The 56,453-nt window shown below is 47.8% G+C and carries 57 protein-coding genes and 4 tRNA genes (2 of these 61 cut by a window edge); 5 read left to right on the forward strand and 56 right to left on the reverse strand.

Going from position 1 to position 56,453, the window contains the following annotated elements; all coding sequences use genetic code 11:
- From PEPTYR26121_RS07520 to PEPTYR26121_RS07555, 8 genes are all read right to left on the reverse strand, one after another.
- Window positions 1-852: the 5' portion of a sulfite exporter TauE/SafE family protein gene (locus PEPTYR26121_RS07520; RefSeq protein WP_218956341.1), read on the reverse strand. The gene continues 27 nt to the left of window position 1, outside the view; only the first 852 of its 879 coding nucleotides appear in the window; the start codon lies at window positions 850-852; its stop codon lies beyond the left edge, outside the window.
- A 24-nt stretch (window positions 853-876) separates the two neighbouring features.
- Window positions 877-1,884: a proline racemase gene (locus PEPTYR26121_RS07525; RefSeq protein ID WP_180500711.1), complete on the reverse strand. Its 1,008-nt coding sequence runs from the start codon at window positions 1,882-1,884 to the stop codon at window positions 877-879.
- A 73-nt stretch (window positions 1,885-1,957) separates the two neighbouring features.
- Window positions 1,958-2,055: transfer RNA gene (locus PEPTYR26121_RS07530), tRNA-Sec, on the reverse strand.
- Between the two features lie 123 nt (window positions 2,056-2,178).
- Entirely contained in the window at window positions 2,179-2,922 is a 744-nt protein-coding gene (gene prdD, locus PEPTYR26121_RS07535) for a proline reductase cluster protein PrdD (RefSeq protein WP_180500712.1), read from the reverse strand.
- A 294-nt stretch (window positions 2,923-3,216) separates the two neighbouring features.
- Entirely contained in the window at window positions 3,217-3,669 is a 453-nt protein-coding gene (locus PEPTYR26121_RS09300) for a glycine/sarcosine/betaine reductase selenoprotein B family protein (protein WP_218956342.1), read from the reverse strand.
- A gap of 22 nt (window positions 3,670-3,691) precedes the next feature.
- Complete coding sequence (locus PEPTYR26121_RS07545; protein ID WP_180500715.1) at window positions 3,692-3,955, reverse strand: CBO2463/CBO2479 domain-containing protein; 264 nt, start codon at window positions 3,953-3,955, stop codon at window positions 3,692-3,694.
- 3 nt (window positions 3,956-3,958) lie between these two features.
- Complete coding sequence (prdA, locus tag PEPTYR26121_RS07550) at window positions 3,959-5,854, reverse strand: D-proline reductase (dithiol) proprotein PrdA (protein ID WP_180500717.1); 1,896 nt, start codon at window positions 5,852-5,854, stop codon at window positions 3,959-3,961.
- Between the two features lie 461 nt (window positions 5,855-6,315).
- Window positions 6,316-6,741, reverse strand: a complete 426-nt coding sequence (locus tag PEPTYR26121_RS07555) for a sugar transporter (RefSeq protein ID WP_180500719.1) — start codon at window positions 6,739-6,741, stop codon at window positions 6,316-6,318.
- Window positions 6,742-7,160: 419 nt separating this feature from the next.
- Here PEPTYR26121_RS07555 and PEPTYR26121_RS07560 point away from each other — a divergent pair, with 419 nt between their 5' ends.
- The 3 genes from PEPTYR26121_RS07560 to selB are packed head-to-tail and all read left to right on the forward strand — an operon-like array spanning window position 7,161 to window position 11,363.
- A complete protein-coding gene (locus tag PEPTYR26121_RS07560; RefSeq protein ID WP_180500721.1) occupies window positions 7,161-8,072 on the forward strand; it encodes a selenium metabolism-associated LysR family transcriptional regulator in 912 nt (303 codons plus the stop codon).
- Window positions 8,069-9,466: an L-seryl-tRNA(Sec) selenium transferase gene (gene selA / locus PEPTYR26121_RS07565; RefSeq protein WP_218956343.1), complete on the forward strand. Its 1,398-nt coding sequence runs from the start codon at window positions 8,069-8,071 to the stop codon at window positions 9,464-9,466. The genes PEPTYR26121_RS07560 and selA overlap by 4 nt, the downstream gene beginning before the upstream one ends.
- A 4-nt stretch (window positions 9,467-9,470) precedes the next feature.
- Window positions 9,471-11,363: a selenocysteine-specific translation elongation factor gene (gene selB, locus PEPTYR26121_RS07570; protein WP_180500723.1), complete on the forward strand. Its 1,893-nt coding sequence runs from the start codon at window positions 9,471-9,473 to the stop codon at window positions 11,361-11,363.
- A 345-nt stretch (window positions 11,364-11,708) separates the two neighbouring features.
- On the opposite strand, the gene PEPTYR26121_RS07575 is transcribed toward selB, so the two are convergent.
- The 9 genes from PEPTYR26121_RS07575 to PEPTYR26121_RS07615 all read right to left on the reverse strand — a co-directional run bounded on the left by PEPTYR26121_RS07575 (window position 11,709) and on the right by PEPTYR26121_RS07615 (window position 24,634).
- The gene (locus PEPTYR26121_RS07575) at window positions 11,709-12,953 is read right to left on the reverse strand and encodes a glycine/sarcosine/betaine reductase component B subunit (RefSeq protein ID WP_180500725.1); all 1,245 of its coding nucleotides are present in this window, start codon (window positions 12,951-12,953) and stop codon (window positions 11,709-11,711) included.
- A 54-nt stretch (window positions 12,954-13,007) separates the two neighbouring features.
- On the reverse strand, window positions 13,008-13,733 hold the full coding sequence (prdB, locus tag PEPTYR26121_RS07580; RefSeq protein WP_180500726.1) for a D-proline reductase (dithiol) protein PrdB: 726 nt from the start codon (window positions 13,731-13,733) through the stop codon (window positions 13,008-13,010).
- A gap of 24 nt (window positions 13,734-13,757) precedes the next feature.
- A complete protein-coding gene (locus tag PEPTYR26121_RS07585) occupies window positions 13,758-14,183 on the reverse strand; it encodes a CBO2463/CBO2479 domain-containing protein (RefSeq protein WP_180500728.1) in 426 nt (141 codons plus the stop codon).
- A 3-nt stretch (window positions 14,184-14,186) separates the two neighbouring features.
- Window positions 14,187-15,956, reverse strand: a complete 1,770-nt coding sequence (gene prdA, locus PEPTYR26121_RS07590; RefSeq protein ID WP_180500730.1) for a D-proline reductase (dithiol) proprotein PrdA — start codon at window positions 15,954-15,956, stop codon at window positions 14,187-14,189.
- A 585-nt stretch (window positions 15,957-16,541) separates the two neighbouring features.
- The gene (locus PEPTYR26121_RS07595) at window positions 16,542-17,015 is read right to left on the reverse strand and encodes a glycine/sarcosine/betaine reductase component B subunit (RefSeq protein ID WP_180500732.1); all 474 of its coding nucleotides are present in this window, start codon (window positions 17,013-17,015) and stop codon (window positions 16,542-16,544) included.
- A gap of 21 nt (window positions 17,016-17,036) precedes the next feature.
- Window positions 17,037-18,398 carry a proline reductase-associated electron transfer protein PrdC gene (gene prdC, locus PEPTYR26121_RS07600; protein ID WP_425484719.1) on the reverse strand — a complete coding sequence of 454 codons (1,362 nt, stop codon included), beginning with the start codon at window positions 18,396-18,398 and terminating at the stop codon, window positions 17,037-17,039.
- Window positions 18,399-18,650: 252 nt separating this feature from the next.
- Window positions 18,651-20,012 (reverse strand): MATE family efflux transporter, encoded by a 1,362-nt coding sequence (locus PEPTYR26121_RS07605; RefSeq protein WP_180500735.1) that lies wholly within the window; start codon window positions 20,010-20,012, stop codon window positions 18,651-18,653.
- A 97-nt stretch (window positions 20,013-20,109) separates the two neighbouring features.
- Window positions 20,110-23,949, reverse strand: coding sequence for an FtsX-like permease family protein (locus tag PEPTYR26121_RS07610; RefSeq protein WP_180500737.1), 3,840 nt, complete (start codon window positions 23,947-23,949; stop codon window positions 20,110-20,112).
- A complete protein-coding gene (locus PEPTYR26121_RS07615) occupies window positions 23,933-24,634 on the reverse strand; it encodes an ABC transporter ATP-binding protein (RefSeq protein ID WP_180500738.1) in 702 nt (233 codons plus the stop codon). Before PEPTYR26121_RS07615 ends, PEPTYR26121_RS07610 begins: the two co-directional genes overlap by 17 nt.
- Window positions 24,635-24,810: 176 nt before the next feature.
- Between PEPTYR26121_RS07615 and PEPTYR26121_RS07620 the strand changes: the two genes are divergently transcribed.
- A complete protein-coding gene (locus PEPTYR26121_RS07620; RefSeq protein WP_180500740.1) occupies window positions 24,811-25,290 on the forward strand; it encodes a hypothetical protein in 480 nt (159 codons plus the stop codon).
- A 46-nt stretch (window positions 25,291-25,336) separates the two neighbouring features.
- Here PEPTYR26121_RS07620 and PEPTYR26121_RS07625 read toward each other — a convergent pair whose 3' ends face one another.
- From PEPTYR26121_RS07625 to mscL, 12 genes are all read right to left on the reverse strand, one after another.
- Window positions 25,337-26,734 (reverse strand): ABC transporter ATP-binding protein, encoded by a 1,398-nt coding sequence (locus PEPTYR26121_RS07625; RefSeq protein ID WP_180500742.1) that lies wholly within the window; start codon window positions 26,732-26,734, stop codon window positions 25,337-25,339.
- On the reverse strand, window positions 26,722-27,411 hold the full coding sequence (locus PEPTYR26121_RS07630) for an energy-coupling factor transporter transmembrane component T (RefSeq protein WP_180500743.1): 690 nt from the start codon (window positions 27,409-27,411) through the stop codon (window positions 26,722-26,724). The genes PEPTYR26121_RS07625 and PEPTYR26121_RS07630 overlap by 13 nt, the downstream gene beginning before the upstream one ends.
- Window positions 27,411-27,992 (reverse strand): MptD family putative ECF transporter S component, encoded by a 582-nt coding sequence (locus PEPTYR26121_RS07635; protein ID WP_180500745.1) that lies wholly within the window; start codon window positions 27,990-27,992, stop codon window positions 27,411-27,413. The genes PEPTYR26121_RS07630 and PEPTYR26121_RS07635 overlap by 1 nt, the downstream gene beginning before the upstream one ends.
- Window positions 27,993-28,000: 8 nt before the next feature.
- A complete protein-coding gene (locus PEPTYR26121_RS07640; RefSeq protein WP_180500747.1) occupies window positions 28,001-29,719 on the reverse strand; it encodes an ABC transporter ATP-binding protein in 1,719 nt (572 codons plus the stop codon).
- Window positions 29,703-31,460, reverse strand: coding sequence for an ABC transporter ATP-binding protein (locus tag PEPTYR26121_RS07645; protein WP_180500749.1), 1,758 nt, complete (start codon window positions 31,458-31,460; stop codon window positions 29,703-29,705). The genes PEPTYR26121_RS07640 and PEPTYR26121_RS07645 overlap by 17 nt, the downstream gene beginning before the upstream one ends.
- Window positions 31,461-31,520: 60 nt before the next feature.
- A complete protein-coding gene (locus PEPTYR26121_RS07650; protein WP_180500751.1) occupies window positions 31,521-32,105 on the reverse strand; it encodes a TetR/AcrR family transcriptional regulator in 585 nt (194 codons plus the stop codon).
- 133 nt (window positions 32,106-32,238) lie between these two features.
- Window positions 32,239-34,218, reverse strand: coding sequence for an S-layer homology domain-containing protein (locus PEPTYR26121_RS07655; protein ID WP_180500752.1), 1,980 nt, complete (start codon window positions 34,216-34,218; stop codon window positions 32,239-32,241).
- Window positions 34,219-34,401: 183 nt separating this feature from the next.
- Window positions 34,402-35,121, reverse strand: a complete 720-nt coding sequence (locus tag PEPTYR26121_RS07660) for a YdjY domain-containing protein (protein WP_180500754.1) — start codon at window positions 35,119-35,121, stop codon at window positions 34,402-34,404.
- Window positions 35,122-35,273: 152 nt separating this feature from the next.
- On the reverse strand, window positions 35,274-36,236 hold the full coding sequence (locus PEPTYR26121_RS07665) for a resuscitation-promoting factor (RefSeq protein ID WP_180500755.1): 963 nt from the start codon (window positions 36,234-36,236) through the stop codon (window positions 35,274-35,276).
- A 135-nt stretch (window positions 36,237-36,371) separates the two neighbouring features.
- Window positions 36,372-37,001, reverse strand: a complete 630-nt coding sequence (locus PEPTYR26121_RS07670) for an NUDIX hydrolase (protein WP_180500757.1) — start codon at window positions 36,999-37,001, stop codon at window positions 36,372-36,374.
- The gene (locus PEPTYR26121_RS07675) at window positions 36,994-38,109 is read right to left on the reverse strand and encodes a patatin-like phospholipase family protein (RefSeq protein WP_180500759.1); all 1,116 of its coding nucleotides are present in this window, start codon (window positions 38,107-38,109) and stop codon (window positions 36,994-36,996) included. The genes PEPTYR26121_RS07670 and PEPTYR26121_RS07675 overlap by 8 nt, the downstream gene beginning before the upstream one ends.
- A complete protein-coding gene (gene mscL / locus PEPTYR26121_RS07680; protein ID WP_180500761.1) occupies window positions 38,110-38,562 on the reverse strand; it encodes a large conductance mechanosensitive channel protein MscL in 453 nt (150 codons plus the stop codon).
- A 71-nt stretch (window positions 38,563-38,633) separates the two neighbouring features.
- Between mscL and PEPTYR26121_RS07685 the strand changes: the two genes are divergently transcribed.
- A complete protein-coding gene (locus tag PEPTYR26121_RS07685; RefSeq protein ID WP_180500763.1) occupies window positions 38,634-39,056 on the forward strand; it encodes a deoxycytidylate deaminase in 423 nt (140 codons plus the stop codon).
- Here the strand turns inward: PEPTYR26121_RS07685 and PEPTYR26121_RS07690 are convergent.
- The 27 genes from PEPTYR26121_RS07690 to trkA all read right to left on the reverse strand — a co-directional run.
- Window positions 39,053-39,631 (reverse strand): ribonuclease H1 domain-containing protein, encoded by a 579-nt coding sequence (locus tag PEPTYR26121_RS07690; protein ID WP_180500764.1) that lies wholly within the window; start codon window positions 39,629-39,631, stop codon window positions 39,053-39,055. The two genes, PEPTYR26121_RS07685 and PEPTYR26121_RS07690, sit on opposite strands and share 4 nt — an antisense overlap.
- The gene (gene larC, locus PEPTYR26121_RS07695) at window positions 39,628-40,857 is read right to left on the reverse strand and encodes a nickel pincer cofactor biosynthesis protein LarC (protein WP_180500766.1); all 1,230 of its coding nucleotides are present in this window, start codon (window positions 40,855-40,857) and stop codon (window positions 39,628-39,630) included. Before larC ends, PEPTYR26121_RS07690 begins: the two co-directional genes overlap by 4 nt.
- Entirely contained in the window at window positions 40,854-41,660 is an 807-nt protein-coding gene (gene larE, locus PEPTYR26121_RS07700; RefSeq protein ID WP_246285926.1) for an ATP-dependent sacrificial sulfur transferase LarE, read from the reverse strand. The genes larC and larE overlap by 4 nt, the downstream gene beginning before the upstream one ends.
- 60 nt (window positions 41,661-41,720) lie before the next feature.
- A complete protein-coding gene (gene pta, locus PEPTYR26121_RS07705; RefSeq protein ID WP_180500770.1) occupies window positions 41,721-42,698 on the reverse strand; it encodes a phosphate acetyltransferase in 978 nt (325 codons plus the stop codon).
- 164 nt (window positions 42,699-42,862) lie between these two features.
- A tRNA-Pro gene (locus tag PEPTYR26121_RS07710) sits at window positions 42,863-42,939 on the reverse strand.
- Between the two features lie 21 nt (window positions 42,940-42,960).
- Window positions 42,961-43,037, reverse strand: a tRNA-Pro gene (locus tag PEPTYR26121_RS07715).
- Between the two features lie 174 nt (window positions 43,038-43,211).
- Entirely contained in the window at window positions 43,212-43,445 is a 234-nt protein-coding gene (locus PEPTYR26121_RS07720; RefSeq protein ID WP_180500771.1) for a hypothetical protein, read from the reverse strand.
- A 1-nt stretch (window position 43,446) separates the two neighbouring features.
- The gene (locus tag PEPTYR26121_RS07725) at window positions 43,447-43,674 is read right to left on the reverse strand and encodes a hypothetical protein (protein WP_180500773.1); all 228 of its coding nucleotides are present in this window, start codon (window positions 43,672-43,674) and stop codon (window positions 43,447-43,449) included.
- A gap of 10 nt (window positions 43,675-43,684) precedes the next feature.
- Window positions 43,685-43,879: a hypothetical protein gene (locus PEPTYR26121_RS07730; RefSeq protein WP_180500775.1), complete on the reverse strand. Its 195-nt coding sequence runs from the start codon at window positions 43,877-43,879 to the stop codon at window positions 43,685-43,687.
- Between the two features lie 34 nt (window positions 43,880-43,913).
- Window positions 43,914-44,090, reverse strand: coding sequence for a hypothetical protein (locus PEPTYR26121_RS07735; RefSeq protein WP_180500776.1), 177 nt, complete (start codon window positions 44,088-44,090; stop codon window positions 43,914-43,916).
- 205 nt (window positions 44,091-44,295) lie between these two features.
- Complete coding sequence (locus tag PEPTYR26121_RS07740) at window positions 44,296-44,778, reverse strand: hypothetical protein (RefSeq protein WP_180500778.1); 483 nt, start codon at window positions 44,776-44,778, stop codon at window positions 44,296-44,298.
- Window positions 44,779-44,893: 115 nt separating this feature from the next.
- Window positions 44,894-45,115 (reverse strand): hypothetical protein, encoded by a 222-nt coding sequence (locus PEPTYR26121_RS07745; RefSeq protein WP_180500780.1) that lies wholly within the window; start codon window positions 45,113-45,115, stop codon window positions 44,894-44,896.
- 10 nt (window positions 45,116-45,125) lie between these two features.
- The gene (locus tag PEPTYR26121_RS07750; RefSeq protein ID WP_180500781.1) at window positions 45,126-45,320 is read right to left on the reverse strand and encodes a hypothetical protein; all 195 of its coding nucleotides are present in this window, start codon (window positions 45,318-45,320) and stop codon (window positions 45,126-45,128) included.
- Window positions 45,321-45,354: 34 nt separating this feature from the next.
- Entirely contained in the window at window positions 45,355-45,531 is a 177-nt protein-coding gene (locus tag PEPTYR26121_RS07755) for a hypothetical protein (RefSeq protein WP_180500783.1), read from the reverse strand.
- Between the two features lie 121 nt (window positions 45,532-45,652).
- Window positions 45,653-45,729 (reverse strand) — tRNA-Arg (locus tag PEPTYR26121_RS07760).
- A 35-nt stretch (window positions 45,730-45,764) separates the two neighbouring features.
- On the reverse strand, window positions 45,765-47,069 hold the full coding sequence (locus tag PEPTYR26121_RS07765) for a D-alanyl-D-alanine carboxypeptidase family protein (RefSeq protein ID WP_180500785.1): 1,305 nt from the start codon (window positions 47,067-47,069) through the stop codon (window positions 45,765-45,767).
- Between the two features lie 8 nt (window positions 47,070-47,077).
- Complete coding sequence (gene wecB / locus PEPTYR26121_RS07770; RefSeq protein ID WP_180500787.1) at window positions 47,078-48,190, reverse strand: non-hydrolyzing UDP-N-acetylglucosamine 2-epimerase; 1,113 nt, start codon at window positions 48,188-48,190, stop codon at window positions 47,078-47,080.
- Complete coding sequence (locus PEPTYR26121_RS07775; RefSeq protein WP_180500789.1) at window positions 48,187-49,221, reverse strand: glycosyltransferase family 4 protein; 1,035 nt, start codon at window positions 49,219-49,221, stop codon at window positions 48,187-48,189. Before PEPTYR26121_RS07775 ends, wecB begins: the two co-directional genes overlap by 4 nt.
- Window positions 49,222-49,224: 3 nt before the next feature.
- Entirely contained in the window at window positions 49,225-49,854 is a 630-nt protein-coding gene (gene upp, locus PEPTYR26121_RS07780) for a uracil phosphoribosyltransferase (RefSeq protein WP_180500790.1), read from the reverse strand.
- Entirely contained in the window at window positions 49,842-50,285 is a 444-nt protein-coding gene (gene rpiB / locus PEPTYR26121_RS07785; protein WP_180500791.1) for a ribose 5-phosphate isomerase B, read from the reverse strand. Before rpiB ends, upp begins: the two co-directional genes overlap by 13 nt.
- Window positions 50,282-50,710 carry an arsenate reductase/protein-tyrosine-phosphatase family protein gene (locus PEPTYR26121_RS07790; protein WP_180500792.1) on the reverse strand — a complete coding sequence of 143 codons (429 nt, stop codon included), beginning with the start codon at window positions 50,708-50,710 and terminating at the stop codon, window positions 50,282-50,284. The genes rpiB and PEPTYR26121_RS07790 overlap by 4 nt, the downstream gene beginning before the upstream one ends.
- On the reverse strand, window positions 50,707-51,756 hold the full coding sequence (locus PEPTYR26121_RS07795) for an L-threonylcarbamoyladenylate synthase (protein ID WP_180500793.1): 1,050 nt from the start codon (window positions 51,754-51,756) through the stop codon (window positions 50,707-50,709). Before PEPTYR26121_RS07795 ends, PEPTYR26121_RS07790 begins: the two co-directional genes overlap by 4 nt.
- A 62-nt stretch (window positions 51,757-51,818) precedes the next feature.
- A complete protein-coding gene (locus tag PEPTYR26121_RS07800) occupies window positions 51,819-52,511 on the reverse strand; it encodes an alpha/beta hydrolase family protein (protein WP_180500794.1) in 693 nt (230 codons plus the stop codon).
- A 1-nt stretch (window position 52,512) separates the two neighbouring features.
- On the reverse strand, window positions 52,513-53,169 hold the full coding sequence (gene ung / locus PEPTYR26121_RS07805) for a uracil-DNA glycosylase (RefSeq protein WP_180500795.1): 657 nt from the start codon (window positions 53,167-53,169) through the stop codon (window positions 52,513-52,515).
- A 9-nt stretch (window positions 53,170-53,178) separates the two neighbouring features.
- Window positions 53,179-54,510 (reverse strand): NAD-binding protein, encoded by a 1,332-nt coding sequence (locus PEPTYR26121_RS07810; protein WP_180500797.1) that lies wholly within the window; start codon window positions 54,508-54,510, stop codon window positions 53,179-53,181.
- Between the two features lie 8 nt (window positions 54,511-54,518).
- Window positions 54,519-55,973 (reverse strand): TrkH family potassium uptake protein, encoded by a 1,455-nt coding sequence (locus PEPTYR26121_RS07815; protein WP_180500798.1) that lies wholly within the window; start codon window positions 55,971-55,973, stop codon window positions 54,519-54,521.
- On the reverse strand, window positions 55,951-56,453 hold the 3' portion of the coding sequence (gene trkA, locus PEPTYR26121_RS07820; RefSeq protein ID WP_180500800.1) for a Trk system potassium transporter TrkA. Its footprint extends 877 nt past the window's final position; the window shows 503 of its 1,380 coding nt (coding positions 878-1,380); its start codon lies beyond the right edge, outside the window; the stop codon is at window positions 55,951-55,953. The genes PEPTYR26121_RS07815 and trkA overlap by 23 nt, the downstream gene beginning before the upstream one ends.

The following is a 56,453-nucleotide window of genomic DNA, read 5'->3' on the forward strand; positions in this document are numbered from 1 at the left end:
ATAGGTGATAGCCGTGTAGATAACGACGATGGTGATGATAATCGTAAGAACGTCCATGGGAAGGCCTGTAACGAATTTAGCAGCGATGAATACACCGATGATACCGCCAATAGTAATGGCGATACTGGATTTACGAGCGTAAACACCTGCTTTAATAAATTCAGCACTGGCTACGGGCATTAAGCCTGCGCAGGAAGCCATCATGATCGGGAACGCAACCAAGGGGTTTAAGCCGAGCATGTAGACGAGTGCCATACAGGGAGCGTAAAGACCTACACCGATGGTCATTAAAGCGCCGAGGAAGAAGTTGATAACAACAGCGATGACAAGCTTGATGCCTTCCAAGCCGATAGCTTCGTTACCGGTTCCGAGAGCGTCTAATACGCCGAATTGTCTTAAGAGCATAAGTGCTGCCGTTACGAGAAGTGCGATACCCATGTAGAGTTGTACTTTCTTTTCGGGAAGCTTTGATACGGTTCTGGAACCTACGAAGGAGCCGACAATAGCAGCCGCTACCATGGAAAATAGAGTTACCGGATCAACCTCAACGGATTGAATGAAAATGAAAGCTTCCGTCATAACGGGGATCGTACAGGATACGTTTAAGGTACCGGGAAGTAAACGGTCGTGGTCTAATTGCTTGAAGAAGTCGAGTAAAGCGGTAAGAGGTGCGAAACTTCCGATACCTAGTGTATCGAAGAAGTTTACGAACGCGCCGATAAATCCGGATTTAACCCAGCTTGCTTGCTCGTGTGCCATAACTTCTTTGTTAGCGGCAACGTCTTTAACGAAGAAGAATAGGAAGTAAAGGGTGAGAACACCCAATACTCCTAATAGTAGATTAACAATCATGTGCTACTCCTATCTAATATGATCTTATCCGAGAACGAAACCGTGTTTCAAGGGGTCGGTTTCATCGATTACAAAGTGGTTGAAGCCTGTGATCCAAGCGGAACCGGAAACTTGAGGAATAACGGCATCTAAGTCGCCAACCTTAGTTTCTTCGAGGAGTTTACCATAGAATAAGGTACCGAGAATGGATTCGTAAACGAATTCTTCGCCAATTTTAAGCTCGCCTTTTTTGTAAAGGGTTGCCATCTTAGCACTGGTACCGGTTCCACAGGGAGATCTGTCGACTTGGCCTTGACCGAAGACGACACAGTTTCTAAGGGTTGCGCCCGGTGTATCGGTTTCGGACCACCATTCGATAAGGTCGACGGTATTAATATGGGGAAGTTCGGGGTGTTGAACTTTGATTTCTTTGTTGATGATGTCGCGAAGTTGCATACCAAGTTTATTAAGAACTTGTGCGTTTTCCGGTTCGATGGTGACATCGATTTGATCAACTTTTACAATTGCAAAGAAGCTGCCGCCGAAGGCGATGTCGAATTTGATCTTGCCGTATCCGGGAAGTTCAACTTCTTGATCTTCTTTGTAAAGGAATGCGGGAACGTTGGTGAAGGTAACTTTCTTAGCATGACCGTCTTCAACTTCTACTTCGCCGCGAACGATACCTGCGGGAGCTTCTTGAACAACTTTGGTAACGGGTTCTTCACAGGGAACAATGCCGGTTTCAACAGCAACGGACATTGCACCGATGGTACCGTGACCACACATGTTAAGGTATCCGCCGCCATCCATGAAGATGATACCGAAGTCGGCTTCATCATTCGTCGGTTGGGTAAGGATAGAACCGAACATGTCGTTGTGTCCGCGGGGTTCTAACATAATGGCGGTACGCAAGTAGTCCAGATTATCTTCGAGGTATTGTTTCTTTTCGGGCATACTTTTTCCCGGGATGTTGGGGATGCCGCCAATGACGACACGTGTAGCTTCGCCGGCGGTATGAGAGTCTACGGCATGAATGCTTCTAGAAAATTTCATTATGATCCTCCTTACAACTATAAAAACATTTTCCCATTTCAGAACATAAAACCCATTTACCATTTATGTAAAATGGCGGGAACATGTGGGAATCGAACCCACCCAAGAAGCTTCGAACTTCTCACAACGGTTTTGAAGACCGCGAGGCACACCAGACACCTATCTGCTCCCAGGTAATATGAAAAGAAATATAAATAAGGATAAAGAACCGAGGTCTCCCTCAATAGGTATCATACCATAATCCTGATAATAAATCGACGAAGAACTCGGCATCCTTATTAATTATTTTTTTGTTTATACAAGTGCGCGAATGGCACCGTCTCGATATTCATTTGGCGTTAAATAAACGGGCATATTGTACATGTCGATAATGGAGAGTCCATCAAAGCCCGAGGGCTCCGAGGGGAAGATCATATTATCGTACATGGCACCTTGGCCGGCGATTTGTTTCAATAGCACGACCTTCATGCCGCCTTTTCTCTCGATATCGTAATAATCGTGAGATTCGGTAGCCTTTGCACCGTTTAACTCTTTCATCATCTTTCGAATAGGTTGAATATAATCTTCGGCAACTTGGAATGCCGCATTGGCAAGTTCACGGCTGAAGGGCTGACCGCCTTTGACGAGAACGTCGATGTGGATGATCACATCTTCTTCGCCCGGGGTACCCCGCCTGCCGAGATAGAGTTGTTCCTGTAAGTTACCTTCCGATGAACCAAATTCACCGATCTGACGGCCGTCTTCATCGACACCTGTCAGTACAATATAGCAGCCGGTAAGGGTGTGTGTTACACCCTCACCTAATCTGCCAAGTACTTTTGTTGAGATAGGGATAACGTCCATGATGCTGTTCACTTCCCGATCGTGGTCGTGAGGCTGTAGGATTTCGACCGTCGATTTCACGACGAGCTCGCTATTATTTTCGGCATGGTCTACTACTGTAAGTTTGCCGTCTGTCATAGCGGGTTTATTGCCGAATTCAACCTCATCAGCGTGGAAAGCGCGAATCACTAAGCGACGTTTTTGAATGTCTTCCATTCTATCCCTCCAACAGTTCTATTATACGTGAGCGATATATTCGAAGGGCAGGGGTACAATTTTGCCTGCGCTCGGAATTTCAACTAATTGCTCTAAGGTTGCCTTCAAAATGCCATGTTGCATTTCGACGTTGTGGGGTTCACCTGCGTTAGCGCCCATCGGTACACGAGGAGCAACGGCACGCGGGGATCCGTTTTGACGGACAACCGGAGGTAGTGCAGCGATCAAGATGGTAGGAATACCCGATTCCTCTATCGCACGTTGAACAATTGTCGCGGTGCGGTGACAGGTACCTCAGCCACCGGTGAGGATAACTGCGTCTACATCCTCATCTTTAAGTTTTTGAGCAATTGCAGGGCCGGTTTTGTGGGTGAAAGCGTCTTGGTCGCCACCGCCGCCCATGAATCCGTAGTGGAACGGTGCTACTTCTTTGATAAATCCTTCTTCTGCAAGTTCTCTCAATCTGTCGAGCGGGAACATACAGTTGATGTCTTTATTAACGTCAGAGTTGTCGTAACCACCGTGGGATACCATTAAGTCTTCATCTTTGGTGTCTCCGGGGATTTCACGGAAAGTCGTGTCACCTGCCAGGTTAAAACGCTCTTGACTAACTAAGTGAACGCCTGCAGCTGTTGCGAATGCAACGCGCATATCTTTCAATTCCTTGGTTACCGGGGTCCATACGGGGTCCGGGGTAATGGGAACGAAGATCTCAGACTGCAAGCCTTTTACGGTTGTAAGCTTCATTCTGTTTCCTCCTTAAGCGAAACTAATCAAGAAGACCTCTTTCTCTTCTAAGCTCGATATTTCGTTTATACCCTTCATTGACTTCGTCGTTGATGACTTCGGGAATAGTCATTAGCATACCAACTTCCATTCCCTCTTCAAGGGGATACTCGGAAATGATATTGCGCATAGGAACTTTCAACTGTCCCATTCTGCCTTTAAAGTCGATGGTTACCGAAACATCGGTTAGATTGACGATAATGCCTTCGACATATCGTTCCGTTGAAATATATTTGAGCCTATCCATGAATTATTCTTCTCCTGCTTCGTCCTTTTCGTAAATTTCGCGACGTTTCTTACTCATCTTCAAGATGGTTTCGTTTTCTACGAGATCGAATTCGCGACCGGTTTGTTCCTTGATTAAGTCAACGTTGTTGAGCTTAACGTTCGGGTTCCATTTACGTTCCGGAGCTTTAACTTCTTCGCCAGCCATTTGGTTCTTCAACATAGCCAATGCGCGGATTGCGTCTTCTTCACAGAGGGTGTTGTTTTCGAGAATTTCGTTTTCAATACCTTGTCTGGACTTGTTGTTGTCGACCATAGCTACCATGTATTCGTTACCGGTTACAAGTGCACCTTGGACGGCACAGAAGCTCATACCGACAACGGGGATACCGCGAAGACCTACTTGTTCGTGGTGAGAACCGAAGTCGATGTGGTTGTTACCGAAACCTTCAGTGGTGATGATAACACCGTCGGGGTTGATAGCTTCAACGGTCATACCGAGACGTTTGGATACATAGAATTTTTCAGTATTGGCTTGGGGAGAACCTACAAGCATAACACCGATTAAGTCGATTTCGTCGTCAGCCAATGCTTCGAGTACCAAGGGTTCTCTGAAGTAGTGTCTGGACATTTCCTTAGATGCCGGTCCGATACAGGTTAATGCGTGAACGCCGCCGTCTAAGATTTCGAGCGGAGAAAGCATAATCGGAAGGTTACCTAAGTCGACGTTGGGGTGACCACCTAACCAGCCACAGGGTTCGATGGGGAGCAATAAGTTGTCGTGCATTGCGCCTTGACCCATGATTTCCTTAATAATAAGGACTTTCTTGCGGCCGTCTTTGCGAACGTGAGAGAATTCTTCGCTGCGAACAGGTTCAGCTTCAAGCTGCTTAAGTGCTTGACGAATTTCGTCAACCATGTGGTCTGCTGCGTGGTGAGCGGACATGGGTCCACGACGTTCCATGTTGGTCTTCGCTTGAATGGTAACTTGACATTTAATGAACATTTCGCCTTCGTCCGGGCTTCCGGGACGACCGAACATAATGTTTCTGTCCATTTCACCTTCGGAAGAACCGAATTCACCGATTTGAACGCCGCCTTCATCGGTACCGGTCAGCATCATGATGGCGCCGTCGATAACGCGAGTAACGCCTGTACCTAATTCGCCTTCTTCTTTAGTAGCGATCGGTTGAACGTCCATAATGGTTTCGGAGTATTCATCGTAACGATCCGGGGTGATGATGTCGATCTTGAAGTCTTTAACGAGTTCTTGAGAATCGATAACTTCTTGTTCGATACCTTCGCGGATATAGAGCGTGGTGCCTTCGATTTTGGTTTCGGGACCGCGTTCAATTTTTTCGATGGTGTAGTAGTCTTTTCTTAAGTTACGAATTTCGTGGGTTTCACCTTCGATGAATTCGTCTTTAGCGAGTTCTGCGGGAGCTTGTGCACCTGCTGCTGCAGCTGCTGCTTGAGCGCCTGCGCCTACGCCGGAGCCACCTACTACGGGGAAGCTGATTTCAATGTTTTCGCCCTTAGCGATCTTAATGTTAGCATAGCCTGCTACGGAAGGTGCTTCTGCTGCGGGAGCTGCTGCTTCTGCTACGGGAGCTGCTGCTTCTGCTGCGGGAGCTTCTTCTTCTGCGGGCTCTTCACCGAAGGGAACTTCGGGAAGGTCTTCCACTAAATCTTTTGTTAAGGGGGTTAAAGAATCAACCGTTTTCTTAAGTTTCGCACCAATAACTTGGCCGATAGTGAGGGTTTCGTCGGTGATTTCCAACAAACCTGTGTCTTCCAGGTCGCCGAAAATCGCGGGGTCTTCTAAAATAGAAGGCTCTACGACTTCACCGGCTTCGAATCGGCAACAGGTTACAGCAGGATCATTTAAATGCTGCATTGCCGTTTCTTTGGTAATAGACATATTCTTCCTCCTTTTTTGCTAATCGGGATGCGACGGATCACATCTCCATCGGATCGAACAATTTCCATCCTAATGAACGACTGAGTACGATCGGAGTCGATCAACTCATCGTTGTGTCACAATTATATCAACAGATGAAAAAGAGGTCAAATATGACAAATAACTCCAAAATCTTTTTAGAAAAAAGTTTTTTTGACCGAAAATACGGGAAAAGAGACCGGTCTCTTTTCCCGTATTTTCCTTCGGCACATCTGATACCGTTCATTTATCAACGTTTGTTAATTTTTAATTTTCCCGATAAAAGGCATTTTCTATTCAAAATATTTCTGTATTGATTAGATCGATAGCCTAGCTTTTTTGTCTATATCCATTTAAAATGAACTATAGATAAATAAATAGACTTCCTGAATCGATCTATTGCCCTCTATTCTATTGAAGGAAAGTTTCGGATCTCTGTCCAATTAGCCGTATACCGGGAAAGAAATTTCGATGTTTTCGCCTTTTGCAATTTTCAGAGTTGCATAGCCCGTTACCACAGGTGCAGAACCTTGTGCAACCGGAACGGTTTCGAATTGCGCTTCTCCCTCAGCTGCTTCAGCTTCTTCCTCTTCTCCTTCTTCGCCGAGTGGTGTTTCGGGGATATCTTCTAAGAGATCTTTTGTTAGAGGCGTTAAGGAATCGACGGTTTCTTTTAGTTTCGCGCCGAGTACTTGACCGATGGTTAAGGTTTCGTCGGTAATTTCGAGAAGACCGGAATCTTCAAGGTCGCCGAAAATCGCCGGGTCTTCCAGGATGGAAGCTTCGACGAGTTCGCCAGCTTCAAAACGACAGCATGTTACGGCCGGATCGTCTTTATGTTGTAGTGCAGTTTCTTGAGTAATAGACATAATAACCTCCTAATGATGTCGAATGCTATGCCTCGACTTGAAACAAAGGGCTCGGCATTCGGCCGACGCCATTTATTCTTACAACAAGATTATAGCAAGATAAATTTTTCAGGTCAAATTCATTTTTTCGATAAATATTTTCTATTCTCTCGGAAGATGTATTATTAAAATCTATACCGGACATTTTTTCACTCTATGATTCATAGCCGATATTTTCTTTCGATCTTTTTTAGAGAACAATTGCAATATAGATGTAGCTTATTGATTTACACTATACGCACTCGCTCTCTATATAATGTATCTATAAATCAGTTTAGAGGAATTTCTATGTTAAAATATAGATACTATATTCCTTACAAATTGCAATAAAATGCCCACTTCATAATTTTCGTTCAGCCATTATCAGCCAGGAGGATTCTATGGATTTCAAACAAATCAACGCTTTTGTAAATGTGGTGAAATACAAAAGCTTTTCCCGCGCAGCGGACGCCGCGTTTTTAACCCAACCTACTATTTCCGCCCACGTGATCAGCTTGGAAAAGGAGTTGGGCGTCATTTTACTCAATCGCAATCGAGGCGAAGCGGTGCTCACTGAAGACGGCAAAAAGCTTTACAGCTACGCCGTGGAGCTTATGAATATTCGCGATGAAGCCCTCAGAGAAGTGAAAAAGGATGTTCGCGAAGACATTGCCGGCGTTTTATCCATGCAGGTGTCTTCCGTTATCGGAGAATCCTGGCTGCCGAAGCATTTATTGGAATTTCGGGAAGAAAATCCCTTCGTCCGCTTTTTCATCGATCAATCGGACAGCGACATTGTGGAAAATAATTTGCTGGCCGGTCAGGGAGACATCGGATTTTTAGGAAAGAAACCCAACGCCGCTCTCGGATCCGAAAAAGTGCTTACCGATCCCCTCGTCTTAATATGCCCTAAAAACGAAAAGTACATGGCCATGTATAAGAAAGACAAGACCATCAGCATTAAGGAGATCTTAGGGGAAAACTTTATTTGGCGAGAAGAAGGCTCCGCCACTCGCCGCCAATTTGAGAAGGAAGTGGAAAAGCTAGGGTACTCCAGCTATCAATGGGGCATGAGCGCCCTTTTAACCCATATCGAATCCATTAAAAAATGTGTGGAATACGGCCTTGGGATCTCCGTCATCTCGAAAATTTCCGCCTACGAAAATTATGAGGCTCGCAATTACTTAATTTTTAAGATTAAAGAGTTGAATATGAGCCGAGATTTTTATATGGTATGGAATAAGAATACGGTCTTGTCTTTACCGGCACAGGCCTTTAAAAAATACATTCACGACAAGGTGGAATCGAAATGACTATATCAATGAAGGAAAAATCTAATTACCTGCGGAAGCTTCCCCAGGTTAACGACGTGCTCGAGAGTTTAAAGGCGGAAAACATGGATCCCGTAGCGTTGAAAGACGCCGTGCGGGAGGCCATCGATTCCGTGCGCCGCGACATTCTTCAAGCGGAAGACGAATCTCCTCTCGAATCCCTCGCTTCTTTAGAGGAGATTCAAAAAAGGATTTACAGTAAAATAAACGATCAGATGACGCCGAATTTGCGACCGGTGATTAACGCAACCGGCGTCATTTTGCATACGAATCTCGGCCGCTCCCTCTTGAGCCGGAAGGCGCTCGAGCGCATCGAAAAGCTCACACCCTCTTACGCCAATTTAGAATATGCCATCGACGAAGGACGTCGAGGCAGCCGCCACGATATTTTAAGCGGCCTCGTCCGCGATATTACAGGCGCAGAAGACGCCATGGTGGTCAACAACAATGCATCGGCCGTGCTCCTCGCTATCAGCGCCTTAACTGACGGCGGCGAAGTAGTCGTGAGCCGAGGGGAACTTGTGGAAATCGGCGGATCTTTCAGAATCCCCGAAATTATCGAACTCTCCGGCGCCCATTTAAAGGAAATCGGCACCACTAACAAGGTACACCCGAGAGATTACGAAAAGGCTGCCGCATCGGAAGAAGCCGACGCGATCTTAAAAGTCCACACCAGTAACTTTAAAGTGGTGGGCTTTACCCAAGAAGTGGAACTCGAGGAATTGAGGGCTATCGCCGACGAACACGACCTCCCCTTAATTTACGACTTGGGAAGCGGCCTGATGGATTCCCTATCCGATGTGGGAATTTACGAGCCTACGGTTCGAGAAGCTTTGGCCTCCGGCGCCGACCTCGTTCTCTTCAGCGGGGATAAACTTCTAGGTGGCCCTCAGGCGGGCATCGCCATCGGCAAAAAAGAATACATCGACCGCATGAAGCGCCATCCCCTGGCGCGGGTAGTGCGCATGGATAAAATGAGCTTTGCGGCTCTCGAGGCGACTCTGGAATCTTATCGCAATCCCAAGGCGGCCCGGGAAGAAATTCCCACTCTCGCCATGATCACGAAATCTCTCGACGAAATTAAAGACGAAGCCGAAGCTTTAAGAGACGAACTGATTCGCTTGGGCTATAGGGCGGAAGTCGTCGAAGATAAGAGCCAAATCGGCGGCGGCTCCTGCCCCGGCGAAACTTTGGACACCTATGTAGTAAGCGTAGAGGATAAAAACTGTTCCGCATCCCAATTGGAACACGCCCTCAGAATGCACGAACCCGCCATTATCGGGCGCATCGCCAAGGATCATTTACTTTTAGATCCCCGCACACTCCAAAAGGGCGACTCCAAAATCATCGTCGACGCCTTCGATTATATGAGGTGAAACTATGAAAAACGTCATCGTCGGCACGGCGGGCCACGTGGATCACGGAAAGACCACGCTCCTAAAGGCCCTGACCGGCGTCGATTTAGATACATTAAAAGAAGAACAGAAGCGGGGCATTACCATTAACCCCGGCTACAGCACGCTGGAAAACGACCGCAACATGGATATCGGCATTATCGACGTGCCCGGCCACGAAAAATTCGTCCATAACATGCTCACGGGCATCGGCGGCGTGGACCTGGTGCTCCTCCTCGTCTCGGCAGAAGAAGGCATTATGCCCCAGACCCGGGAGCACTTTGAAATCGTAAAAGCCCTGGGCTCGGATAAGGGCATCGTCGTCATTACGAAAACCGATCTCGTGGATCCGGAGTTCGTCCCCATGGTGGAAGATGAAGTAAAGGCTATGGTGAAGGGAAGTTTTTTAGAAGACGCCCCTATGATCTCCGTCTCCGCCTACACAGGAAACAATATCGATAAGCTTCGAAATGCGATTTTAGATATGGCGGAGACCATCGAGGGACCACCGCGAGATAAAAGCCTCGCCCGCCTACCCGTGGACCGAGTCTTTACCATTGCAGGCCACGGCACAGTGGTAACGGGTACCCTGGTCGAGGGATCCATCGAAAAGGGAGATACGCTCTCCCTCTATCCTTCCTTAAAAGAAACGACGGTCAGAAGCATTCAGGTTCACTCCAAGGAAGCCGATGCGGCCTATGCGGGCCAAAGAGTCGCCCTTAATCTGACACTGAAAAAAGAAGACATCGCCGTCGGCGACGTACTCGCTCCCCCGAACGCTCTGCCCCTTACCGAACAGGCGGACGTTTCCATCGCCATGTTTAAATCTACGGAAAAAGTTCTGTTAAACTCTTCCCGCGTTCACGTAAACTACGGGAGCGGCGAAGTTCTCGCACGAGTCATTCTCTTCGGCGACGACGAGCTTCAACCCGACGAACAGGGCTATGGCCAACTTCGCTTTGAAGAGGCCATCCCCCTTCGAAAAGACGATCCCTTTGTCCTGCGCTTTTTCTCGCCCGTAGAATCCATGGCCGGGGGCAAGGTGCTGGAAGTGAAGCCGAAGCGCCATAAGCGCCGGAATCTCGCCGTTATCGAGGAACTGAAGAAAAAGGAAAACGGCGACGACGAAACCGTCCTCTCCCTGGCACTCGCCGAAAACCGCTACCGCTACGATTCCGACGAAGCCCTGGCCCACCGCTTGGGCTTTACGCCGGAGCGATTTGACGAAGCCTTAGATGCCCTTCAAAAAGAAGGCGTTGCCGTCCCCCTCATCGAAGGAATGACCATCCACAAAGATACAGTGGGGGGTGTATTCTTAAGCGTACAAGATATTCTCGCCCGCTACCACGAGGAGTTTCCACTGGAAACGGGTATGCCCAAGCAATCCCTTCGCCATCAATTGCAACAGGTGGAACATTTAGATGACGACCGCCTCACCGACGGATTTATTCAGCTCTTCTTTACCATGCACAAGCTGGTAGACCATGGCCTTCGCGTAGAGGAAACGGGCTTTACCGCCACCTTGACACCGGAACAGGAAAAACAATGGGATGCGGCGGAAAAAATCGCCTTAAAGGCCGGCTTCGAATTTGCAAACGACGACGATTTTAAGCGCGTAGGTAAAAAATACGATCAGATCCTTAAATTTATGACCGAATCCGGCACCCTCATTAATCTCCCCAACGGTCGCATTCATAAAGATTACTTCGACAAGGCCGTGGCCATGGCCATGGAAATGATCGAAAAAGACGGATCCTTAAAACTCGCCGATTTCAGAAATGCCATCGACACGTCGAGAAAATACGCCGTAGATATTCTGGATAAAATGGATGAAATGGGCTACACCCTATTTAAAGACGGGATTAGAGTGAAGGCGTAAACCTTTTACCCCCCATTTTTATAATGAAAGTAAGATTACAATTTCTTTCCTCGGAGGTGCTTTATGGAAATGTACGCTACAGCTCCTATCGTCGGCTTTCTTGCCGTCATCGTCACTGCCATTTTGGTTGTCCTCATTCTTCGAAAACTATTCTCCAAAAAATAATATGAGAGAGATCTAAACGCCCCCTTCGGGGCGTTTTTTTGTTGAGGAAAAGGGAGGATACTCCCAGAGAAACTAAAGAAAAGCATGCAAAAAGACGCAGGTCTCCCTGCGCCTTTTTCGCTTTATTTTAAAAGCATGAGATTGAATAGATGATCTTTATCCTTATTATCTATCTGTAATTTACAACAAGGTGTGCAATACACCGTCTCGACATTGATTGGGAGTTATAAAGAAAGGAATATTGTTACAATCTCTGAGCAGACGAGATTCGATATAACCCGCCGGTTCTTTCGGGAATATGGAGCTGTCATACATATTCCCCAAACCGGAGGTGATTTTTACGAGAATGACCCGCGGTTTCCCCGGCCGTTCTCTATCATAAAATTCTTCCTTTTCACTCCGCATGGATTGAAGGTCTTTTAATTCTCTTCTGATTTCATCGACGATGCGATCTGTACTGCGGTGCGCCGCTTCCAGCCCTTCCGCCGTCCGGCCTTCTCCCGGTTCAAAGAGATAGTCGATGTGGAGAATGAAGTCATCAGAAGAGGGAGTACCCGCCTGATTAAAGGCGACGCGCTCTTTTAAAAGTCCTTCCGAGGAACCTATATTTGAAGGCTGGAACCCCGTCTTCGCTTCGACTCCCGTACTCATGACGGTAATCCCCGTTAAACAATGGGTTATGCCTCGCCCCAATGGGCCGCGGTTTTTAACGGCAATGGGCGAAAAATCTAAATTGGAATTAACGAACCAGTCCACATCTCCAGGTTTTAAAAAACGAACGTCGATTCCGCGAATACGGCTTTCCGTTTCGACGATGCGCGTCTCAATTCCCTTTCGAAGGGTCAAGTGTCCCCGCTCGATCGTCGTCTTCTCGCCGAAAGCCACCGAGGTGATGCGGAAATTTTTCTTCGTCAGTCGATGTTTATCGATAGGTTCATCCGCCAACTCTACGGGAAGTTTTCCTTCTCGCTTCAGCTTTAATTTTAATAAGCCCACTGCTTTTTGAGCATCCAGATCGGTTACATTGTTTTGGCCAACCATGCAGGTTTCGTAACCCGACGCTTCTTTATTAATGTCGACGATCGTATCCACGTAATTATTGGTGGCGACCAAACGACCTTGTTGTCCTAAATAGCTTACGCCAACTGAGGGAATGCCTCGCTTACCCAGTTGTTCGATGACGTTGACAAAATCCAGATGATGGTTCCCCCATCCGTCGATGGCGACGATGGCGCCGTCAATTTTAAGCGCCTCTGCCAATTCGCCCGTGCGAATAGCGGTAAAGACTTTGTCGTCAAACACTTCACTTACGCCATTAACGATGATGCCCGGAAAGTCTAAATCCTCATCTTCGGCCAGACATTTCGTAATCGGACAACGGTAATGGTGGAGCGTCGTCATTTTAATACTTGGACCTAAGCCCATAAATGCCCCCTTTCTAAGAAAGCTGCCACAATGTGACAGCTTTCTATAGATGCATTAGACGTTATGACGATATTCGTAGGGGAGCATTTCGGTTTGGTTATAGCTCGGGCAGTCGCGAACCCATTCGAGGGAATCTTTTAAGATACCCATTTGCATTTCCACATTGTTCGGTTCACCGGCATTGGATCCGATGGGCACGTGGGCTGCGGCGATACGAGGAGCGCCTTGTTGTCTTGCGATAGGCGGAAGGGCCGCGATAACCACACAGCTCATGCCGGCTTCTTCACAAGCACGGGTAACGATCGTTGCCGAACGGTGGCAGGTACCGCAACCGCCGGTACAAAGAACGATGTCTACGCCTTGATCTTTAAGTTTCTTTGCGATTTCAGGGCCGGTTTCTTCGCGGAATTTTTCCACGTTTCCGCCGCCGCCCATAAAGGTGTAGGTTTCTTCGGGCAAAGAGCCGATGAATCCTTCTTCTACTAATTCATGGAGACGATCGATGGGGAACATGGCGTTGACGTCTTTGTTAATGTCGGAGTTGTCGAAGCCGCCGTGGGTTACCATCAATTCGCTCGAGGGAGTATCGAAGGGAATTACACGATAAGAGTAATCGCCGGAAGTGTTGAACGGTTTATCCTTTTTATTATGGATACCGCCTGCCGTAATAAATGCTACTTTACATTCGCTGAGGGGTTTTTTCAGTTCATTGAAAACTGCTTTTGGAATAATAGGAACAAAAATCTCAGATCTTAGTCCTTCCTTTGTCGTTAAAGTCATTTCAGTCCTCCTTCATAACTTGCTTTAATCTGTAATGACTTGCGCTTTGCTTAAATAAAATTCGACGGGTAATCCTTCTTCTAATACCACATTCGTAATCATGGTGCGTCTGGGCACGCGAATCCAACCGAGGTCACGGTTCATCTTGACTTCGATGGCCGTATCGTTAACTTCGCTGATCGTACCGCTTACGATACAAGGTGAAGGTTCTTCTTGATTTACGAGATCATAGACATCGTTATCGAAAGGCTGATCCTGCACGGTAATGTAACTGTAGTAAAAGCTCAGCTTACGATCGCGCTCAAACTCTTCGATATTTAAGATCATGTCCTTACCTATCACCAGCACACCCAGTCGTCCGCTCAAGTGAATTTTCAACTTGTCGCCATCGATGGAATCAAACTTTTTTATCTTACCCGTTACCTTTACCGGTTGAATTTGATACTTCATGGCTTAGTGATCCGTACCGCTTTCTACAAGTTTGCTTTCAGGTAAACCTAAAATCTTGTTGTTTTCGTTAATAACGTCGTGATTCCATTTCTTTTCGGCAGGAAGAATTTGAACGCCTTCGATTTTGTTCTTAAGCATTTGAATAGCTCTTGTAGCGACTTCCGGAGTAATGCAGTTACATCCGGCGATGTCGTTTTCAAATCCGCCTGCGTCTAAGTTTTCTTCTACCATGGCATCGGCATATTCGTTACCGACGACTAATTGACCTTGGTAAGCACAGAAGGAAACGCCGACGACGGGAATACCTCTGGAACCGGCTTGACCGATGTGTTCTACAAAGTCGATATGGTTGTTACCGAAACCTTCAGTGGTGATGATAACGCCGTCTAAGGATAGGGAGTCTAGAGTGGAGCCTAAACGTTCGGAAACCCACATTTTTTCGTCATTGACTTGGGGAGAACCGATTAAGCAAACGCCTACTAAGTCGATTTCATCGTCTTCAGCTAAACCTTCGATAAGTGGTTCGCGAATGTAGTGGCGCGTCATTTCTTTCGTTGCCGGTCCGATACAGGTTAATGCGTGAACGGCACCGTCTCTGATTTCGTTGGAGTTTAATACGAGAGGAACATTTCCTAAGTCTACGTTCATACGACCGCCTGCTACGCCGCAAGGTTCGGCGGGGCACAAGCAGTTGTCGTGCATGGCGCCTTGACCCATGATTTCTTTTACGAGTAATACGCGAGGTTTACCCGGGTGACGAACGTCTTCGCAAAGCTCTTCTTTAACGACTTCGCCTTCGTAGTCTTTCAATTCGTTACGAACTGCTTGAATAATGTGGTCTTGGCATTTGTGTGCAGCCAAGGGACCCGGTCTGGTCATACCGGTTAAGCGTTCGACGACGGCGTGGCAACGAATGATAATGTCGTTTTCATCGGCACAGCCGGGGTGACCGAAGAACATTTGCTCATCTAAGTAACCTTCCGAGGAACCGAATTCGTGAATTTGAACGCCGTCTTCGTCAACACCGGTGAGCATAAAAACTGCACCGTCGACGATTTTGGTTACGCCTTCGCCCAGTTTGCCTTCGATCTTGGTAGCGATGGGCACGACGTCCATAATGGTTTCAGTTTCTACGTGGCGGTTATCGGGATGGATAACGTCGAGTTCCAGACTTTTAACGAGAACGTCTTCTTTAAGAGCTTCTTTTACGATGTTTTTATCGATAGTAATGACACCGTCTTTGATCGAGGTTTCGTCGCCGATTTTAGCGTCGGTAATTTTAATATGTTTTTTTACGAGTTTATGAAGTACCTTTTTTTCGCCTACGACAGGTGCAGTCGGAGCGCCTGCGAATGCACCCGGTGCACCGCTTACGCCGCCTACGGGAACTTCAAGCTTCAATCCGTCAAATTTTTCAGCTTTGCCGATTTCAATACGAATCATGCCGCTTCCTCCTACGGGACCTTGAGCCACAGTTGTTTTTTCTTCTTTTTGAGGCTTTTCTTCTTCTTTTTCCGGTTCTTGAACTGCATCGACCATGTCGGCAGTAATAGAGATCAACGCTTCCGCGTCATCTTTCAATGTAGAACCTAAAACTTGTTCAATCGTCAAACCGTTATCGGTCAATTCGATCAAGCCGGCATCCACTAAATCGGGGAATAAACCGGGATCTTCTAAGTTTTCTGCTGAAATCTTCGTCCCCTTCGGGGTGCGGCAACAAAAGACAGCAGGATCTTTTAGATGCGCTTGTAGTTGTTCATTGGTTAGTGACATTTACAGCCTCCTTAGCACTACAATTTTCAGGAAATGAATATGTCTACTCTCACAAAGGCAGGAGTAGCCTTTGTATGCATTGCGATTCCGAGGAATTATTCTAACGAACAGATTTAACCGTCGATTTTCTACGGATCCTTTTAGAAAATCTGCACCGCGAAAGCTAAATGATCAAACTCTTTCCCGATTTTAAATTAAAAATGTCGAGTATAGAGATCCTCCTCGTAAGGAAACGGCTTATTTTAGCCTTTATCGCCCCTGCATGACTACATGATAACAATCTATGAAATAATTAGTCAATAACTTTGTTACGATATTAAAACTTTCTATTATCTCTGTTCCCTATTCGTATTTTTAATCTATACCTGTATTCGATTTTTCTATAGATGTTTTCCTATCCTTCTCTCATAATCATTGTAATTACTGATTCCTAGCTTTCTCCATGTTTTCATATTTTCATAAGACCACATTCATCATCATTTAGCTATTGTATACCAGTCACATTTCCATCTTTTTCTTCTTTATAATTTTGAGCTTATTCGAGCACAAAAAAAGAACCCGATCATAAGATCAGGTTCTTGATTTTTATTTTCTGCCTTCTTTACGAACTTTCAGTTTCAAGAGGGCGATGGCTTTTCTTGCGTCCATAAGATCTACATTGTTTTCACCGACGACTTCCGTCTCGATGCCCTGTTCCGATTTGTTAATATCGACGAGGGTGTTCATGTATTTGTTCTTTACGACGAAGGAAGCCTGTGTTCCCTGGAAGGTTACGCCGACAGTGGGGATGCCACGTTTGCCGAGTTCTTCCCAGGTATTGGCGAAGTCGACGTGGGAGTTGCCCCAGCCGTCCGCCGATAGGATGACGCCGTCTGTACGCATCCCTTCAATCCAGGATGCGGCGCGGGTACCCACAAAGTATTTATCTTCATTGTCTTGGGGCGTTCCGACGAGGACGACACCTTGAAAATCGATGTCCGTGTCTTCACCTAAAAGTTCCACGATGGGATCTCTAAAATGGTGTAAACTGGTTTCTTTTGTCGATGGACCGATGCCCATAATCTACCCCCAATCTTTGGTTTACAGGGCGTTTTCGTCAAATTTACGAATGAGCGGCATGCCCATGGTGCGAAGTGCCGTATCCGTAGCGTGGTTAACCTCGAGACCTGCCTTGGGAGCCGATGCCATAACGGTGTTGGAGCAGTCGGTGCAGTGGCCGATAAGAACAGATTCGCAGCCTTGTTTTTTGAATGCGAGGATGTGTTCAGCTTGGCCGGGGCAGTTTCCGGGATCTTTACATTTGTAAGTGCCGTTCTTTTGTTCTACGGCGTTTTTACATACGCGGTAATCGATAGGTTCTTGACCTAAGGATTGAGCGATTTCGTAAAGTCTTTCCTTAGCCGGACCGCATGCACATTGGATAATGCCCATGGGGCCTTTTGCTTCTTGGAAAGGTTCGGTAGCGGTTACGCCGCCGTATAATTTGTAAATGGAGTTGTTTTCTTTGTTGCGACGACCGGTGTAGGGTCCGCCGATTAAGATTTCGCCGACGGGTTCGTCGAGACCGCCGAAGTCTTCGACAATATCATCGATCATCATGCCGTAGGGAATATGAATAACTTCTTTTTGTCCCTTTTCGGTGAATTTCTTAAATTTACCTGCTACGGTAACGTATTTATCGATACAGGGTTTTAAGTCCTTAACCGCATGGTGGATGCAGCAAAGGGTTTCGATATTAAATACGACACAGTTCGCTTCAGCAGGAAGTGCACCCGGGGGAAGCAGTTTGTTGACGGTATCGCGAACGAGTGCGCGTTCTTCACCGACGGGATAAATGTTTCTTAAGGGAAGGATGCGGATATCTTTGATTCCTTTTTCCTTTAAGATGCCGTTAATGTGTTTGATTTCTTCTTTATGTTTGAGCTTAATACCGATAATACCCTTGGTAGCACCGGTGGATTTCATGGCAATTTGCATACCGCTGATAAGCGCATCGGTTTCTTCCATGATTTGCGTCATGTTGTGATCGAGGATGGGCTCACATTCTGCTGCGTTACAAAGAATATAGCCATCTTTTCCTTTGAGATCGGTGTTCATTTTGACATAAGCGGGGAAACCTGCGCCGCCCATGCCGAGGATGCCGGCCTTGCGGACGGTTTCAGCATCGTCTTTACCGGGCTCGAGTTTTACGTAATCGTCGTTAACGCTGGGATTGCCTTCAGCTTCAACGGTAATGTAATCTTCTTGTACATCGGTTACGGTACCGGTAACGGAGGTGTGCAGGGGCACACTTAATTTTTCCGGTTCATAGTCGGCGATGACTTGACCGCGTTTAACTTTATCACCTTTTTTAACACATGTTACCGGCGGTGCACCGACACCTTGTTTTAGAAAAAACTTGAACTGTCTTCCCATATCTACACTCCTTACTAGATCTAGTATCCTCCAAAACGGAACGGATTTGGAAGAAAATCGTTTTCTGTTGGATTATGGCTATTCAACCTCATTTGAATTATAGCAATCACCTTTATTTCAGTCAAGGACGGGGGAAAGCTTATTCCACGATTTTTTATCTGATTTTCAAGGCTTCCGAGGATTTCTTTAAAGATTATAATCTATAAAATAAGTCTATTGTATTTTTCTATACTGCATAAAAAAAATAAACCCATCCTTCGATGAGTTTATTTCATAAGTTTATTCGTCGTCTATGGAAAGCATCGATCTGATCTTATTCTTATCGATCTTCTTCATAAAGTAGATGGCGATTAGCATCGCTACAAACTCGGCTATGGGATAGGCGAGCCATACATAAGCGAGAACGCCCGTCTTTGAAAAGAAATAAGCCAGGGGAATGATTAAAATCAATTGACGTACTAAGTTGACGATCATACTGATCAATCCGTTTCCAAAGGATTGGAAGATCCCGGAACTGATGACGCTCACTGCCGCAAAAATAAAGGATATAGAAATAATCCTTAAAGCCGTTACGCCGATGGATAAAAGCTCCGGCGACGGATCGAAAAAGCCCATAATTTGTGCCGGGAAGAGTTGGAAAAGTAAAAAGCCTCCCGTCATAAAGATAATGGCCGTTTTATAGGCGAGCTTAATAACTTCATAAATCCTGTCCCTATGCCCCGCTCCGTAATTATAGGCGATAATGGGTACGAGTCCGTTATTCATACCGAAGATGGGCATAAATACGAAACTGTTCACTTTAAAATAAATCCCCAGGGCCACTACGGCGGCAGCGCCGAAAGCGGCGAGTATGGAGTTGATCATAAAGACGGAGACGGAGTTTACGGAAATCATAATGGCCGAAGGAACGCCCACGGCGAGAATTCCTTTAATAATTTCTCCATTGATATGGAAGTGATCCTGCAAAAGATCCAGCTCTTTATTCTTCGTAAAGTTTAAATATAGGCCGAAGATAAAGGCGAGGACTTGGCTCGTAACCGTAGCCACTGCCGCACCTACCACGCCCATTTCCGGGAAGAATCCGATGCCGAAAATAAAGAAGGGATCCAAAACGATATTGAGGCCCGCGCCGAAAAGTTGGGTGTACATACTGTAGACCGCACGCCCCGTGGATTGCAGAAGCCGCTCCATACAGATCTGGCCGCAAAGACCGATACTGAAAAGAAAACAGATGTTTAAGTAACGTACGCCGTCTCGAATAATGGCCGGATCGCTCGTCTGCATGGCGATCAGCTTCGGCGCCGCCATGACGCCGAAGACGGCGAATAGAATGCCGACGATCATATTGAGCAGGAGACCGTGTTGAGCACAAAGATTGGCCGCCCGCGGATTCTTTTCACCTAAGTGACGACTTAAAAGGGCGTTCATCCCTACTCCGATACCGATAGAAAAAGCATTGATGAGCATTTGCATGGGGAATGCCACGCTGACCGCCGCAAGGGCGCTTTCGCCGACGCGGGAAACCCAGATGCTATCGACTATATTATAAAGAGCCTGTACGAGCATGGACAAAGCGATAGGCAATGAAATGCTCATTAAAAGCTTGGGAATCGGCTCATAACCCATTCTATTTTCTTTCATCCGGTCACCTCCTGTAAATTTTAGACAAATGAAAAAGGGCACACGCGGCCCTTTTTCTATCTTATCTAGGTTATCACTTTTCTCTCCTTCAGTCAAATTATTCTACACTCTTCAGCGCTTCCACCATGTCGATTTTTTGCAGTTTGCCGTGGAACCAGAACATGAGGAGCGTGGAAATGATGATGGTAATTACTGCGGGCAGGAAGTAATTCATGAAGCCGAGAGCGGGATCCAGCATGGCGAACTCGGGAACGACGACGCGAATGACCAGCCCGTGAAGGGCCTTGCCCACGAAGAAGCCGAGAATAATTCCCACCGCCGTAAGGGTGGCCGTTTCCCTGTAAATATAGCGGGTCACTTCTTTCGGATAAAAGCCCAGAACGCGGATCGTGGAGATTTCCCTCCGCCTTTCTTCAATATTTATGGTGGTCAAAGTGGAGAGTACTACTACGGCCAGAGTGGAGGAGGCCGCCAATATGACCATGACGATAAAATTAATATTCGACGCCACATGATCTACGCGATCGGACATGGTATTGGTGTCGATGAGAGCCACGACGGAATCGTAATCCTTGTAACGGGACACGTCTTTTCCGCCGGTAGCCAGATAGTGCATATTCTCTTCGTATTTTTTATCGAAGATCTCTTCGTAATCTTTCCTGTCCATGTAAAGATAGTGGCCGGCATAACCTTCGGCGATGCTCGCAATGGGAATCTTGTACTCCCTTTCGTCTTCATCTTTGACGACGAGAACATCTCCCGGTTTTACGTCTTTAATTTCGGCGAGCTTTTCTGTAATGACGGCGCCTTTTGTAAGATCGATGGCCTTTCCGCTCTTCCGCTCTCTCAGATTTACGACCTTTTTAAGTGAAGCCGTATCTTCGGGAACCACCATTATCAGGTTTTGATCCAGGCCTTTGTCGTAATCCACTTGTAGGGATTCCATATGGCCGGCGACGGCCGTGCGTATTTCCGCGTCGTTCTTCAGATGATTCAAATAAGCTTCATGATCTTCCCGATCGATAGCAGGCTCAAAGCGCACCATGTAATCGTACCGATCGATTTCTTTGAATTGCTTGTTCACCAGGCCGTCGACCGATGTGCGGATGCCGAATCCCAATAAAAGCAGAGCCACGCAGCCCATGACGCCGACGATGGTCATGGCCATGCGCTTTTTATCCCGAAAGAGGTTGCGAGCCGTCACTTTTTGGAAAAAGCTCAGCCGCTTCCAAAGGGGCGTAATTCGCTCCAATACGATCCGGGTACCCTTGGCGGGCGGCTTCGGCAATAAGAGGGTGGCCGTTTTATGGCGCAAACTTTTTCGCGCACTGATCCAGGCGATAAAGCCCGTGGCGAGCATGCCGAGGATAACGGAAAAGACGATATGCATCGGGTACCACCCCTTGGCGAGTCCCGAAACCGACGCGCCGCTTAAATAGGCCTCGGCGACGACGCTGCTCAGTAAGAAGTTCCCCAGTATGCCGCCGGGAATACCACCTAAAAGAGCGGCCAGCGTACCGAATAGTACGTATTTCCATGCGATAGCGCCATCGGAATAGCCCAGTGCTTTGTACGTGCCGATAAGAATGCGCTCCTCGTCCACCATACGGTTCATCACCGTGGAGGCCAGGAGAAGAGCGATAGCGAAGAGAAAGACGGGAAACACCATGGACAGCTGATCGATCCGATCACTATAATCCAGGAAAGTATAGGCGATGCCCTCTTCATTCATGGGGGTGATCTCGTAGATAGGCTTTTCAATGATGTTGAGGATGTCCCGCGCTCTCGCCAGATCTTCCTCCCCTTCTTTTAAATCCTTTAGGGCGTCGGGTTTTTCGGCGGCATATTCGGCCCGAGCTTCATCTAAATCCGCCCTTCCCTCGTAAAGTTCCGCCTCCGCAAGATCCAGCTTCCGCTTGCCTTTTCTTCGCTCGGCATCCAAGCTTTCCTTCCCTTTTTGGAATTCACTCTCTCCCTCGCGAAGTTTTGCTTTTGCCGCCGCGATTTCGGCGCTTCCCGCTTCGATCTCTTTCTTTTTATTTTTAAGCTCCGATTCCGCGAGAGCCAGGTCACGCCTGCTTGCATCCAGTTTTCGAAGGGCTTCTTCGCTCTTCGCCTTGACCGCGAGGGCTCTTTCCTTTTGTTCCGCCACTTCTTTTTCCCGGGCGGCGAGCTCCGCCTTGGCTCTTGCCAGTTTCACCTCTTCTTTTGCCGCACCGTTATTTTGTTCCCGCTCCAATTGAGCTAAGGCTTTTTCGCGGGCGTCTTTCGCCCCGTTTTGTGCGGCGATCATAACGTTCAGCTCTCTTTTTCGCTTGTTACCTGCGAGCATGGCGTCTTTCCGTTTCTCGAAAGATCTCGTCGCCTTATCCCGTTCTCCTTTCAGGCGATCCGCTTCTCTTTTCGCCTTGAGATAGGCGGGAGATTTTAGGGCGTTTTCAAGCTCGGCTTTCTGCTTTTCTAAATTCGAGCCATCCTCCCCTTCTTTTAAGTCGGAGATTTTTTCGTCGAGGGCCTTTATTCTTTCGCCGATGGCCTGTTCATCGACGCCCGTTTTCTTTAAGGTCGCAAGGGCTTCCTCGTAGCGAGCCTGTTTTTCCATAAGCTCTTTCTGCGCAGCTATCGATTTCCCGCGAAGGGCGTCCTTTTGCTCGTCAATAGCGGAAAGCTCCGCCTTTGCATCGGCTATGGTCTTCTCGGAGTAGGGCAGCTCGGGGACAGACCTGAGCGCAGGAGCCTCGCCTCTCTCTAAGCGTTCCTTAGCTTCCCGAATGGTTTTTTCTTCCCGGAGAATATTTTCCAAGGCCTCGTCGGCGGTTTGGATCCCCGCGAGGGCTCGATCTTTCCCGGCTAAACCGTCCACTATGCCGGCGGCAATGGCGTTTTCTCCGTCGAGAAGGGCCTTTTCTCCGGCGCTCAATCGGTCTTCCTGAAACAAAATGCTGTTTCTCGCCATGTTCAGTTTACTCTTAGAATCTTTAAGGGCGGCTTCCCCTCGAGCGATGCCCTTTTGAAAATCGGCCTTCCCTTTCAGAAAGTCTTTTTCACCGCGGGCCCACTCCGCTTCGCCGTCTAAAATGGCGTTCCAACCATCGTCGAGCTTATCGTAACCTTCGGCGATGTCCTTTTCTCCATCTCGAATATCGCCCCGAATGTCGGCGATCCGCTCGTCGAGCCGCTTTTCCGGCCGATCGCTGAAAATAGCCTTAAAGCCTTCTTTGTGTCTCTCGTTTAAGCGAACATATTCGTCGCTGTAAACTGCCAGGCCCTTTAAGTCCTCAAACTGAAATTGAGCCTGGGTAATGGTAGGGTCGCGAAATGCGAGGGGCAAAACATAGGCGAAGCCGTCGATAGAATCTCCCCTCTGCGTGGCGCCCTTGCTCTCGTCGTCTAAGAACAAAATGCTCCTGGCGAAACCCGTTACGCGATAGGAATAGCGGTTGAACACGGGCTTGGCGTCCTTATCGAAGGGATTTTCTTCTCGCTCAAATTCGATAGTGTCGCCGATGGAATACTTTCCCTTCAAACTGTGATCCAGTAAAATTTCGTCCACCGCTTTCGGGGCGCGACCTTCGGTAATATTCGGAAGGCTGATCCGCTTCGGCAAAGAGGAAATGTAGACAGTCTCCCGCTTTTTACTCGTCAAAAAAGCAGTGTGAAAATATTCCTTTTCCGCCACCCCGTCGAGAGCGCTCAGCCGCTCCAAGTCCTCGTCTTCCAAACCTTCCGCCACATCCAACTTCAGATCGTAATGATTGCCCTCATCCAGGGTCTTCTGTATGGTGCGGCGCATAATCGGCCCGGTTACCGTAAGGCCCACGAGCACGAAAACGCCGATGGCGATCAGCGCCAAAAGGGAGGTAAAGCGCAGTTTGTGGCCCGTAATTTCCCGTATAAAATCTTTTTGTCTCGGCGTCATATTACCACTCGATTTCATCTATGGTCTTGGGATGTTCGTTGACATAAATATCCCGCACCTTGGCGTCGTTAATTTCGATCACCCGATCCGCCGCTTCGGCGATGGCGCGGTTATGGGTAATGACGATCACGGTGCGGCCGTGTTTTCTGGAGCTTTCCTCCAAAATTTTGAGCACACGTTTCCCGGTCTTGTAATCCAGGGCGCCGGTGGGCTCGTCGCAGAGTAAAAGCTTGGGATTTTTTCCGAGGGCCCGGGCGATGGCCACCCTTTGCTGCTCGCCGCCGGAAAGCTGGGAGGGGAAGTGATTTTTCCGCTCCTCGAGACCTACTCGGTTTAAAATCTCCTCCGCATCCATGGCATCGTTCACGATGGCATTGGCAAGCTCCACATTTTCGAGAGTCGTTAAATTGGGGATTAAATTATAAAATTGAAACACGAAACCCACATCGTAGCGGCGATAGGTGGTCAGTTCCTTTTCCGTCATAGCGGCGATATCTCTTCCGTCCACCATCACCTGCCCGGAATCATTGGTGTCCATGCCCCCTAAAATATTTAAAATCGTCGACTTTCCCGCACCGGAGGGGCCTACAATGGCGACAAACTCCCCTTCTTCAATGGCGAAAGAGATGTGGTCATTGGCCACGGTCTTGGCCGCGCCGCTACCGTAGGTCTTCGTCGATTCGATAAATTCTACAAAAGCCAAAAAGCTTCCCTCACTTCCTCATATATTTTTAGATCCATACCCTATTTTACAGTATTTCTCCTATGCTCTTTCTATTTAAAAACAGTCTATCACCGTAAAAGACACTTGTCTATTTTTGACTTTTATTCTTCTTGTTTCCGCCTCTCAAGTTCAGTACAATCAAAGAAGGAGGCACTATGAAGAAAAAATTCACGATTACAGAAGAAGATTATTTCAACTATCAATGGCACATGTTTAAAGAAAACCCTACGGCGAAACGCACCATGTACATTCAAATGGCACTGCCTATTCTCGTGTTTATCGCCATCGCCATATTTTATTACGCTACGGGAAAAGAGTTGAAGGGTCTTTTGCCCCTGGGGCTCGTTCTCGTACTATGGCCTTTTATCTATCAGTTTTTCTTTAACCGTACCATGAAGAAAAAACTCAAACAGCTTATTCAGAAGATGAAAAAAGACCTTCCCATCGGCGATCACCATGCAAGCATGGACGAGAAGAGCATTCACGACGGCGATATCGACTTTGCCTACGAAGATATTCGCTACGTGATGGACGGGGACGGCGAATTTTATTATATTTTTTATAAAGACGCCCCCTCCGCCTACCTCTTGCCGAAGGACATGGCCAACGACGCCGTTAAGGCTAAAATGCAATAAGAATAGAAAAAGCAGGCTGACCCTAAAGTCAACCTGCTTTTTTAGTTCAGTTCTTTTGAATTCCGAAAGAACGCATGTCGATAATCTCATCCGCCGTACGATTTAAAAATTCCGTATCATGGGAAACGACGATTAAAATTCTTCCATCCTTTGCCAACGACCGCGTAAGTCCCGAAATACTTACCATGTTTTCGTAATCCATTCCACTTGTCGGCTCGTCAAAGCCGATAATTTCCCGATCACTTAATAAAACCGAAGCGATGGCGACCCTTTGCTTTTCGCCGCCGGACAAACTCATGGGATGGCGCTCCTTCTTATCCAAAAGGTTTAAGCGATCCAATATATGTTCACGCTTTTCCTCGTCGATCGTTTTTTGCCCAAGCACGACTTCCCCCGCCACAGTATCGCTAAAAAGTTGATGATTTACATCCTGCATAACCAATGCGGAATGTGCCAGTCGTTTACGCTTTGGCATCTTTACACTTTTAAAATCGATAACGTCTTTCGTACTTTTTTCGATGCCGAGAAGGCTTCTGAGGAACGTGGATTTTCCACAACCATTGGTTCCGACGATGCCGTAAACCTTTCCTTTTGCAAGGCCAATATCTTCTACGGAAAACCCCTTCGCCGATCCCTCAAAAAAGTGCTGTAAACAATGAATTTTGAGATCTGATCCGTTACAATTCCCTGATTTTTTCTTCAATTCTACAGGGCGTGTCGAGCGTAACCCTTGGGCATACAACGCTTTTTCGGGAAGATTCAAAAACGCACTTTTGTTAAAAGTTGTTTTCAGCTTTCCCTCCTCCATAAGATATACTCTGTCCACGAGATCCATAAGGTAATAAAGCCGATGTTCGGCAATCACTAATGTAATGCCTTCTCGTTTTAGCAAATAAAGCATATCGTGTAAGGTTCGGGTCGTCTTTTCATCTAAATTTGATGACGGTTCGTCGAGGAGAATAATGGGCGCACCGCTTATATAAGCCGCGGCGATGCTCAACACTTGTTTTTCACCGCCTGATAATTTGAAAATATCACGATCCATTAAATGCTCGATATGGAAAAGAGCGAGCATTTTCTCCAATCGCTCCTTCATTTTTTCGCGACTAAGGCCTATGTTCTCCAAATAAAAAACGAGTTCCAAGGTCGTATCCACATTGAAAAAATGAGTCTTTGGATTTTGAAACACACTGGCTATCATTTGGGACAGATCGGCCATGCTCATTTTTTCAACTGCACAACCGTCAATAAGGATCTCCCCTTCGAGAGATGCCCCGTCGTAAGAAGAGGCGATACCGTTGATGGCGCGTATAATGGAAGATTTACCGGATCCGCTTTTTCCCGTGAGCAAAACGCATTCGCCATCCGCCACAGAAAATGTAATGTCGTGTAAGCTTTTTTCGGCCTCGCCGTACGTTAGGGATAAATGTTTTATCTCAAGCATAACCAGCCTCCCAATACAAAGCCGAACACGCCGAGAAAATACACGATGTCGACGACACCGCGTTTTACTTCCCGAAAGCGCGTTTTCTCTCCCTCAATGCCGATTCCCCGTGTTTCCGCCGCCATGGCAATGTCATCGGCAATAGTCGACGATAAAATGAGCAACGGAACGCTTACATATTCCCCGTAGCGCAAAGGATTTTTCCACGTAATCCCTCGTATTTTCATCGCCTGCTTAATGTGATGATGTTCTTCCTTAAAGGAAGGAAAAAAACGAAACATGACGGCGACGGGGATGGTAATGGTTCGTGGCACATGAACAGTATCCATAGAGGTTATAATATCGCCTACGTCAGATGTTTGAATCAGATATTTCCCCGCCATAAAGGGCAAATAAAACATTTTAACCACGACTAAAAGGGCGACAAACATTTTTAAAAATCCGGGAAGGGCCATGGCACCTTCAAAATTCGGCAGAAAATAAAGAAGAGCGAAAGCCAAAAAACCTTGCAATGCTTCTTTTTTTAATCCTCTCAACCAAAAAAACAAACCGATCCACACCATAACACCCCAGGCAAAAAGTCCAATGGGATGTAATACGGTAAAGCTTACGAGCATGGTAACAATGAATTTCGTAATGGGATTTGGATTAAATGAAACACTTGGCGTTCCATTCATTATGCAATGCCCGCCTTAATGAAGTGTTTTTTAAGCATGGCGCGGCCGATCCATGCGCCGACGATGCCGCCGATAAAAGCTCCTGCATAGACGATGGCCATATGGGGGTAGGTGATAAGTTTTTCAAGAGCTTGAACATAATCCGATCCCATCATGGCACACATTTCCATGTATTTTTCCTTTACTAAGAGCATTTGCATGAGGGAACCGCAAATCCACATGTTAAAAATACCAAAGGCGATGGCGTTATGTTTAAAGGAACGATAATTTCCGCCTCGGCGAATAAATTCGGCGACCAACATTACCACCAATGCGTGTACAGGCACCACGTAAGTATGCCCCATGACAAACATTCCCAGGGGCGTCAGCATTCCGAAGATAAAAAGCGCCCAGGGTTTTTGTTCTTTCGCCATAAACAACATAACGATGACGCCGCTAACGATGCCGAGAATGGTCGGATAGATTAAAAATAAAATAGGGACCATGCCGATCATGCCGACGCCGAACATTACAATAAAATAGATAACGGCAAAGATCCCGATGGTAACGAGATCTTTGACCTTTAATTTTTCATTCTTCATACTTCCTCCTAATATACAAAGGCTTCCGCCATTTCAGATTTTTCTATAAGGTTTCGGTAGGTCGGCGAGGTTTTCAGCAGTTCGTCATGTTTGCCTTCCCCTTCGACTTTTCCCTTGTTTAAGACGACGATTTTATCCGCTTTTTCCACGCTCTTTAAGCGGTGAGAAATAATGACCACCGTCTTATTTTGAATCAAGTGGTTCAGGGATTGTTGAATGATCCGTTCATTTTCCACATCCAAGCTGGATGTAATTTCGTCGAGAATTAAAATAGGCGCATCTTTTAAGAACGCGCGGGCAATGGAGAGCCGTTGCCGTTGACCGCCGGAAAGTTCCTGTCCGTTTTCCCCGATGGCCGTATGGAATCCTTCGGGCATTTCGTCGATGAAATCCATACAATTGGCCATACGCGCCGCTTCTTTTACTTCCTCGTCGGTGGCATCCAAACGTCCGATGCGAATATTTTCCATGACGCTCGTATTAAAGAGCATCACGTCTTGGAAAACGATGGATGTCTTTTTAAAGAGGGAGTCGGTGGAAACATTTTGAATGTCGTAGTCGCCGATGCGAATGGCGCCAGAATCGTAATCGTAAAGGCGGCTCATGAGTTTTAAGAGGGTACTCTTGCCGCAACCGCTGGGCCCGACGAGGGCGGTAACGTCCCCTTGGCGAGCGGTGAAGTTCACACCCTCCAACACGTTCTTTTCGCCGTAGCCAAAGTGAACATCTTCTACATCAATGCTTACGCGCCGAAGATCCACGTCTTTTCCCTTTTGAAGGGGCGCATCTTGAATAGAGGCTATATTTTCGACGCGAGGGGTAATGTGGCGAATTTCCAGAGCCGTTTCGCTGGAAAGATCAATTAAATCTTTAAGCTTCATGGCGGCGAGGACGTAGCCTACGACATAAAGTAAGCTCACTTCCCCTTTGGCTAGAAGCCCGACGCCGACGTAAAGGACGATCCCGAGACTGATAAAGGAAAATAAATTCGACAGGGCCATAACGACTATAGCTAAGCCTTCGGTCTTCATCTGGATCTTTTCGCTTTCGTCCATTTTGGTGTAAAGATCCTTTTGAACGTCATCCGTTAAATGGTAGCTCCGGATTTCCTGATGGAGTTCGATAGCCTCTTGAAAATCTTCCGTATTGGCCCGCAGCTGATCGAAGAATTTTTTATTACTCTTAATGCCCTCTCCTTTAAAAGCGACGAGGATTAAGAGGCGCAGCGTCATGGGAAGAATGACCGCAAGGCCCAGCTTGACATTCCCTATCAACAGCATGACGCCGAGAATGGGAATAAAGAGGTAGAGCCCGTAAATCTTAGGAATGGCGTGGCTCATGGCGTGTTCGATAGCTTCTACATCGGACATAATGGATTGTGCCAAATCGCTTAAATTGCGTTTTGAGAAAAAGGCCAGGGGCAATTTCGCCAAAGTTTTCCCCAAATTTTCTCGCAAGTTCGCCGATTCTTTGTAGGTAGCGTTATACATGCGCTCGTATTCGACGAGAAGGGCAATGAATAAGATCACGCAAATGCCAAGAGATAGCGCGAAATAAAGTGTTTGCGAATGGAATGTGCCTTCTAAAATCTGCTGACCCAGCAGCATAAGAATCATGACGGGAAACATAGCGATGACGTTGACGATAAAGCTCGCCCACACGGCACGCACCAATCCCCGTGCTCCTTCTTCGGTTACATGGAATTTCTTTTTAAAGTGCTCTTTCATCGTTGATCCTCCAATCATTTGCCGTGTTGTACTGCAAAAGTTCCCGCTTGTAGTAGCCGTCTTTCGCCATCAGCACGTCGTGGCTTCCCCGCTCCACAACTTTCCCCTTGTCCATGACGAGGATTTCATCTACGTTTCGCACGCTCGTCAAGCGGTGGGCGATCATGATGACGGTTTTGCCTTCCATAAGCTTTTTAAAGGATGTCTGCAGTTTATACTCGTTGTCGGCGTCGATGGCGGCGCTGGCTTCGTCCATTACCACGATTTTCGCGTCTTTCAACATGGCGCGGGCAATGGCGATTCGTTGTTTTTCTCCGCCGGAAAGGTACACGCCTTTGGCGCCGATTAAAGTGTGTATGCCGTCGGGAAGATTTTCGATAATATCCATCGAAGCGGCGTCTTTCAGTGCCTTCAACACCTCGTCTTCCGTGGCACCCTTTTTGGCGACGGCGATGTTGTCGAATATGGAGCCGTTAAAGAGTTTCGGATCTTGGAAAATAAAGGCGATGTTTTCCGCCACAGCTTTTTCCGAATACTCGGATAAAGGTATTCCGCCGATTAAAATGTCGCCGCCGTCGATTTTATAAAATCCAGAAAGCAATTTGGCGAGGGTTGATTTCCCCGATCCCGACGCGCCGATGAGGGCGTAGGTTTTACCCCCGTCCAGGTTCAGGTTGAAATCCTTAAAGACGAGCTTATCTCCGTAGCCGAAATCCACGTGAGAAAAGGCGATGTCCTCTCCGTCAAAAGTTTCCTTCGTTCCGAAAGCGATTTTATCTTTCAGCATGTCGTCGTACATTTTTTCTAAATTGGAGAGGGCGTAGTTGGCGTTAAAAATATACATGCTGGAATACATGATCCGCATGAGGGATGAAAAGGTGACCCCCGAAATAAAGAGGAGCATGATCAGTTCCACGTAGAAAGAACGCATATCGCCTACCCGGTGTAAGTATAATGACAGGGGAACCATGACGATGGCGATGACGCCGATTAGGAGCCATTGAATCGCCGTGTAAAGCAATTTGCAGGATTTGGAATAAGCATAGGCGTATTTTGCGTAATCGTGAATGGCGTCGTGAAGTGCTTTAAAGGATTGAACGTCGGCGCCGAAAATTTTGACAACTTGAATGCCCCGAATGTATTCCACCGTTTCGGCACTCATGCGTTTTAAGGCGTCTTGGTAAATTTGCATAAATTTCGTTTCCCCGCCCATCATGGATTTAAAGAGCAAACCGCCGATGACGATAAGGACGACGAGGACAATGCCCAAACGAATGCTCACGTAAAAACCTAAGATCAAACTTAGAATGGGTACGACGAAAGCTTGCCCTAAATCGGGAATCATGTGTGCCACCGATTGGTGAGTTAACCCGGCGTTGTCGTCGATGGTTTTGCGAACGACGCCGCTGGGATTGAGATCGAAAAAGCGGAAACTGGCTTTTGTTACGCCGTCGATGCCTTTTTTGCGAAGATTGGTTTCCACGTGAAATCCTAATTTATGGGATGCGATGCCCGATGCAAAATAAAGCACGCTGCCCGCCGTTAAGGTTATCATGGCGCGAATAGAGAGCGCCATGGCGTGGGCGACGTTGCCTTCTTGAATCAACGCCACCATGACGCAGTAGACGAAATAATAGCCCGCCACGAGACCTGCGGCGCTTGCAACGGATAAAAGCAGAGATAAGTAACCGTAACCCTTCGCCTCGGGTACATATGCGAATATTTTTTTATAAATGGCCATAAGACCTCCTTCTTCATGATAATAATTATCACAACATCTTGTAAAAAAACTTAAACCGACTTAGACTGTCGATTTAAGTATGTTTTGGGTGGCAGCGAGAAGAAGTTGGCGATGCTTTTTAAAATTTTCCCGCGCACCTAACAGTTCACTGCCGAGGATCACCGTGTTGATGAAATCCGTGAGCAAATCGAGCATGTCCTCATTCATCTGCACGTCACCTTCGGAAAACAATAATGCGTTTAATTCTTCCAAGGTTTGCTCCTTCAATTTTAAAAACAGCTTTTCCAATTTTTCATTGCGACGTTTGGCGAGTAAAAACTGCACGTACACCGGCATATAGGGGTTGTCGTCGAGCATTTTCTCTACGATGCTCTCCGCCACAAATTCACGATCGATCGAGCCGTCATAGCTTGCCATGGCGCCCTTGATTATGTCGTTCCGGTAGCGAATGCCCTCTACCATTAAATCGTAGAGAATGTCGTCGACGCTTTTGTAGTAATGGTACAGGCCGCCTTTGGAAAGCCCCGTCGCCTCTACAACATCCTCCATGGTGACGTGGCTGTAGCCTTTTTCCGTTATGAGTTTTGCCGTCGCAGCTAAAATTTCTTTCTTTCGCGCCTCCGGACTTAAACGCTTTTTGACCATAACCTCTCCTCCTATTTCTGTTACCTACGGTTCCGTCGGTAATAATAATGTACAACGATTTTCATTTTTCGTCAATCTTTTTCCGCGCTTTTCCCCACAAAAAAAGCAGCTCCTTCGAGCCGCTTTCCTTATCTTATTTCAATGCGTTTAAAATCGCTTCCTGTGCCGCCTTCGCCGTAACGGTGGCGCCGCTTACGGTGTCCGCCATCGCTCTAACTTCTTTAGCGTCTTTGCCTAAGAATTTATCCAGCATCTTAGCGTCGATATATGTTTGATGGCGCTTAGCGCTTTCTCCATCCGCCTTTGTGTTGTCTTTTATGGCGGTAATCTTTCCGTCTTTTACCGTCACATCGGCGACGAAATCGTAGCCGAAGCTTCCCACCGGTGCTTTGCCCGTGTAGTTTCCGTCTTTTTTACCTTCCGCCTCTTTTATGCCTTCTTTAGCGGTATAGATGAATTCCAATGTGCCGTAGCCATAGGTTTCCACTTCGATTTTGTAAGTCATGCCTTTTGTAAAGACGGGGTTTTTCTTGCGGCCGAAGGTAACGGCTTCGCTGATGCTGCCGTCTCTTAAGAACATGGGGTTCTTTTGATAATCCCCTTTTGTTCCGTGGTGGCCTACAGGTTCGATATCCATGGCCTTATCTTTAATGGGTTCGTTACCCTTTAGGGGCGTCACGACGATCTCTTCGATATTTTGTTGGAAGTTGGCGTAATCATTGTCGGAAATAGTGAGCTTGCCATCTTTATAGGCTAATTTCGCGCCCTTTTCAATAACGAAGAAGGGATATTTACGCGGGCTTCCGTGACCGCTTTCGAAGTCCGGGGAGCGGTATTTTCCGCTTTCGTCCATAATATTTACCATGTATTTTCCGGCTTTTAAATCCCCTGCGATCGTAAGATCGAAGCCGTCTTTTGCCGCTTTCCATTGAATCTTGGAGCTGTCGATGATATTTTCGCCATTGTAAATGCCCGCGTTGACACTCACTAATTTTACCTTAAAATCTTTCGGCAAATTGTTTTTAAAGTGAACGGTAACCCCTTCTTTCGTGACCATGGGTTTTTCCGCCACGAGGGTTTCTTTTTCACCGAGGAATTTCTTCCCTTCTTTTTTATCGTATGCGTTTAAAATTGCCTGTTTAAAAGCCTTGCCCGTTTCCGTGGCGCCGGTTAAGGAATCTACTTCTCCGTGATTTACTTTTAAAGCTGCGACGCCTGCACGATCGAGGCCTTTCACTTTATCGTAGAAATTCTGCTCTTTTAATTGGTTGAAGTAAGGGGCGTTCTTCTTGTCGAAGAATTCTTTCTTCATGCCGGGAGCTAAGCCCTTTTCAACCGTCTGATCGTCTTCTACCGACTGAATCTTGCCCTCTTTGTCCACGGTTACTTTCACGCGCACATTGTAAAAGGGCGGGTGAATAAAGGGTGCGATGGCGGGATATTGTTGCTGATCCACATTGGCATCGCCGAAAAGCACGCCCTCTTGCACTTGAGGCGCTTCTTCCTTTCCGAAAGCTTGGAAGACGATTTGAGCGAATTCCGCACGGGTAATGCCGTCTTTCGGACGAAGGCTGCCGTTGTCACCGTTTACAATTTTTTGATCCACTAAAAAGTTAACGCCCTTCGCAGCCCAAGGGGCTACCTCTTTTCCGTCTTTAAAACCGTCCAGATGTTGCTTCGCTTCCTTTTCTCCGAGGACGCGGGCGAGAATCGTAAAGGCTTCTTCCCGGGTGATCTTGGCATTGGGCGCCATTTCACTTGCGGAGCGGCCGGAAATAAATCCCGCCTTTACGGCTTTTGCAATATCATCGTAAAACCAATCCTGCACTTTTACATCTTTAAAAGCGCTGATATCGGCTTTTTCGCTCGTTCCCTTGACGCGATTCATAATCGCCGCCATTTGGCCTCGGGTAAGGGACGCATTAGGTGCAATATGTACTGCGTCCATTCCCTTTAGGTAATTCTTCTCTAAGCAAAAACGTACAGGCTTGTAAGACCAGTGATTCTCCTTCGGCATATCTTTGAAGCTTTCAGCGTGTGCGCCGCCGTTCAGTGCAAAGCCGATGGCGAAGGCCGCAGCTACTGCCGGTAAATACTTTAGTTTTTTATTCATAAAAAACCTCCTTATTAATATTAATTATCATTATAGCGGCCCTTTTCACATTTGACAATAGTTATCATTTATAAATTTTCTTCAATAAGAAGGCCACCGGGCCGAAGTCTCTCAAGCATTTAAAAACCCCAAAAGATTGGATTTGTTATCCAACTTTTGGGGTTCATGCAGAACAGTCGCTTTTTATTTTGCTGCAAAGGTAATGATTACCGGAGTTTTATCAGCGGGTACATTGTCTTTATTGAGCATAAGTGTGAAGTTTTCTTTTTCATCGTCGCCGATTTTATGGGTGTGGTTCGAGGTGATGCCTGCAGGGCAGGAAAGTAAGCAGGAGATGCAACCTGTTCCGGCACTTTCTTGGAATTCATAGTTTCCGCCGAAGCGAATGTCGATGGGCTGGCCGGAAGAGTCGGCTACTACTTCATCGACGGTGAAGATTTTGTCGTTTCCATCAAATTGGAAGGACACATCCAAGGCATCGCCTTCCACTTGGGCCTTACCCATATTGTCTTTCGTCATATTGTTGCCGGCTTTTAGACCTAGAGATTCCAAAGCATCGTGAAATTCGAGCGCCTTAGCGTCGGAAATAAACATAGCGTGATTCGATTCTTTTCCGTCTCTTGCGACAATCATGTGCATAGTAGATTCGTCTTTGTATTTTTCGTTGACTTCCGCATAAATCTTAACAGTATTATTTTCCTTATCCACGACCATGGGGTTTTCTTTCGTGGGAACGGAGGCATCTTCAGTAGCTTCTTCAGTTTGCGCTGCGTTATTTGCCGCTTGTGCATTCTCTACTTTGTTTTCTTCTGCCGGAGCATTGTTGCCTTCCGCTTTCGGTCCGCAAGCTGTAAGGCCGAGAGCCAGGCAAAGGGCTAATGTAGCGATCCAAGTTTTTTTCATGAAATCCTTCTTTCTATGATTCTTTACATACTTCTAAACTAATCTTAAACCTGTTTTACTCGTTCTTCAAATTGAAATATAAATATGATCCCGATCACTATTGCCTTTTTCTATAAATCCCAATAAAAAAACGCCGGTTTCCCGGCGAATCCTTAATCTTCAAGAATGTAGACGACGACATTCCGTCTGCCGAAGCGCAAGGCTTGGCTTCTGGAATTATAAAATAAATCGATGCGATTGCCCTTGATGGCGCCGCCCGTATCTTCCGCTACGGCAAACCCGTAAGTAGGGAAATCGTCGGCACTTTCGATGTAAAGCTTGGTACCGAGAGGAATGACGCGAGGGTCTACGGCCACAGCGCCTACTCTCGCCCGTGTGCCCGACGCCGTCCACTTGCCGGCGCTGGGATCATATGCCGTTCCCCGCATGACGATCTTCTTCTTATATTTTTTGCCGTGAATCATATTTTCGGGCTTCTTCGTACCCACTTCCACTATTTTATCTCGGCTTTCCGTGAGGATTCGAGAGCCTATCACGATGCTTCCCCGTTCTTCTCCGTTAACGGTTGTGACGAGACGGGTCTCTTCTACCACGCCCTTTACGCCTTCTTGCACGACTTTTTGCGTACCCTCGTAGAGATTGGGGTTTTCTCGCGTAACGGTTTCAAAGTCCATTTGCTTTTGACGTACTACCGTCTCTTCTTTTTCACGATTGATGCGGAGGATTTCTCCTTTGCCGATGCGGCCGTTTAAAGGGGGCGTGACCGTGTCGTTTTTCCCGAGGGTGATCTTAAGTTCTTTTAAAATATCTTTCACGCGATCGCTTTTTACGGAGCGCAGATATTCCTTTTCGCCGTCTTTTACGTGGACGGTCATGCCCTGTTCGATGCGGACGATGCCGTCTTCCGGTACGGCTTCCGAGGCGCTGGGGAAGGGAACGTAGCCTCCGGGGATGTCGATTCTCTTTTCCACAATAACTTCGCCGACGGTCTTGCCTTCGGATTCAACGGTTACGGGCGCTTTGCCCGCCGTTTCGATGGACAGCGTCTTCGCCTCAACGGAAGAGGGGATAATTAAACTTAGGGCCAGTGCCGAAAGGGCCAGGGTCTTTTTCATCTATGTCAAACTCCTTTGAGATTCATGGCAATAAAAAAGGTTACAGAATGTAACCTTTCTAACATTCACTGGGCTATTGTACCAATGAGTTGTTTCCATCGCAATAAAACCGATGAGTTTGTCATTATTTTGTAATTAATCTGCAGTTCGTAAAAGTTCCGCCACACCGCGCATAATTTTCGCCGTCATGCCCCACACGATTTGTTCTTTTTCCTTCGCTTCCGTATAAAAGAAGATGCGATCTTTTATATTGCGAAAAGGCGCCACCGTCGTTTGGGGAATTAAATCGTAGGGGAAGCCTTCGTCTACATCTTTTTTAAATTCGATGACGTGTTCCTCAGGCTCCGTATCGAGGAAGACCGAAAGAGGCACGGTAAACACATAGGCCACTTCCCCCGGTTCCGGAGAGATATCTTTCACGTCGATGCCCTCGATGGTGCCGATAAAGACGTGAACCGCCCGATTGTTTCGGGCCATGAGATAGTTCCCTTCCCCGAGAATCTTCAAATGTTTCGGATCGATGCGAAGCTCCTCGATGGTCTCTCGAAAGGCTGCCTCTCTCGGCGTCTCCCCCTCTTCGATGCGTCCGCCGGGGAGAGAGACTTCCCCCGTGTGGTTTTTCAGAAGGAGTGAGCGCTTTTCAAAGAGCACGTGAGTTTCCCCGTCCACATCCATAAGGGCACACAAAACGGCAAAGCGATGATCTACGCCCAAGGGCTCCGGCACGTGATCGTCCAGTATCTTTTTTATTTTTTCCCTATTCAATGGCCAACCTCTTTCTACTAAACAATAAATAGAGCACGCGCTCGAGCATGGATTCCACCGGCGGGCGCACATCCTGCTTATTCCCCATCTCCTCCATTAAGCCGTCGAGAGTGTAGATCTTGTCTCGGTCCATATGGAGCTGATCGGCGCGGGCTTCCACAAGCCCCAGAAGGAGGTCTTTATAGCTGTATTTCTCTCCGAGAGACAGAGCCACCGCCAGTTTCGGCCATAGATTTTCGTGAATCCCCCGCTCCGGCGAACCTTTCTCTTCTACCAAATAGCGGAAATCTTCCGTAGCGGCGAAGAACAAATCGTCGAGACGTTTTAGAGCTTCTCGTTCGCCGAAGGGGAAGAAGGTGTAATCCATGCCGTCGTACCCTCCGAGTATCCTGCGGCCATGGCGATAGCCCAGCTGCATTCTTTGAGGAGCAAGTTCCGGATCGAAGTGCATAGTTTCGGCAATGGGGCGGGTCGGTCCGATGACAATGCTTCTTTCGGGAAAGACTTCCCCTTTTGGAGGATTGGTCCTTAAAATAATGGGATCCAGCCCTTTGGCTACGACCATTTCATAGGGCAGATTGTTTCCTATGCCGCCGTCGACGTAAAGTTTGCCGTCGATTTTTACCGGCGCGAAGATGGGATAGCAGCAGCTCGCCAAAATATAATTGGGGAGCCGCCCCTTGGGAATATCATCAAGATACAAAAATTTCGTCTTCGCCTCGCTCATACTGTAGACTACGAGGCCGTAATCCATCGAGCTGTTCCGAATAGCTTCTTCATCGATGTGGCGATGGATCAATTCCTTTAAAGGTTCGATGTCCACTCGGCGCACCGCTCGCGCCGTCTTGGCAAAGCTTACGGGATCCAAACCCCTTTTTACTTCCATAAGAGCCGAGGCCAGTTCGCCGCCGTTTCCGAAGGAAATCCTCGACCAGATTTTCGCCAGCTCGTCGGTATTTCCCTGAACAATAAAGGCGCCGTTTAAGGCGCCCATAGATGTGCCGACAACCATTCGAATGTCGGGCTTTTTTTCTTGAACGGCCATATAGGCGCCGAGCTGATAGCTCCCCTTGGCGCCTCCGCCTTCAAGCACTAAACCGTAAGCCATTTATTTGTCCAGTTCTGCCGTACAGTGGGGGCAACGGGTAGCATCGATGTGAATTTCTTCGAAGCAGTAGGGGCAGTTCTTCGTAGTGGGAGCTGCCACCTCTTCGTGAACAAAGCGGCTCTTTACTTTGGCGATTTGTTTAATCACCATAAAGATGACGAAGGCGATAATGAGAAAATCGATAATATTTTGAATAAAATTGCCATAAGCCAATATCGGCGCACCGCTTTCCGCCGCTTCTACGGGATTAGCGTAGGTCTTGCCGTCTAAAGCCAGATACATCTTTGTAAGGTCGATGCCGCCGAGGGCCAAACCGATTAAAGGCATTAAAATATCGTTGACGAGAGAGGTCACGATTTTTCCGAAGGCCCCACCGATGATAACACCGACGGCCATGTCGAGAACATTGCCTTGGGCAATAAAATCTTTAAATTCACTTAGTGTCTTTTTCATCTTACTTACCGTTACTTCCTTTCTTTTGATCCCTTTCTTCTCGTGCTATACTTATCCTATGGAGGTGTGCTTTGAGAAAATCTTGGGATAGTTACTTTATGAAAATTACAGAAATGGTTGCCAGTCGTTCCACTTGCGACCGAGCAATGGTAGGCTGCGTGCTCGTCAACCGGGATCACCGGATCGTCTCCACAGGCTATAACGGCTCGGTTTCGGGAAACCCCCATTGCGACGACGTGGGCCACACCATGCGCGACGGCCACTGCATCGCCACCATTCACGCGGAAATGAATGCGATATTATATTGCGCAAAAGAGGGAATCCCCACAAAGGGAACTATTTGTTATGTTACCCATTTCCCCTGCTTAAACTGCACAAAAGCACTTATTCAGGCGGGAATTTGCGAAATCATCTATAAAGACGATTATCGTGTCGACGAATACGCCGTAGAGCTATTTGAGAAGAACAATATACCTGTTCGAAAATATGACTAGAACTCCGCTTCCTTCGCCAGAGTATCCGCCCGCTCGTTACCTTCCACGCCGGTATGGGCCTCTACTTTTACAAAGTGGACCTTTAGTCGATCTTTTATGGAATCATAGAACGCTTTATAGTCTATGGTTCCTTTTTTATTGCACTTCCACTCTCCCTTGGCCCAGTGCTCGATGCCGGCGTAGTCGTAGTGGAGGACGAGGGTATCGTGTCCCGTCTCCAGGGCCCGCTCCATGGCCACCCGGGCGCCTAAAATCTCCCCGGCCACATTGCGCATACTGGCCATCTCTCCCTGAAAGCGGCGACTGTCTTCCCAGATCACCTCGCCCTCATCGTAAAGGACCACGCCATAGCTGTAGCTCTTATCCTCGTGGCGATAGGATCCGTCCACATAGGCGATAAGGCCTTCGGGGGATTCTTCCTCTTGCGACTGCCCCATAAAAGCCTCCGCATCTTCACGGCGCTTAAAGGATTTATAAATTGCGCCTTTAAAGCCGTGAACTTGCATTTTGCAACTCTCCCAATCCGTATAAATACCGGGCGTCTTGCCGGCCCGCACGGCGTAAAATTTACTCATCGTCTCTCCCATTCGCGGCGCACCGTCTCGAGGGGAAGGGCGCGCTCTAAGGCGATCTTCCGCAAATCCTCGTATTCCGGGCTCACCTTTTCCATATCGTTCCATCGGCCGATTTTCGTGCGAACAGTCCCGAGCTTCGTTTCCGTCTCTTCAGTTCTTCTCGGCAGCTCGATCTTTTCCACGGGAATCTTCTTAATCCCCAATGTGGTCGTGTGGGAAAAGAGCACGTCGCAAATAGCGGAGCTCTTTTCCCCGTCGGTCAATACGTCCAGGCGGTAGCCCGGTCGATTTTTCTTCATGAAGATCGGCGTAAAGCTCACATCCCGCGCTCCGGCTTCAAAAAGTCGTTCCATACAAAAGCCCAGGGCTTCCCCGGTCATGTCGTCTAAATTACAACTGTACCATACGGGGGCCGTTTCCTCTTCCGTTTCCAGGAAAAAAATGCGGAGCACATTGGGCACCACGCCCTCTCTCGTTCCGGCGCCGTAGGACACTTTGATTACGCGTCCTTCCGGGCGGGCCATGTAGTTTGCCCCGATGCCTTTTAATATGGCGGCACCCGTAGGCGTGGTGAGCTCCACATCCGCCTTCGGCCCTCCTAAGGGCGCATCGAGGGAGGCTAAAAGATAAGCCGTGGCAGGAGCGGGCACCGGATATTCCCCGTGGGCGCAGTGCACCGTGCCGCCTCCCGGATTGACGGCGCCTACATAAATCGCCTCTACATCGGCTGCAATCGTAAAATAAGCCGCCCCTAAAACGTCGACGACGGAATCCAGTTCCCCGACCTCGTGGAAGTGAACGGTGTCCGGATCTTTTCCGTGTACTCTCGCCTCAGCTTCGGCCAGGGGGCGATAAATGGCCTTGGCGAGGGATTTTACTTCTTCGGAGAAATCACATCGATCGATAAGAGTGTGAACCGCTTTTAAATCACGATGATGATGAGAATGGTGGTGATCATGTTCATGAACGTGATCATGTGAATGGTCGTGTACATGCTCGTGAACACCGTCGGCTTCGGAAAGCTTGTCCTCTTCCCCTATCAAATTGAAGTAAGTGGCGGAAATACCGGCCTTATCGCGCTTTTCCACGATCACATCTTCGGGATGAATCCCCAGGGGATGGAGCCCCTTTAAAAAAGGTTCGATCTTATAGCCCCCGTCCAGCATGGCGCCGATAAACATATTGCCGCTGATGCCGCTGAAGGGATCGATATAGAGCGCCCTCATTTTATCTCCAAACTCTCATCCTGAGAGCCCGATCGAAAGCCCAGTACATCGAGTGTGGTATAGAGAACGCCCAGCTCTTTAAAATAATCGCTTACGGTCTCTCTGTGAAGGGACATAAATTTTGCAAAGTCCTCCACGGGGAGTTCGATCCGCGCCAGATTGCCGTGAAGGCGCATGCGGCAGACCAGATAACCCAACTGATGGAGAAACACTTCGCCCTTTTCCACAATGGCCAGGTTCTCGTGCGTCAGAGGCGTGCCGTAGGGAATACGCGTCGCCAAACAGGAATTGGACGGCTTATTCCATGTGGGAAGGTCATAGCGGGCCTTGGAAACCTTCCGCACATCCTCTTTCCCGAATCCCGCTTCCTTCAAGGGGCTTACGATCTTAAGCTCTTCCAGCGCTTTGAGCCCCGGGCGATACTCCCCGAGATCGTCGCAATTCGTGCCGTCCATTACCGTCGAAAAACCCTTCTCCTTGGCGTAATCGAGAATCGTCTCAAACGCCGCTCGCTTACAATAATAGCAGCGGTCTTTCGTGTTTTCGGCGATGCGGGGATCGCTGTCCAGGCCCACGGAAATGACCTTAACCTTCCAGCCGAGCATTTCCGCCATCACATAGGCGTCGAATTTCTCCCGCTTCGGATGAAGGTCATTTTCTACATAAATGCCGAGAACATTTTCGGCGCCTAAAATTTCCGTGGCGGCGGCCATTAAAAAAGACGAGTCCACGCCGCCGGAATAGGCGATGGCGACGGAACCGTAAGGCTCGATGATCCCTCTCAGTTTTTCAAACATATCCATTTTAGTCAAGGTAACTCCTTATATAAAAAATGACCCTCTCGGGCCATTTTCCGTTTTAGATTAGTCAGCTAAATAAGCTTGTACTGCCGTAATAATGGCAAGTTGATAAACCTCTTCCTTGTTGCAACCGCGGGAAAGGTCGTTTACCGGCATATTGAGACCTTGAAGGATCGGGCCGATGGCTTCGAAGCCGCCGAGACGTTGGGCGATCTTGTAGCCGATATTGCCTGCTTCCAAACTGGGGAAAATAAAGGAGTTGGCTTGGCCTGCCACGTCGGAATCCGGTGCTTTTTTCTTGCCCACTTCGGGAACGAAAGCGGCGTCGAATTGTAATTCACCGTCGATTTTAATTTCGGGGTGTTCGTCTTTAACCATTTGAGTCGCATCGGCTACCATGGTCACCGTGTCGCTCTTAGCGGAACCCTTGGTGGAGAAAGAGAGCATGGCGATCTTCGGATCCACGCCGAATTGCTTAGCCGATACATGGGTAGCTACGGCAACTTCCGCCATGGTTTGCGTATCCATGGAAGTATTGATAGCGCAGTCCGCCATGAAGTAACGTTCGTCTTCGCGAATTAGAATAAACAGACCGGATACGCGGCTGATGCCCGGTTTGGTCTTGATGATTTGAAGTGCGGGAAGAACGGTTTCGCCGGTGGTGTGTTCAGCACCGGAAACCATACCGTCGGCATAGCCTGCGTAGACCATCATGGTGCCCAAGTAGTTAGCTTCTTTAAGTTTTTCCTTAGCACCGGCTTCGTCGATTTTGCCCTTGCGACGTTCGACAAATTTTTCAACGAGCTCTTCTTCGTGCTCGTATTTGCCCGGCTCTACGATGTCTAAGCCTTGAAGATCCAAGCCTTCTTTTTTAGCCACTTCTTCAATAGCCGACTTTTCGCCGATAACGATAGGTTTAATCAAACCGTCTTTAGCGTGTTCTACCGCTGCCCAAAGAACGCGCGCATCGCTGCCTTCGGGGAAGACGATTTTCATTTGATTACCTTTAAGGCGTTCACTCATTTCTTGAATAAAATCCATATTGAATTCCTTTCTCCTCGTTGTACATTTTAAAATCGATTCCATGAAGTAAGATCCACAGTTACATTAAATATACCACATTGATCCCATGGTGACAAAATCGGTAAAATCTTGTCAAATAAAAAAGGGCATAAAAAAATCTGCCCTTACAGGACAGATTTCTTTGGTCGGAGTGAAAGGATTTGAACCTTCGACCTCATGCTCCCGAAGCATGCGCGCTACCAAACTGCGCCACACCCCGCTATCGATTACGGTTTAATTATGGTCGGGGTGAAAGGATTTGAACCTTCGACCCCATGGTCCCAAACCATGTGCGCTACCAAACTGCGCCACACCCCGTAACCTCTAACAAAGTACATTATAAAGCTTAAACAGAAATTTTACAAGCCCTATTTATGGAAAGCTTCACTTCAAACATAATCAGTATAGAGTTTCTCTATTGAAAATCGATTGAAACCTAATTCAGTCAATGGTTAACATCATTAAAATTGAAATTTCTTTTACGATGAGCCCTTAGTTCGAAGCAGCCGTCAACTCTTTATAAGATACCGGCGGTTCAATATTATTCTTCTCGTAATCTTCTATAAATTCATCCACAGCTTCGCAAAAAATCTCTTCCAATTCGTCGATTGTTTCGCCACCGTAACACACGATGGAGTCAATTCCTTGAATTTCTCCGAAATACATTTTATCTACTTCGCTATACTCAATACTACCGATATATTCCTTGTATTTCATTAATTTCATGCTACACCTTTTTTTCATCCAAGACTTTTACTAACTCAGGTTCTACCCCTCTTATATCACAAGCTTCGAAATAAGCTTCAACTGCTCCCTTAAAATCTTCAGTCATTTCTTCGACTGTATCACCGTAAAATGCAAATCCACCATCAACAAGTAAATATCCAGAAATTTTTCCTTGAATTCTTTTTTCTTTTACGACTCCAGCAATACCCTTGTGTTGTAATACTTTCATAATATTACACCTAATCCTTCACACTTGGTTCCGAATATTCTAAATAGCACTTACAAGCCTCTCTAAAATCTTGAATCGCTTCCTCTTCCGTGTCTCCAAAAAAAGAAAAAAATCCTTCAATACCTAAAATCTTACCGATATAAACATTATCTCTGGAATCAAACGTATACGAACCCGAAAGATTTTTATATTTTAGCAGTTTCATAGAATCTCCTATTCGTCTAATCCATAGCTTTTTCTTAATCAGAATTTTCAAGGTAAAATTCAACTACTTCTTTAAAGTCCTCAATCAATTCATCTTCCGTTTTACCATAAAAACAAGCAACACCATTTATTAGCAAATGACCACAATAATCGCCTTCGATTTTTTCGTCTTCAATTATACCGACGATCCCCTTGTGCATGATCTTTTTCATGGAGCCTCCTTTTCTTGCTCATATCATAGCACAACGAGGCGAGCCAATTCATGTCGAAATCTAAACTTTTAAGCGACAATCAAAATCGAGCAAGCGAAAGGCTTACCCGATTAAGTCCAACTTTTGGGGGTCAGTGCAAAAAGCAATGCTAGGGTCGTTCTATAGGTAGCTGAAGTTTGAAACACAATGGACAGTAGAGGAAAGTTTACATGACTTCGTATAGCAAATAAAGGGTATTTTCATTGCTAGGAACGTAAAGGAAATAAATATCTCCACCTTTTTGGTATTTGTAGCAGCGGGGATGGGGATCTTTTTCTATTTGAGGACCAAGAATAGGTTGAATTTTTTCCTTATGGTCTCTAAGAAAAGGAGTTTCCACTACTTGAGTTATAAATTCTTCAGGAGAGATGGGCTGAACCTTGGAATCCAAATGCTCTGGGGTCCAGTGTTTTACTTCCTCTCTTTCGTAATGAAGAAGGCTAAATCCGGTAGGTTCCCAGCCTTCTGTCCTGAAAATCACTTCTTCATGGAATCCCTTAGGAAGAGCAAAAAAAGGATAGGTTGTCTGATAATATCTGTTTTTAGCCATATCTGTTTTTGGCCATATAAAAACGGAAAATAAGCAAGCAAAAATTAAGAGGCAAAAGATCAAAATCCGGAATCGAAATAGTTTATGTTTAGTCATCATATAAGGACTCCTGTCTTTTATCTTGCTGACGCTTCCCACTAGTTATTAGTATACGATTATATAAAAATAGCTAAAAAATTACAAAGAATGTGTTTAGTCATGAACAATACCACCGTTAAACATTTAAAACTGCAATGTCCATTGGCTTAATTTGCCTGCTCAAGCAATAGTCCTTATAGTCGCTTACACTGGTACGAAAAGCTTCTATTGCTTCATTCTCTGTTTCTCCGTGATAGGAAAAAACACCTTTTACACCTTGAATTTTTCCGTAAAAAACTTTATCAACTGTTGAAAATTTTAAAGAGCCCACAACGCCTTCGCGAATCAACAATTTCATAAAATCTCCTCTAACCCTTTACACTCGATGCCATATAATCTAAATAACACTCACAAACTTCCTCAAAGTCTTGAATTGCTTCTTCTTCTGTATCGCCGAAAAAAGGAAAATAGCCGTCTATATCTAAAATCTCACCAATAAAAACATTATCTCTGGAATCAAACGTATACGAACCCGAAAGATTTTTATATTTTAGCAATTTCATAGAATCTCCTATTCTCTAACCCATTAGCTTTTTCTTAATCAGAATTTTCAAGGTAAAATTCAACTACTTCTTTAAAGTCCTCAATCAATTCATCTTCCGTTTTACCATAAAAACAAGCTACACCATTTATCAGCAAACGACCGCAATAATCGCCTTCGATTTTTTCATCTTCAATTACGCCGACGATCCCCTTGTGCATGATCTTTTTCATGGAGCCCCCTTGCTCCTTTGCTCATATCATAGCACAACGAGGCGAGCCAATTGATGGGGCAAACTATAACATTTAAGTAACAAAAAAGGACCGAGGCTTTTCGCTCTCGGTCCTTTTCATATGGCGAACCCGATTGGATTCGAACCAACGATCTTTGCCTTCGGAGGGCAACGTTCTATCCAGCTGAACTACGGGTTCATACCGATCCATTTTAGCAATAGTCCGCTGTGGTGTCAAGCGGCCCGTTCCATGGAGCGGAACACGGCCGCCATCAGGTCTTTGTATTTTAGGATGGGATTGGGATGTTTAATATCTTCTTTGACGAAAACATCGGCCCGTCCGATTTCTTTCCCGCCCGATTCGTAGCGCACGCGGCCCACCGGCTCTTTTCTGGAATGGGGCACGGTTATGTCGTAGAAATCCACGTAGCGCTTTACCTCTTCCCCCTCCTTCTTCAAGTAGAGGAGTTCCTTTCCGGCGTAGACCGGCGAGTGATTGGGGGAAGCGTCTTTTAACTCCAGCATGCCTACCTCTTCGTCTTTTTTACAGAGATAGGTTGAGCGGTACGCCAGTGCGCGCTTTGAAAGTTTCAGGGCCGCCGCGTAACGATCCATATCGTTTTGCGCCCCCATGTAGACGCCGATAAAGCGGGTAAAGCGAGTGTTCTCATCGCCCATTTGGGCGCCCGTGGCGATAAAGCAGCGGCCGGCGATGCCCGTGTAGCCGGTCTTCAAGCCGTCAACAGGAGCGAGAATACCCATAAGGGGGTTGGTGTTGTAGGCCAAGTATTCTCTCTGGGGCTCGTTCAGTTTTTCCCGCGCTGTGGCCTGTAAGATCATGGGATAATCTTTTAATAGTCTGCGGGAAAGTTCGAACATCTCCCGAGCCGTCGCTCGATTGTAATCGTCTTTTGCGTAATCGGTGAGGCCGTGGCAATTGATGAAGTGGGCGTGGGTCAAGCCGAGTTCCTTCGCCTTGGCGTTCATTCGCGCTACAAAGGCTTCTTGACTTCCGGCGATGTGCTCGGCCAGGGAAATCATGGCGTCGTTTCCCGAGACGATCATGCCGGCGTGAATAAGTTCTTCTACCGTGTAGACTTCGTTTTCTTTCATTTTGTAAGTACTGCCGTGCATGGAGGCGGCGTCGTGGCCGATGGTGACCTTATCCTTCATCCCGATTTCACCTTTATCAATGGCATCGTAGATACAGTACATGGCCATAAGTTTCGATGTGGAGGCAAGGCCCACCACTTCGTCGGCATTGTGTTCTTCATAGATTTTCCCCGTCTCGTAATCGCCGATGACATAGCTTTTCAAGAGGGCGGTTTCGGGTTTCGCCATGGCTTCATCGAATGCTTTTTTCTCCGTGGCGTTCATTTGCAAGACGCCCTTCGCCGTATGGATTTTTTCTTTTTGATCCCTGGGCTCCTCTACTTTTTTGGGCGGAGCGTTTTCCGCTCCGTTTGCAGCAGGCGGCGCCGCCCCCATAAGGAGGAGGGCCGCAAGAAAAAGGGCCACACTTCGTTTTAGTAACTTCATCCAAACTCCTATTTCAGTTTGTCCTTTAAAATAATATCCACGATGCGCTCGGCGGCCTTGCCGTCGCCGTAAGGATTCACGGCTTGGGCCATGGATTCGTAGGCGCTTTTGTCATCGAGCAGTGTCTTCAATGCGTCGTAAAGTTTTTCTTCATCGGTTCCCACGAGCTTTGCAGTCTCCGCTTCCACGCCTTCCCAGCGCTCCGTTTCTTCCCGCGCCACGAGGACGGGCACGCCGAAGTGGGGCGCCTCTTCCTGGATGCCGCCGCTGTCGGTAACGACGATGTGGCTTCTCGCCATAAGATTGGAGAAGGGAAGATAATCCATGGGCTCGATGCGGTGCACATTGTCGGCGCCGCCGAGGACGGTTTCGGCGATGGTACGCACTTTCGGATTTAAGTGCATGGGGAAAACCACTTCTACATCGTCGTACTCGTCGGCGATGCGGCGCACGGCGCTAAACACTCGCTCCATAGGCTCCCCCAGATTTTCTCTGCGGTGACAGGTCAGGAGAATGACCCGCTTTTCATCGAAGTCGATGGCGTTAAGGGCAGGCTCATCGAAGACGAAATCTTTCCGCTCCGTATAGGTCAGGGCGTCGATGACGGTGTTTCCCGTAATATAGATTTTATCGTCATCGTATCCTTCTTTTAAAAGGTTCTGACGATTGGATTCCGTCGGCGCAAAATGATACTCGGCGAGGACGCCGGTGAGTTTTCTGTTGGCCTCTTCGGGATAGGGGGAGTAGAGATTGTGGCTTCTGAGACCCGCCTCCACGTGGCCGATGGTGACTCGGTGGTAAAAGGCAGAAAGAGCCGCGGCGAAGACGGTAGACGTGTCGCCTTGCACTAATAAAAGATCGGGCTTCAATTCTTCTAAAACATCTTCCAAGCCTCGAAGGCTTTTGACGGCAATATCCGTCAAGCTTTGGCCGGGGGTAAAGATATCCAAATCGAAATCCGGTTCGATGTCGAAAATAGCGAGGACTTGATCCAGCATTTCCCGGTGTTGGCCGGTAACGGCGACATAGCTTTCGATTTCTTTTCGCTTTCTCAGTTCCAAGACGATAGGCGCCATTTTAATGGCTTCGGGCCGTGTGCCGAATACGGAAAGTACTTTCAATTTTCTTCCTCTCTCTCATTTAAAAAACCAAGCATCAAGGCGAGTATGCCGACGACGGCTAAAATGATCAATGCGGTGATCAGGCCGTTTTTTTCGTGCATGGTGCTTACAATATTGCCGATGATGCCGAAAATTACGCTTACGCTATAAAGGGCGAGGACCGTTTGCTTTTGATTAAAGCCGTGGCGCAGAAGGCGATGGTGCAAGTGCCCCTTGTCCGCTTCGGTGACGCTTTTGCCCGAAAGCTTTCTGCGGATCATGGCGAAGGTAGTGTCGAAGACAGGCACCGCCAAAATCAGCACGGGAATAAAGACAGTAATAAGTGCTACGGATTTCATAACCCCTTGTATGGATAAAAAGCTCAGGGTAAATCCTAAAAAGAGCGCTCCCGTATCCCCCATAAATATTTTGGCGGGATTAAAGTTGAAAGGCAAAAAGCCGATACAGCTGCCGGCTAAAATGGCGGCAAACATGCTCATCTCTCCGTGATTTAATCGATGGGCCACAAACATCAAGCTGATGGAGGCGATGGCGCTGATGCCGCATGCCAGGCCGTCGAGTCCGTCGATTAAGTTGATGGTGTTGGTAATCCCCACTACCCAGAATATAGTGATGGGGATGGCAAGCCATTCCAGATTCACGAGGAGATTGGCTCCGTAAAAAGGATTGGTGAAAAAGCTGATTTTCACGCCGCCCACGATTAAAACCACCGCCGCGAGAATCTGAATCCCGAATTTATACCGGGGCGACAGATCGTATTTGTCGTCGTAAAGGCCGGCGAAGGCGATGAGGGAGGCACCGATAATATAGGCGATGTTTTCCCTGTCCAGGGGCAAGAACACGAGGACGCCGACGATGGTGGCGAGGTAGATGGCGAGGCCCCCGCTTAGGGGAATCGCCATTTTGTGTACCCGCCTTTCATCTTTCGGTATGTCCATAAAGCCATGTTTCATAGCCCATTTCCTCACCTGCGGCGTGGCGATAAAGCTGATGATCGCCGCTACTAAAAACGGTAATATCATGGTCTTCATAAATTATTTTGTCCCGAAAATTCTATCTCCCGCATCGCCGAGGCCCGGCACGATGTATGCGTTGTCGTCGAGTCGCTCGTCGATACAGGCCACGTAAATATCCACATCGGGATGGGCTTTTTGAAGCGCTTCCATTCCCTCGGGGGCGGCGAGCAGACAGAGGGCGCGTACGTGGGTGGCGCCTCTATCTTTAACAAAGTTGATGGCCGCCGCCAGAGAGCCTCCCGTGGCGAGCATGGGGTCGACGATAATAACTTCTCTTCCGGAAACATCCTTCGGGAGCTTACAGTAATATTCTACCGGCTGAAGGGTTTCGGGATCGCGGTAAAGGCCGATGTGGCCTACGCGGGCGCCGGGAATTAAGTTTAAGAGCCCGTCCACCATGCCGAGGCCCGCTCTTAAAACGGGAACGATAACGGGTTTTTTCCCCGCCATTTCTTTCCCCGTGGCTTTACCCATAGGCGTGTCGATGACTTTGTCCTGAATGGGCAGATCCCTCGTCAGTTCGTGGCCCATGAGCATGGTAATTTCTGTCAGTAATTGACGAAAATCCTTACTGGACGTGTTTACGTCCCGAAGGAGCGTCAGTTTGTGTTGAATTAAAGGGTGATCGGTGACGGTTACTTTTCCCATACTTCCTCCTCGATAGCTTCCACGCGGCGAATGTGTCGACCGCCTTCAAATGGTTCTTCTAAAAATACGTCGGCGATTTCTTTCGTCATGTCGCCGCCGATGGTGCGGGCGCCCATGGAAATCATATTGGCGTCGTTGTGGCGACGGCAAAGGGCTGCGGAATAGGGCTCGGAAACCATGGCGCAGCGAATGCCCTTTACCTTGTTGGCGGCGATGCCGATGCCGATGCCGGATCCGCAGATCACAATGCCCCGTTCACATTCACCCCTCGCTACAAGCTCCGCCGCTTTTTTTCCGAACTCGGGATAATCTACGGAATCCGTGGAATCCGTGCCCACGTCGACGATGGTGTGTCCCTTTTCTTCCAAGTAGGCTTTTAGCGCTTCTTTTCTGCGAAAGCCGCCGTGATCGGCGCCCATGGCAATTTTCATAGCTCGTCCTCCTCGAATTTTCGCTCGATTTCTTTCATCAGGCTATTTTTCGTAAAGCGATAGATGGTCATGTCGGCGCCGAAGGGATCGATGACGTCTTTTTCGGCGAAAGGTTCGATTTTATCTCCGTAAGCTGGCCAACCTCGCTTTAAGTTCGCGGCCATGGTGTGGGTCATGACGTAGATTTTATCCGCCCACTCCAAATCTTTTTCAGAGAGGGTTTTGGCCTTATGAAAACTTCCGTTAATGCCCTCTTCAGCGAGCGCCTTTAAGGCGCCGTGGCTCATGCCCTCGCCGTCGTGAGCCGCCATGCCTCGGCTCCTTACGGTGTGGCCGATGTTTCGTTTGTCCGCTTCCACTTCCGTTAAAACTTTTGCCATGGGGCTGCGGCACGTATTGCCCGTGCAAATGTAAAGAATATTCACAGTCCTAAAACCACCTTTCCCCCACATGCCTTTAAGAGACGGTTCATAATGCCGACGCCGAGGCCTCTGAAGTCGAAGCCTTCTACGAAGATCACATCGATATCCTCTATGTCGCATTTTCTTAAACTGTCGAAAAGATCGTGGGCGATTGTTCCAAGTTGTTCCCGAGAGCCCATGTCGATTAAAAGATCCATTCCCTCATAGGCCTCTTTCGTTTCCGTCGTGCAAAGTACCGCCGTGCGTTCCGACGGTTCCGTTTCGGCGATGCGCCGATTTATTTCCTTAGCGATGTTTTTCAAGTCCCCGGCGAAAAGAGTGGCCTCTCCTTTCGGCGCGTAGTGTCTGTATTTTTGACCGGGACTTTTGGGGATGGCGTGATTCGTCGCATCGATGGTCGTCTCGTCGATACCCACTTCCCCGATAATCGCCTCCAAATCTTCTTTCGTCACGCCGCCGGGCCGGTAGATCACCGGCGGATCCACGGTTACATCCAGCACCGTGGATTCGATGCCAACATTGCTGTCGCCGGAATCGACGATCATAGGCACTTTCCCCTTCATATCTTCCAAAACATGAGAAAGGCGCGTAGGGGAAGGCCTTCCCGATGTGTTGGCGCTGGGCGCCGCCACGGGAATGGCCGCCTCTTTTAATATTTCGTGAGCAATGGGATGGGACGGCATGCGAATGGCCACCGTCTCCGACCCTGCCGTTATGCCGTCGGGTACTATTTCCGACCGCTCAAAAATCAGAGTCAAAGGTCCGGGCCAAAACATATCCATGCAGTCCTTCCCTTTGGGCGGGATTACCTTTACGAGATCCAGCACCTGCTCGGGATCGGCGATGTGGAGAATCAGGGGATTGTCCTTGGGGCGCCCCTTGGCGGCGAAGATTTTATCCACCGCCTCGTCGTTTAAGCCGTCGGCGCCTAAGCCGTAAACCGTTTCAGTGGGAAAGATAACGAGTTCGCCGGCCCGCAAAAGGTCCGCCGCCTCTTTAATCTTTTCCCGCTCGTCGATTGTATCTATGTGTAAAACTTTCGTTTCCATGGATTCCTCCTCAACTGTTCATTATAACACATGGTATCCACCGCTTCGGAGAAATCGAAAAGCTAGAGTTCCTCTAAAAAGGCCAGGGTGAGCTCCATCATGGTCGTCGTGACCACATGGGATGTCATTTCCATACATTCGTACACGAGAGGCACCTTCCCCTTGTGAAGGGAACGAATGGCTTCGTAATAATTTTTCTGATACACGGGATTCACCGATTCGTCTACCTCCCCGTTGAGCATAAGGATGGCTTTTTCCACATGTTCCTCTACTCGATCCACGGGATTCAGTTCGCAAATCTTTTCTTTATAAGGCTCCACGGCCATGGCTTGCCAGTCTCCCATGCCGTTTAACGCCATAACCCCTGCCACATCATTTTTCGAAAGGAGCCCCATGGCGGTAAAGCCGCCGAGAGAATGACCGCAGACGATCCGCTTATGGTTCGGAAAAACATCGTCTAAGTATTTCGCCACATCGTCGTATTCCTCGATGTTTTTCAAGAGCACCTCGGGAAGTTTGTTCATGTCGTCGTCATAGGGGTAGCTTCCCCGGGATCCGTGGAGCACTTCTTCCACGACGAGGACCGGGTATCCTGCCGCCGCCCAAATACTCGCGCGAAAGCGGGAAGACTCTACGCTGCTTCCCCAGCCATGATAGTAAATCAGGACGATCTCTTTTTTCACATCCTCGGGTTCGATTAAAAGGGCGGGAATACTTCCTATGTTCACATTCCTTTCCCTTACATTGAAATACATCTTATCTCCAATCTATGGGGGCAAGTCCCCTCTTTGTTAAGTAGTCGTTTGTCTTTGAAAAGCATTTGCAACCGAAAAAGCCTCGGTAGGCCGATAAGGGGGAAGGATGAGGCGCCTCCAGAATCAAATGCTCTTTATTATGAATGAGGCGCTTCTTTCCCCGGGCATGAGCGCCCCAGAGAATAAACACTACCGGTTCTTCTTTGTTGCCGATAGATTCGATGACGCGATCGGTAAAGATCTCCCAGCCGATTTTGCCGTGGCTCATGGGCTGTCCCGATCGCACGGTGAGGGTGGTGTTTAAAAGTAAGACGCCCTGTTCCGCCCATGGCGTCAAGTCGCCGTCTTCCCTTTTAATTCCCAGATCTTCCTCGAGCTCCTTGTAAATGTTCACGAGAGAGGGCGGAAGTTTCATGCCCTTCGGCACCGAAAAGGAGAGGCCCTGTGCCTGGCCCGGGCCGTGATAGGGATCTTGGCCTAAGATCACCACTTTCGTTTCTGCAAAAGATGTGAGCCGCATGGCGCGGAAAATATTCTGCGCCTCCGGGAAAATCCTCTGATGTTCGTATTCTTCTAAGAGGAGGCGGCGCAGATCCAGGTAGTATAGCTTCTGCATTTCCTCCGCCATGATCTCGTCCCAATCGTTTCCGAATTGCATAAATCCCCCTTAAAGTGAAAAAAGTTCTGTTAAGAAACGCTTCGGTTTCCGGCGTACAAATAAATTAAGATCTCCGGCGCTTTCCGGCAGGAGGAAGAGGAGCAGGCGATCTTCCGCCTTTAAGATGGTCTTCCCCTTAGCGAGAATACTCTCTCCCTTCCGATCGATGCCGCCGATTAAAAAGCCCTCGGAAAGATTCAGCTCTTCGATGGTTTTGCCGCAGGCAAAGGCGTCTTCTTTCAAGGCGATTTCGTAAATATCCAAGTTTCCCGCAAAGAGATGGAGGGAAATATCCGGCTGCCCGAATAAATTGTGTTTGATCTTCTGCGAAGCTAAGAGCTCCCCTGAAAAAATCCCCCCGTTGTGGCTCACATCGACGATGCGCATAAAGCGTTCGTCTCTGAGACAAAGAGCCACATGTTCCATATTGGCATTGCGCGCCGCCGTGGCCGCCAGAAAATTATTGGCGTCGCTGGAGGAGGCGGCGATAAAGCCGTCGAACGAGTCCACATCCAGATTATCCAGAATTTCCGTAATAGGCTTGTTCTTCGGAATCGTTACATTTCCCCTTCGCTTAATATTGCCGATGGTGACCGTATCCGCATTGAGATCCGAGAGATAGGACTCGATACTCGCCGCGCCCCGGCTGTCGCCATAAATTAAAAACTTGCCCTTGCCCTCCTCGTCGAAGGGAAGAATGCGGACGTGGCGCCGTCTGAAGCGGCGGATGGCCTCCATACTTCCGATCATGCGAAGTACGTCGTTGGCTTCGAGGACCGTATTTCCGTCGGGAACCATGATCTGACCGTCTCTTCGTATGACGACGAGAACCAGATCTTCAAAGGGCCCGATATCCCGCACGCGGCGACCGACAAAACCCGGGTGATCGCCGATGTCCCATTTAACGAGGGCGAAGCCGAAGTTTTCGAAGACCTCGGTTTGCATACCCTCTTCGGCATAGAAAAAGCGATGGACCCGCTCGGCCAAATATTTTCCGTAGTCGTATACGTAGTCGATACCGAATCGTTCCTTTTCCCGTTCCAAAGCTTCCCCGAGACCGGGGTCGTAGGCGACGAAGTGAACGGGCACATTTAATTGAGCAAAGTAAGCGGTAAGGACTAAGGCTGCGGGGTTGCGGTCGCAAAATACGACGGCATCGGTCTTCAGTTCTTCTTTATAAAAATCCCGCACATCGTCAAAAAATTCCGCGAAAAACTCCCGGTACTCTTCGTGGCGTCCCCCGTCTCTTTGAATCCTAAACTCCACCTCGTGCCCTTCCCTCTCCAAGGTTTGGGCCAGCAGGCGACTTCCCGGTTCCGTTCCGATAATGGTAATGTGCATAGTCTCTCCTAATCCATTAAGTGATTGCCGTGAGCCGTGGTAAACAGGCCGAGCACGGTGAAAAATTCCAAGCGTCCCAATAACATCAGGGAAGAAAAGAGCAATTTAAAACCCGGTGCAAAATTTGAAAAAGTGTTGGTGGGTCCGAGACCGGAAAAACCCGGCCCTACATTGGAAAGGCAGGTGAGGGACCCGGAAAAGGCCGTCAAAAAGTCCACGCCGGATAAACTTACGATCACTGTAGACACGGCGAGGATCATAAAATATACCACGGAAAAGGCGACGATTCCCAGAATGACCCGGTCTTCTACGATCTTTCCGTTGACCCGAATGGGCATGACCGCATTGGGATGAATGGATTTAAATATTTCTCGCTTTACGATTTTCCAAAGCACGAGGATACGAATAATCTTCATACCCCCTGCCGTAGAGCCGGCGCAGGATCCGAAGAAGTAAAGGCCGAGCAAAATACATTTCGAAAATTCCGGCCATAGATCGTAGTCCATGGAGGCGAAGCCCGATGTGGATATAATACTCGTCACCTGAAAGGCCGCCTCGCGAAAGCCGAGTCCGATCTTCATGCCCGTGGCGAAAATTAAGTTCAGGGCGATGAGGACGATAGCGGAAACGACGATTCTTAAAAACAGTCGATACTCCTCGTCTAAAAACATCTCTCGCCAGTGGCCTCCGGCAAGCCGGGAGTAAAGGCCGAAGTTCGTGCCGCAGATCACCATGAAAATAGACATGGTCACCAAAACCGGCGTGTTGTTCGTATACTGACCCGCGGATGCCACGTGGGAGGAAAAACCCCCGGTGCCTACGACGCCCAAAGTATGGATAACGGCGTCGAAAAGGGTCATGCCGCAGAGTTTTAAGAGCACAAATAAAACGATGGTTATGAATAAGTAGATCTTATAGAGGGCGACGGCGGTATTTTTCATTCTGGGCTCCACCTTGCCGGCGACGGGTCCCGGTGTCTCCGCTTTAAAAATGCGGAAGCCGTTGGTGCCGGCTCTCGGAAGGAGGGCCAGAGTAAAGACCAAGATCCCCATACCGCCGATCCAGTGGGTCATGCTTCGCCAAAGGACCAAACTTCTGTCTACCTTTTCGATATTGTCGATTACCGACGCTCCCGTGGTGGTAAAGCCCGACACAATTTCAAATATGGCGTCGATATAGGTCGGGGTCGCGCCGCCCAGATAAAGGGGCACAGCACCGAAGAGGGACACGATGACCCAGCCAACGGCGACGATAAAGAGGCCGTCGCGGCCGCGAATCCGTTCGGTCTTTTTCGGCGTAAAATAAAGTACCGCGCCGACAAAGGCACAAAAAGCGATGGCGATTAAAAAGGCCATGACGCTCCCGTCCCCGTTGATTTTACCGTAGATTAAAGGCGGCAACATAAAGGCGCCTTCCACGGCGAGCAGCACGCCTAAAACATTAAATGCCGCGCCGTAATTCATGGAAGAAGCCTCCTCGATCGTCATAGAAATATTGTTTCATCGTTCGCACATTCTTATGTTTGCAGAAAACGATAATGCGATCCCCCTGTTGCAGCTTCGTTTGGCCGCTTGGAATAATAACGTCCTGTCCCCTTACGATGGCGGCAATTAAAATGCCCTTGGGAAGGGAAAGATCCATAAGGGGCGTATTTAAAATCTTCAGATTATCGTTTAATTTAATCTCGGCGATTTCCGTATCTCCGTCGTACATTAAGTTAATGGCCAAGGCATCTTTTCCTCGGATCAGTTTTAAAATTAAAGAGGCCGTAATAAAGCTCGGGTTAAAGGTGGCGTCGAGATTTAATTTATCCAAGACGCTGATGAAGTTCACGCGGGAAATCTTCGCCACAGATTTCGTAATTCCCTCTTCTTTCATGGAAAGGGCCATTAAAATATTCGTTTCATCGATGCCCGTGGCGCCGACAAAGGCGTCGTACGAAT

It is taken from the genome of Aedoeadaptatus nemausensis, from assembly GCF_903819165.1.
In the GTDB taxonomy this organism is placed as follows: Bacteria; Bacillota; Clostridia; order Tissierellales; family Peptoniphilaceae; genus Aedoeadaptatus; species Aedoeadaptatus nemausensis.

What these genes read in the sequence shown, in the direction of transcription:
- PEPTYR26121_RS07675 (WP_180500759.1), bottom strand. Translation starts at nt 38,109, where the DNA reads ATGGCTTACGGTTTAGTGCTTGAAGGCGGAGGCGCCAAGGGGAGCTAT.
- PEPTYR26121_RS07720 (WP_180500771.1), bottom strand. Translation starts at nt 43,445, where the DNA reads ATGAAATTAATGAAATACAAGGAATATATCGGTAGTATTGAGTATAGC.
- prdD (WP_180500712.1), bottom strand. Translation starts at nt 2,922, where the DNA reads ATGGAAGACATTCAAAAACGTCGCTTAGTGATTCGCGCTTTCCACGCT.
- PEPTYR26121_RS07755 (WP_180500783.1), bottom strand. Translation starts at nt 45,531, where the DNA reads ATGAAAAAGATCATGCACAAGGGGATCGTCGGCGTAATTGAAGATGAA.
- ung (WP_180500795.1), bottom strand. Translation starts at nt 53,169, where the DNA reads ATGCAATTCGGAAACGATTGGGACGAGATCATGGCGGAGGAAATGCAG.
- PEPTYR26121_RS07725 (WP_180500773.1), bottom strand. Translation starts at nt 43,674, where the DNA reads ATGAAAGTATTACAACACAAGGGTATTGCTGGAGTCGTAAAAGAAAAA.
- PEPTYR26121_RS07610 (WP_180500737.1), bottom strand. Translation starts at nt 23,949, where the DNA reads ATGAAATCGAGTGGTAATATGACGCCGAGACAAAAAGATTTTATACGG.
- PEPTYR26121_RS07585 (WP_180500728.1), bottom strand. Translation starts at nt 14,183, where the DNA reads ATGAAGTATCAAATTCAACCGGTAAAGGTAACGGGTAAGATAAAAAAG.
- larC (WP_180500766.1), bottom strand. Translation starts at nt 40,857, where the DNA reads ATGAGGGCGCTCTATATCGATCCCTTCAGCGGCATCAGCGGCAATATG.
- prdA (WP_180500730.1), bottom strand. Translation starts at nt 15,956, where the DNA reads ATGTCACTAACCAATGAACAACTACAAGCGCATCTAAAAGATCCTGCT.
- PEPTYR26121_RS07555 (WP_180500719.1), bottom strand. Translation starts at nt 6,741, where the DNA reads ATGTCTATTACTCAAGAAACTGCACTACAACATAAAGACGATCCGGCC.
- PEPTYR26121_RS07660 (WP_180500754.1), bottom strand. Translation starts at nt 35,121, where the DNA reads ATGAAAAAAACTTGGATCGCTACATTAGCCCTTTGCCTGGCTCTCGGC.
- pta (WP_180500770.1), bottom strand. Translation starts at nt 42,698, where the DNA reads ATGGATTTTATTCAAGAAATGAGTGAACGCCTTAAAGGTAATCAAATG.
- rpiB (WP_180500791.1), bottom strand. Translation starts at nt 50,285, where the DNA reads ATGAAAATTGCCATGGGCGCCGATCACGGCGGCTTTCGCAGAAAAGAA.
- PEPTYR26121_RS07560 (WP_180500721.1), top strand. Translation starts at nt 7,161, where the DNA reads ATGGATTTCAAACAAATCAACGCTTTTGTAAATGTGGTGAAATACAAA.
- PEPTYR26121_RS07635 (WP_180500745.1), bottom strand. Translation starts at nt 27,992, where the DNA reads ATGAAGAATGAAAAATTAAAGGTCAAAGATCTCGTTACCATCGGGATC.
- PEPTYR26121_RS07690 (WP_180500764.1), bottom strand. Translation starts at nt 39,631, where the DNA reads ATGAGTAAATTTTACGCCGTGCGGGCCGGCAAGACGCCCGGTATTTAT.
- PEPTYR26121_RS07750 (WP_180500781.1), bottom strand. Translation starts at nt 45,320, where the DNA reads ATGAAATTGCTAAAATATAAAAATCTTTCGGGTTCGTATACGTTTGAT.
- PEPTYR26121_RS07800 (WP_180500794.1), bottom strand. Translation starts at nt 52,511, where the DNA reads ATGTATTTCAATGTAAGGGAAAGGAATGTGAACATAGGAAGTATTCCC.
- PEPTYR26121_RS07525 (WP_180500711.1), bottom strand. Translation starts at nt 1,884, where the DNA reads ATGAAATTTTCTAGAAGCATTCATGCCGTAGACTCTCATACCGCCGGC.
- prdA (WP_180500717.1), bottom strand. Translation starts at nt 5,854, where the DNA reads ATGTCTATTACCAAAGAAACGGCAATGCAGCATTTAAATGATCCTGCT.
- PEPTYR26121_RS07545 (WP_180500715.1), bottom strand. Translation starts at nt 3,955, where the DNA reads ATGGATAGGCTCAAATATATTTCAACGGAACGATATGTCGAAGGCATT.
- larE (WP_246285926.1), bottom strand. Translation starts at nt 41,660, where the DNA reads ATGGATATGTTTGAAAAACTGAGAGGGATCATCGAGCCTTACGGTTCC.
- PEPTYR26121_RS07775 (WP_180500789.1), bottom strand. Translation starts at nt 49,221, where the DNA reads ATGAAGACCATGATATTACCGTTTTTAGTAGCGGCGATCATCAGCTTT.
- PEPTYR26121_RS07605 (WP_180500735.1), bottom strand. Translation starts at nt 20,012, where the DNA reads ATGAAAGAAAATAGAATGGGTTATGAGCCGATTCCCAAGCTTTTAATG.
- upp (WP_180500790.1), bottom strand. Translation starts at nt 49,854, where the DNA reads ATGGGAAAAGTAACCGTCACCGATCACCCTTTAATTCAACACAAACTG.
- PEPTYR26121_RS07630 (WP_180500743.1), bottom strand. Translation starts at nt 27,411, where the DNA reads ATGAATGGAACGCCAAGTGTTTCATTTAATCCAAATCCCATTACGAAA.
- PEPTYR26121_RS07740 (WP_180500778.1), bottom strand. Translation starts at nt 44,778, where the DNA reads ATGATGACTAAACATAAACTATTTCGATTCCGGATTTTGATCTTTTGC.
- PEPTYR26121_RS07595 (WP_180500732.1), bottom strand. Translation starts at nt 17,015, where the DNA reads ATGGGCATCGGTCCATCGACAAAAGAAACCAGTTTACACCATTTTAGA.
- PEPTYR26121_RS07735 (WP_180500776.1), bottom strand. Translation starts at nt 44,090, where the DNA reads ATGAAAAAGATCATGCACAAGGGGATCGTCGGTATAATTGAAGACGAA.
- prdB (WP_180500726.1), bottom strand. Translation starts at nt 13,733, where the DNA reads ATGACTTTAACGACAAAGGAAGGACTAAGATCTGAGATTTTTGTTCCT.
- PEPTYR26121_RS07810 (WP_180500797.1), bottom strand. Translation starts at nt 54,510, where the DNA reads ATGCACATTACCATTATCGGAACGGAACCGGGAAGTCGCCTGCTGGCC.
- PEPTYR26121_RS07625 (WP_180500742.1), bottom strand. Translation starts at nt 26,734, where the DNA reads ATGCTTGAGATAAAACATTTATCCCTAACGTACGGCGAGGCCGAAAAA.
- PEPTYR26121_RS07815 (WP_180500798.1), bottom strand. Translation starts at nt 55,973, where the DNA reads ATGAATTACGGCGCGGCATTTAATGTTTTAGGCGTGCTGCTCGCCGTG.
- PEPTYR26121_RS07620 (WP_180500740.1), top strand. Translation starts at nt 24,811, where the DNA reads ATGAAGAAAAAATTCACGATTACAGAAGAAGATTATTTCAACTATCAA.
- PEPTYR26121_RS07795 (WP_180500793.1), bottom strand. Translation starts at nt 51,756, where the DNA reads ATGGAAACGAAAGTTTTACACATAGATACAATCGACGAGCGGGAAAAG.
- PEPTYR26121_RS09300 (WP_218956342.1), bottom strand. Translation starts at nt 3,669, where the DNA reads ATGAAGCTTACAACCGTAAAAGGCTTGCAGTCTGAGATCTTCGTTCCC.
- selA (WP_218956343.1), top strand. Translation starts at nt 8,069, where the DNA reads ATGACTATATCAATGAAGGAAAAATCTAATTACCTGCGGAAGCTTCCC.
- PEPTYR26121_RS07655 (WP_180500752.1), bottom strand. Translation starts at nt 34,218, where the DNA reads ATGAATAAAAAACTAAAGTATTTACCGGCAGTAGCTGCGGCCTTCGCC.
- PEPTYR26121_RS07640 (WP_180500747.1), bottom strand. Translation starts at nt 29,719, where the DNA reads ATGAAAGAGCACTTTAAAAAGAAATTCCATGTAACCGAAGAAGGAGCA.
- PEPTYR26121_RS07575 (WP_180500725.1), bottom strand. Translation starts at nt 12,953, where the DNA reads ATGGGCTTAGGTCCAAGTATTAAAATGACGACGCTCCACCATTACCGT.
- PEPTYR26121_RS07665 (WP_180500755.1), bottom strand. Translation starts at nt 36,236, where the DNA reads ATGAAAAAGACCCTGGCCCTTTCGGCACTGGCCCTAAGTTTAATTATC.
- selB (WP_180500723.1), top strand. Translation starts at nt 9,471, where the DNA reads ATGAAAAACGTCATCGTCGGCACGGCGGGCCACGTGGATCACGGAAAG.
- PEPTYR26121_RS07765 (WP_180500785.1), bottom strand. Translation starts at nt 47,069, where the DNA reads ATGAAGTTACTAAAACGAAGTGTGGCCCTTTTTCTTGCGGCCCTCCTC.
- PEPTYR26121_RS07730 (WP_180500775.1), bottom strand. Translation starts at nt 43,879, where the DNA reads ATGAAACTGCTAAAATATAAAAATCTTTCGGGTTCGTATACGTTTGAT.
- PEPTYR26121_RS07645 (WP_180500749.1), bottom strand. Translation starts at nt 31,460, where the DNA reads ATGGCCATTTATAAAAAAATATTCGCATATGTACCCGAGGCGAAGGGT.
- PEPTYR26121_RS07745 (WP_180500780.1), bottom strand. Translation starts at nt 45,115, where the DNA reads ATGAAATTGTTGATTCGCGAAGGCGTTGTGGGCTCTTTAAAATTTTCA.
- mscL (WP_180500761.1), bottom strand. Translation starts at nt 38,562, where the DNA reads ATGAAAAAGACACTAAGTGAATTTAAAGATTTTATTGCCCAAGGCAAT.
- PEPTYR26121_RS07650 (WP_180500751.1), bottom strand. Translation starts at nt 32,105, where the DNA reads ATGGTCAAAAAGCGTTTAAGTCCGGAGGCGCGAAAGAAAGAAATTTTA.